Consider the following 57,671-nt stretch of genomic DNA (forward strand, 5'->3'; position numbering starts at 1 on the left):
GACGGGCGCTACGAGCGCGACGGCGCCGAGCACCAGTTGCCGCTTAACGAGGTCGAACGCGGCCACGCCCTGCACGGACTGGCGCACTGGGCCGACTGGACGATCGATCAGGCCCAGGCCGCACGGGCCTCGGCCTCGTTCGTGCTCGCGCCGAGCGACGGCTACCCGTGGCGGCTGGCGCTGTCGGTGGTCTACGAGCTGACCGACGACGGGCTCACCACGACCGTCACGGCCTGCAACGCCGGGACGGGCATCGCCCCCTACGGCACCGCTCCGCACCCGTACCTCGTCGCGGGCGAGGGCCGGGTCGACGACTGGACGTTCAGGCTGCCGGCCGCGCGCTACCTCGAGGTGACCGACGACCGGCTGGTGCCCGTGGGCACCCGGCCGGTCGGCGACCGCGACGGCTTCGACTTCCGTGAGGGGCACGCCATCGGCGACCTCTTCGTCGACCATGCCTTCACCGAGCTCGCGTTCGCCGAGGTCGACGGCGCCTTTGCCTCGCACGACCCCGATCAGGAGGCGCGGGTCACCGCCACGGTCACCGCGCGGGACGGGCACGGTGTCGCGATGTCCTGGGGTGTCGAGCTGCCCTGGGTGCAGGTGCACACCGCCGACCGCCCCGAGCCCCGGAACGACCGCATCGGCCTGGCCGTCGAGCCGATGACCTGCCCGCCCGACGCCTTCAACTCGGGCGACGACCTCGTGCTGCTCGAGCCCGGCGAGGCCCACACGGCCAGCTGGACAATCACCGCCTTCTAGTGCGGCGCGACACCCCCGCACCGGCGCGACACCCCACGATCCCGGGGTGTCGTGCTGGTTCAGGGGTGTCGCGCTGGCCGCCCTTACGCGGTGACGGATTCGGTCTGCCAGGTCATGGCCGAGACCGTGCCGGGCGAGCAGCGCTCGAGGGCGGCCTCGAGCGCCCGGCGGGTGCGGCGTGCGGCCAGCTCGTCCCGGACGACGACGTCGAACCGCAGCGTGTCGCTCAGCTCGGTGAGCAGCACGGTTCCGGCGTCGGCGAGCTGCACGAGGTACTGGCCCACCTCGACCCGCGCCGTCCGGTGCTCGGCCAGCAGGCGTCGCGACAACCAGAACAGGCCGGCGGCGTCGTACGCCGTGTGGACGGTCGCGGTCGCGGTGATCATGGCCACACTGTGTCGTGACGATCGTGCAGGCGTGTGAACGGTGTGTGGCGAACGTGTAAAACCTCTCGCGACACGCCAGGCGTGATCCGACTTGACAAGCACCTGCATCTCGTTCACTATTGCCCAGCACCACTCGATGTGAGCGCTCACATTCTCAAGTCAGCGCTCGCCCGTCCTCGGGACGCACCATCGCGCTCCACCCTGCGACACCCCCAGCCACACGTTTCCTGACGAAGAGGTCAACCGTGAACAGCTCCTCCCCCCGCCGCCCGGTCACTCGACCGGTCGTCCGCACGTCACCGGCCCCGCGCCTCCTCGCCGCCGCTCCGGCCTGACGTCCCCTCAGCCCCGACGGGCGGCCCTCGCGCACCCGTCGGCCCGGCGCGTCCCCGGCCACCCGAGCCGTCGAGTGCCAGCACCACCGAGATCCCTCCACAGCACCATCACCCGTCATCGACGACGCCGTCGAGATGACACCTGACACGAATGGAACAACCGTGAAGAAAAAGCTCCTCGTCGGCATCGTCGCCGTCGGCATGGCATTCTCCCTGGCCGCCTGCTCCGGCGGCGGCGGCGGACGCGGCGGTGACGCCGGCGGCAGCAGCAGCGGCGACAACGCCGGTGCGCTGGTCGGCGTCGCGATGCCCACCAAGGTGTCCGAGCGCTGGATCAAGGACGGCGACGCCGTCAAGAGCGCCCTGGAAGACAAGGGCTACAAGGTCGACCTCGAGTACGCCGACAACAAGATCCCCCAGCAGGTCCAGCAGATCAGCAACATGATCACCAAGGGCGCGAAGGTCCTCATCGTCGCCTCGATCGACGGTGGCTCGCTCAGCGACCAGCTCGACTCGGCCGCCAAGGCCGGCATCAAGGTCATCTCGTACGACCGTCTGCTGACGGGCAACGAGAACGTCGACTACTACGTCTCGTTCGACAACTACAAGGTCGGCGTCGACCAGGGCACCAGCCTGCTGACCGGTCTCGGCCTCGCCGACGCCGACGGCAAGAAGGTCGACGGCGCCTCGCCCAAGACCATCGAGGTCTTCGCCGGCAGCCCCGACGACAACAACGCCACCTTCTTCTTCAACGGCGCGATGGACACCCTCAAGCCCTACATCGAAGACGGCTCGCTGACGATCGGCTCCGGTCAGACCGAGTTCACGCAGGCCGCGACGCAGCAGTGGGACCCCGCCACCGCCAAGGCGCGCATGCAGAACCTGATCGCGTCGACCTACTCGAGCGGCACCAAGCTCGACGGCGTGCTCTCGCCCTACGACGGCATCTCGATCGGCATCATCTCGGCGCTCGAGGGCGCCGGCTACGCCAGTGACGCCCTGCCCGTCATCACCGGTCAGGACGCCGAGGCCGCCTCGGTCAAGTCGATCGTCGAGGGTCAGCAGTACTCGACCATCTACAAGGACACCCGTCAGCTCGCCGACCAGTCCGTGATCATGGCCGACGACCTCCTCACCGGCAAGACGCCCGAGACGAACGACGACAAGACGTACGACAACGGCGAGAAGGTCGTCCCGACCTTCCTCTTCCAGCCGACCATCGTCACCAAGGACAACTACAAAGAGGTCCTGATCGACAGCGGCTACTACACCGAGGCCGACCTCAAGTAGGTCCCTCCCCTGCGAGAACCGAGGAGGCGCCGGTCGCCGACCAGCGCCTCCTCGTTTCTCTGCTCCCCAGCGGCACCCACCCGACACACGGAAGAAGGAACACGTGGCGAACACGATCCTCGAGATGCGGGAGATCACCAAGACGTTCCCCGGCGTCAAGGCCCTGCAGGACGTCACGCTCGAGGTCGAGCGCGGCCAGGTCCACGCGATCTGCGGCGAGAACGGCGCCGGCAAGTCGACACTGATGAAGGTGCTCTCGGGCGTCTACCCGAGCGGCTCGTTCGACGGGCAGATCCTGCTCGACGGTCAGCCCGTCGACTTCAAGAACATCAACGACTCCGAGGCCGCCGGCGTCGTCATCATCCACCAAGAGCTCGCTCTCAGCCCCTTCCTGTCGATCGCCGAGAACATCTTCCTCGGCAACGAACAGTCCAAGGGCGGCTTCATCGACTGGAACAAGACCAACCTCGACGCCGCCGGCCTGCTGGCCCGCGTCGGCCTGCGCGACAACCCGATCACCAAGGTGGTCGACATCGGAGTCGGCAAGCAGCAGCTGGTCGAGATCGCGAAGGCGCTCTCGAAGCGCGTGAAGATCCTCATCCTCGACGAGCCGACCGCCGCCCTCAACGACGACGACTCGGCCCACCTGCTCGACCTGATCAAGAGCCTGCAGGGTCAGGGCATCACGTCGATCATCATCAGCCACAAGCTGAACGAGATCAAGGCGATCGCCGACAAGGTCACGATCATCCGTGACGGCAAGACGATCGAGACCCTCGACATGCATGCCGGCGAGGTGTCCGAGGACCGCATCATCAAGGGCATGGTCGGCCGCGACCTCGAGAGCCGGTACCCGGCCCACGAGTCCACGATCGGCGAGGAGTTGCTGCGCGTCGAGGACTGGACCGTCCACCACCCCCTGGACGCGACCCGCGAGATCATCCACCAGGCCAACCTCAGCGTGAAGGCCGGCGAGATCGTCGGTATCGCAGGCCTGATGGGCGCCGGTCGGACCGAACTCGCGATGAGCGTCTTCGGCAAGAGCTACGGCACCGGCATCTCGGGCACGGTCTACAAGCGCGGCGAGAAGGTCGACACCTCCACGGTCAGCAAGGCCATCGCCGCCGGCATCGCCTACGCCACCGAGGACCGCAAGAAGTACGGCCTCAACCTGATCGACGACATCACCCGCAACGTCTCGGGCTCGGCCCTCGGCAAGCTCGCGAACTGGGGCTTCGTCAACCAGTCCGAAGAGAGCACCGTCGCCGAACGGTTCCGCAAGAGCATGAACATCAAGGCGCCCACCGTGGCCGCCGTGACCGGAAAGCTCTCGGGCGGCAACCAGCAGAAGGTCGTGCTGTCGAAGTGGATGTACGCCGACCCCGACGTGCTCATCCTCGACGAGCCCACCCGCGGCATCGACGTCGGTGCCAAGTACGAGATCTACACGATCATCAACCAGCTCGCCGACGCGGGCAAGGGCGTCATCGTCATCTCGTCCGAGCTGCCCGAGCTGCTCGGCATCTGCGACCGCATCTACACCCTCTCGGAGGGGAGCGTCACGGCCGACGTGCCGATCGCCGAGGCGACCCCCGAATTCCTCCTGAAGTACATGACCCTCGAACGAGAGAGCCCCGTCAATGAGCGCGCCTAGCCCCACCCAGGCCACCGACCCGAAGCCCACGGGCGGGTCGCCCACCTCCCGTCAGCCGCAGTCCGGTTCGGGCGGCAACCCCATCACGGGTGCGGTCTCGTACCTCGGCGGGCAGTTGCGCCAGATCGGCCTGTTCATCGCGCTGATCGTGATCGTGCTGTTCTTCCAGATCACCACGAACGGCATCACGTTGGCGCCGATCAACGTGTCGAACCTGGTCGTCCAGAACAGCTACATCCTGATCCTCGCCATCGGCATGGTGATGGTCATCATCGCCGGCCACATCGACCTCTCGGTCGGGTCGATCGTCGCCTTCACCGGGGCGATGGCCGGCGTCATGATCACGCAGTGGGGCCTGCCCTGGCCGCTGGCCGTGGTGCTCTGCCTCGTGCTCGGCGCCCTGGTCGGAGCCTGGCAGGGCTTCTGGATCGCCTACTTCGGCATCCCGGCGTTCATCGTCACCCTGGCCGGCATGCTCGCCTTCCGTGGTGCCGCCCAGATCGCGCTGCAGAGCACGCAGATCTCGTCGTTCCCCCAGGGGTTCCGCAACATCGGCTCGGGCTTCCTGCCGGCGTTCGGCACGACCGGCTACGAGCCGCTCACGCTGATCCTCGGTGCCGTCGCCTCGATCGCCCTCATCGGCACCGGTCTGCGCGGACGCGCGACGCGTCGCAAGTACCAGCTCGAGGACGAGCCCTTCCTGTGGTTCGTGACGAAGCTCGTCTTCACCGTCGCACTCGTCATGTACGTCGGATTCCTGCTCGCGAGCTACTCGGGCACCCCGATCGTGCTGGTCATCCTCGCCGTGCTCGTCGTCGTCTACTCGACGGTGATGAAGAACTCGGTCTTCGGTCGCCACGTCTACGCGATCGGTGGCAACGTCCACGCCGCCGAGCTGTCGGGCGTCAAGACCAAGCGCGTCACGTTCCTGTTGTTCGTCAACATGGGCGTCATCGCGGCCCTGGCCGGCGTGGTCTTCACGAGCCAGCTGAACCTGGCCGCCTCCAGCGCCGGGACCGGCTTCGAGCTCGACGCCATCGCGGCCGTCTTCATCGGTGGCGCGGCCGTCACGGGTGGTATCGGCACGGTCACCGGCGCGATCATCGGTGGTCTGATCATCGGAATCCTGAACAACGGCCTGTCGATCCTCGGCGTCGGCACCGAGTACCAGTCCCTGATCAAGGGCCTCGTGCTGTTGGCCGCGGTCGCGTTCGACGTCTTCAACAAGCGTCGCGCCGCCTCGTCCGGCAAGTAGCGAGCCGCACCATACGGCGACGAGGCGCGGTTCCCGGTCACGGGAGCCGCGCCTCCTCGTCTCCCCGCCCCCGGCGGGCACCGACCAGACCGCAGGAGGCGCGGGCCGGCCGCGCAGGACACCGCCGTCCCGAAAACCGAACCGAACTAGGATCTCCTCGTGGCAACCCTCTTCGACGTCGCGGCCGCGGCCGGCGTCTCGCATCAGACCGTGTCACGAGTCGTCAACGGCGACCCCACCGTCCGTCCCGCCACCAAGGCCAAGGTCGACCTCGCCATCGACGAGCTCCACTACCGGCCGAGCCTCACCGCCCGGGCGCTGGCCAGTCGCAAGACGAAGTCGCTGGGCGTGATCAGCACAGGCTTCCCGTTCTACGGGCCGTCGAGCACCATGCACGGCTTCAACGGTGCCGCGCGACGTGCGGGCTACCAGGTGTCGATGGCCACGCTCGACGTGGACGACCGGCAGGGCATGCGGCAGGCGCTCGACTCCCTGGTCGGCCAGAACGTGGCGGCCATCGTGCTCATCGCCCCTGACGCCGAGGCCCTCGAGGTGCTGCGGCGCTCCGGGGTGTCGGTGCCGCTCGTCACCGCCGACAGCGAGGCCGAGGACGGGCACCACACCGTGTCGTTCGACCAGGCGGCCGGGGCCGAGGCCGCCGTCGAGCACCTGGTGTCCCTGGGTCACCACCGCATCGCGCACGTCGCCGGGCCGGACGGGTGGATGGACGGTCGCGATCGCGAACGGGGCTGGCGCGAGGCGTGCGAACGGCTCGGCGTCGACTCGACGGTGTTGCTGCGGGGCGACTGGACGCCGGGCTCCGGTCATCGGATCGGTCGTGAGCTCGTGGCCCGCGACGACGTGACGGCCGTGTTCTGCGGCAACGACCAGATGGCGCTCGGCGTCGTGCACGCGTACGTCGACGCGGGGTGCGTCGTGCCCCGCGACGTCAGCATCGTCGGCTTCGACGACATCCCCGAGGCCGAGCACTTCGTGCCGCCGTTGACGACCGTGCGGCAGGACTTCGAAGCACTGGGGCGGCGTCTCATGACCACCGTCGAGGCCGTGCTCGCGGGCGACGACGCGCCGGTCGCGGCGCTCGACCCCGAGCTCGTCGTCCGGCGCTCCACGGCGCGGCCCCCGCGCTGACCGGCCTCGATCCGGCCGTGCGAGATTGCACGGTCCTACTCGCTCATGTGAGAATGTGAGCGCTCACTTTCGCATCAGGACAAGGACGTTCCATGGCTGAGACCGCCATCCCCTCCGACTCGTCGCCCGCGGCCCCCGGCCCCGCCGACCCCTCGGCCGACACGTACGTCGTCGGCGTCGACTACGGCACGCTCAGCGGCCGGGCCGTCGTCGTCCGCGTGCGCGACGGTGCCGAACTGGCCAGCGCGACGTTCGAGTACCCGCACGCCGTCGTCGACCGCACGCTGCCCGGCACGGGTGAACGCCTGCCCGCCGACTGGGCGCTGCAGGTGCCGTCCGACTACGTCGACGTGCTGAAGAACGCGGTGCCCGAGGCCTTGCGGGCGTCGGGCGTCGAGGCGTCCGCCGTGATCGGCATCGGTACCGACTTCACGGCCTGCACCATGGTGCCCACCACCGCCGACGGCACCCCGCTGAACGAGCTCGACCGCTTCGCCGACCGCCCGCACGCGTTCGTCAAGCTCTGGCGCCACCACGCCGCGCAGGGCCAGGCCGACCGCATCAACGAGCTGGCCGCCGACCGCGGCGAGAGCTGGTTGCCGCGCTACGGCGGACTCATCTCGAGCGAGTGGGAGTTCGCCAAGGGCCTCCAGCTGCTCGAGGAGGACCCCGAGGTCTACGCCGCCACCGAGCACTGGGTCGAGGCCGCCGACTGGATCGTCTGGCAGCTCAGCGGTCGCTACGTGCGCAACGCCTGCACCGCCGGGTACAAGGGCATCTACCAGGACGGTCAGTACCCCAGCCGTGAGTTCCTCGCCGCGCTGAACCCCGACTTCGCCGACTTCGCCGAGACCAAGGTCGTCCACGAGATCGGTGCCCTGGGCGATGTCGCGGGCACGCTGACCGCCGAGGCCGCCGGCTGGACGGGCCTGCCCGAGGGCATCGCCGTGGCCGTCGGCAACGTCGACGCGCACGTGACGGCGCCGGCCGCCAAGGCCACGCAGCCCGGCCAGATGGTCGCCATCATGGGCACGAGCACCTGCCACGTCATGAACGCCTCCACGCTCGCCGAGGTGCCGGGCATGTGCGGCGTCGTCGACGGCGGCATCGTCGACGGGCTCTACGGCTACGAGGCCGGCCAGTCCGGCGTCGGCGACATCTTCGCCTGGTACGTGAAGAACCAGGTGCCGCAGTCCTCGGTCGACGCCGCCGCGGCGGCCGGCAAGAGCGTGCACCAGCACCTCACCGACCTCGCCTACGAGCAGCCCGTCGGGGCCCACGGCCTCGTGGCCCTCGACTGGCACAGCGGCAACCGCTCGGTGCTCGTCGACCACGAGCTGAGTGGCGTCATCGTCGGCCAGACGCTCAGCACCACGCCCGAAGAGGGCTACCGTGCCCTGCTCGAGGCCACGGCCTTCGGCACCCGTCGCATCGTGCAGGCCTTCGAAGAGTCCGGGGTGCCGGTCACCGAGTTCATCGCCGCCGGCGGTCTGCTCAAGAACGCGCACCTGATGCAGACCTACAGCGACGTGCTGCGCCTGCCGATCTCGACCATCACGAGCGAGCAGGGGCCGGCCCTCGGCTCGGCCATCCACGCCGCCGTCGCCGCGGGGGCCTACCCCGACATCCGGTCGGCGGCCGAGGCCATGGGCAGCGTCGAGCGGGCGACCTACGTGCCCGACGAGGCGAACGCCGACGCCTACGACGCCCTCTACGCCGAGTACCTCTTGTTGCACGACTGGTTCGGCCGTGGCGGTAACGACGTGATGCACCGCCTGCGCGCGATGCGTCGCGACGCGACCCGCGCCTCCTCGGGTTCCTCGGCGCCCGCCGAGAGCGCCCGCGGCACGGACGCCGTGGAGCAGGACGCCACCGCCTCCGCCGCGACCGACGCGCAGGTGACCGCATGACCGGCTGGATCGACCGCTCGACGCAGGCGGCCATCGACGCCACCCGAGAAGACGTCGCCACCCTGCACGCCGAGCTCGTCCGCTACGGGCTCGTCGTCTGGACGGGTGGCAACGTCTCGGGTCGTGTGCCCGGCACCGACCTCTTCGTCATCAAGCCGAGCGGCGTGCTCTACGACGACCTGACGGCCGAGAACCAGATCCTCTGCCGCCTCGACGGCACGGTGGTCGAGGGCACGCCGGGCAGCGACCGCAGCCCGTCGAGCGACACCGCGGCGCACGCCTACGTGTACCGCACCATGCCGCACGTCGGGGGAGTGGTGCACACCCACTCGACCTACGCGACGGCCTGGGCCGCCCGGGGCGAGGCCATCCCCTGCGTGATCACGGCGATGGCCGACGAGTTCGGCGGCGAGATCCCCGTCGGGCCGTTCGCCATCATCGGCGACGACTCGATCGGCCGCGGCATCGTCGCGACACTCACGGGTCACCGCAGCCGGGCCGTGCTGATGCAGAACCACGGCGTCTTCACCATCGGCAAGGACGCCCGCGACGCGGTCAAGGCCGCCGTCATGACCGAGGACGTCGCCCGGACCGTGCACGTCACGCGCCAGCTCGGCGAACCCATCCCCATCCCGGCAGAGAGCATCGACGCCCTCTTCGACCGGTACCAGAACGTCTACGGACAAGCACCCGCAGGAGAACTGAAGTGACGAACGACACCCTCGACCCGACCGCCTTCCTCGCCTCACGAGAGGTGTGGTTCCTCACCGGCAGCCAGGGCCTCTACGGCGAGGAGACGCTGAAGCAGGTCGCCGACCAGTCGCGTGCCATCGCCGACGAGCTGGCCGCGGCCTCTGACGTGCCCGTGCGTCTCGTCTGGAAGCCCGTGCTGACCGACGCCGACGCGATCCGCCGCACGATGCTCGAGGCCAACCTCGACGACTCGGTCATCGGCGTCACGGCCTGGATGCACACCTTCAGCCCGGCCAAGATGTGGATCGGTGGCCTCGACGCCCTTCGCAAGCCGCTGCTGCACCTGCACACACAGGCGAACGTGGCCCTGCCCTGGGCCGACATCGACTTCGACTTCATGAACCTCAACCAGGCCGCCCACGGCGACCGCGAGTTCGGCTACATGCAGACCCGCCTCGGCGTGCCGCGCAAGACGGTCGTCGGCCACGTCAGCGACCCGCGTGTGCAGCAGCAGGTGGGCACCTGGATGCGTGCCGCGGCGGGCGCCTCGGCGATGCGCTCGCTCAAGCTGGCGCGCTTCGGCGACAACATGCGCTTCGTCGGCGTGACCGAGGGCGACAAGACCGAGGCCGAACTGGCCTTCGGCGTGCAGGTCAACACCTGGGGCGTCAACGAGCTGGCCGAGGCGGTCGCTTCGGCGTCCGAGTCGGCGATCGACGAGCTCGTCGCCGTGTACGAGGCCGAGTACGACGTCGTACCCGCTCTGCGGGCGGGTGGCGAGCGTCACCAGTCGCTGCGCGACGGCGCCGCGATCGAGATCGGGCTGCGGTCGTTCCTCGAGGAGGGTGGCTTCAGCGCGTTCACGACGAACTTCGAGGACCTCGGCGCGCTGAAGCAGCTGCCCGGCCTCGCGGTGCAGCGGCTGATGGCCGAGGGCTACGGCTTCGGCGCCGAGGGCGACTGGAAGACCTCGGTGCTGGTGCGCGCGGCCAACGTGATGGGTGCCGGGCTGCCCGGTGGCGCCTCCTTGATGGAGGACTACACCTACCACCTCGTGCCCGGCGAGGAGAAGATCCTCGGTGCCCACATGCTCGAGGTCAGCCCGGCGCTGACGTCGGGACGCGCCTCGCTCGAGGTGCACGCGCTCGGCATCGGCGGCAAGGACGACCCGGTGCGACTGGTCTTCTCGGCCGACCCCGGCCCGGCCGTCGTCGTCGCCATGAGCGACGTGCGCGACCGGTTCCGCCTGACGGTCAACGTGGTCGACGTGGTCGACCCCGACGAAGACCTGCCGAACCTGCCCGTGGGGCGTGCGGTGTGGAAGCCCCGGCCGTCGTTCGCCGTGTCGGCCGAGGCCTGGCTGACCGCGGGCGCCGCGCACCACACCGTGATGTCGACCGCGGTCGGACTCGAGGCCTTCGAGGACCTCGCGCGCATCGTCGAGACCGAGCTGCTCGTGATCGACGAGGACACCCGCATCCGTGACTTCCGCCACGAGGTCGCCTGGAACGCCGCGTACCACCGCCTCGCCCGCGGCCTCTAGGCCTCGAGCGCCGCACGCGCGGCTCGCTCATCGAGTGGTCCCGGACCGTCCTCCGCCTCGGGGGACGGTCCGGGACCACTCGTCTGCGTCCCCGGGCATACGGCGACGCCCGTCGTTGTTCACCCCCGCATGAGCATTCCCCTCTCGATCCTCGACCTCGCCCCCGTCGCACCCGGACAGACCGTGCGCGAGAGCTTCGCGGCCTCCGTGGCCCTGGCACAGCAGGCCGAGGCGAGCGGGTACCGGCGGGTCTGGTACGCCGAGCACCACAACATGGCCTCCATCGCGTCGAGCGCGACGTCGGTGCTGATCGCCCACATCGCCAGCCAGACCTCGACCATCCGCCTCGGCTCGGGCGGGGTGATGCTGCCCAACCACTCACCGCTCGCCATCGCCGAGCAGTTCGGCACGCTCGAGACGCTGCACCCGGGCCGCATCGACCTCGGCCTCGGCCGCGCCCCGGGCAGCGACCAGGCCACGTTCCGCGCCATGCGCCGTGACCCGGCGTCGTCCGAGCGGTTCCCGCAGGACGTCGTCGAACTGCAGGCCTTCCTCGCGGGGGAGTCCCGTGTCGCCGGCGTCCAGGCCGTCCCCGGTGCCGGCACGAACGTGCCGCTGTACATCCTGGGGTCGTCGCTCTTCGGCGCGAAGCTAGCGGCCGCCCTCGGTCTGCCCTACGCCTTCGCCTCGCACTTCGCGCCCGGCGACCTGATCGACGCCGTGTCGGCCTACCGTCGCGAGTTCCAGCCCTCGGCCCAGCTCAGCGAGCCCTACGTGCTCGCCGCCGTCAACGCGATCGTCGCGGACGACGCCGACGACGCGGACACCCAGTTCGCCGCGGTCAAGCGTCAGCGCCTCATGATGCTGCTGCGCCAGAGCGGCCAGATCGACCCGACGCGCGAGTTCGGCGACGACGAGCTCGACCACCTGCTGCGCACGCCGGTCGGTCAGCACGTCCAGACCATGACGACCTACACCGCCGTCGGCACGCCCGGTGACGCCCGCGAGTACATGGAGCAGTTCGCCCGCACCGCTCAGGCCGACGAGCTCATGGTCGCGCACTCGGCCTCGTCGACGGAGGCGCGCCTCCGTTCCGTCGCGCTGCTCGCGGACGCGATGCAGCTGGCTCCCGCCGCCGCATAGCCCGCTGCGCCCCGCCTGCCGGACACCGCCGAGTGGACGAGACATCGAGAAATGCGACGGTGTCCTGTCCGCTCGGCGGTGTCTTCGTCAGAGCAGCCCGTGGCTACGGCGCGGTGAAGATGAAGACGAGCACGACGGCGACCGGCTGCAGGGCCGCGCCGCCGAGCAGCATCGCCCGGCGCAGCCACGGACGCGACGAGATGGCCGGCGACCCGAGCAGCGGGCTGAGCGGCATGAGCAGGCGGAACAGGCTCTGCTGCGGCAGGAACACCGCGACGAGGTAGGCGAAGAAGCCGGCGACGAACGCGACGACCTCGTGCCCGAGCCGGAGGGTCGACCGTCGGGTCATCCAGAACGTGAACGACGCGATGATGGCCAGCACGAGCACGATGCCACCGATGCCGAGCCAGCGTCCGGCCAGCAAGAACCACGGGGTCAGCGGCACGAAGACGGGACGGCCGACGTAGTCGACCCACCAGGCCATCTCGGTCTCGAGGTAGGCGTCCGACTGGCCGGTGACGACGTGGGCGACGACCGGCCAGGCCAGTCCGGCCGCGGCCATCGCGAGTCCCGCCACGACGATCGTGGTCAGCTCACGCCTCGGCAGCCGTCCGCCGACGACGAACTCGCGCAGCCCGGCCCGGGCCCGCCGGGCGGACGTGCGGGCGGCGAGGACCAGTGCCGGAGGCGCGGTGCCGATTCCGGTGATGCGTCGCGTCCCGTCGCCCTCGGTCGAGCGCGACCCCGCGACGGCCGACGCCGCGGCGGTCGGGCGTGCCTCGGGCCGCTCGCGCTCGGTGTGCCAGCGCACGATCAGGTGGATGCCGAGCGCCAACGCCAGGGCGAGCGCCCCGGGACGGACGAACGACGCGACGATGCCCGCCGCCGCCACGAGCGGGTAGTTGCGGCGCTGCATGGCGAGCAGGCCGCCGAACATCAGCAGCAGGAAGAGGCTCTCGGCGTAGCCGACCGACATGACGAAGGCCATCGGCCCGAAGCAGAACAGCAGCACCGCCCAGACGGCTCCGGTGTGGCCGACCTTCGTCACGAGCAGGCGGTAGAGGACGATCGCCGCGGCCGCACCGAACACGGTGGCGAGCAGGGGAGCGGCGACGGTGAAGTCCATGCCCGTCGCCACCATCACCAGGTGACAGAGATACGGGAAGACCGGCAGGAACGCCCACTCGTTCGGCAGCACCTCGCCGGTCGCGTCGGTCGGAAGGGTCGACGGGTAGCCGTGCAGTGCGATCGTGCGGTACCGGTCGGCGTCCCACGACGAGGTGAAGTCGAGGAAGCTGCGGTCGCTGCCGGGCGTGATGAAGGTCGCACCGGCCAGTTTGGCGATCTCGTACACGGCGAAGAGGACGCTGGTCGAGAACAGCCGGGACGCGAGGTAGACGACCAGCACACTGCGCCAGCTGCCCGACAACCGACCGGCGAGGTCGATCGAGAAAGCGGGTCGGCGCAGCCTCGTCGCCGACGGCGACGCGATCGTCTCGCGGCTCACCACCCCGCCCCGTGTCCGGTCATCTGGACGACGCTACCAAGAGTCGGCTGGGACGGGGCAAGATCGACCCGTGCCCCTTCCGTCCTTCGCCGCCCTCGGGATCGACGACGTGGCGGTCGCGGTCTACCGTCACGTCGTCGCCGGGGCCGGCGCCGAGGCCGGTGCCGAGGACGGGGGCCGGGCGGCGGCCGGGCCGACCGCGGCGGCCGTGGCCCGGGCCGTGCACCTCGACGAGGCGACGGCCCTGGCCGCCCTGGAGCGCCTCCGTTCGCTCGGTCTCGTCCAACGGACGGCGGGCGGCGAGGGCTACGGCGCCGTGGATCCTCGCGTGGCCGTCCCAGCGGTGGTGGCCGCGCGTGCCGACGAGCTCGTCGAGGTGCGGGCGGCCGTGCCCGAGCTGGGCGAGTTGTTCGACGAGGGGCGGCGCCCCCACGACGCCGATCAGCTGACCCGGGTCGTCGTCGGCCACGCGGCCGTGGGCGACTGGTACTCCCGGCTCGAGCATCGTGCGACCACCGACTTCGTGGCCTTCGACCGCCCGCCCTACGTGGTCGCGTCGAACGAGTCCACCCAGCGGGTCGCCCTCGGGCGCGGGGTGCGCTGGCGGGCCGTCTACACGGTCGCGAGCATCTCGGCCGACGGCAGCTGGCAGGGCGTGCACCGCCTCGGAGCCGACGGAGAGGAGGCTCGCATCACGCACGACCTGCCCGTCAAGTTGGCCGTAGCCGACCGCCGTGTCGCCCTCGTCTCGATCGGCCACGACCCCGAGCGGCCCGAGGCCCTCGTCACCGAGTCCGAACCGCTCGTCGCGGCGCTCTACGACCTCTTCGAGGCCCGGTGGCGCGGCGCCTCGCCCGTGCCCGGGACGCCCGGTGCAGGCCGCGCCGCGGTGGACTGGGCCTCGGTGGCCGCTCGGCTGGCGGCCGCGTCGCCGTCCGGCTCGGCACCGGTGCCCGGGGGCGCCGTGCCCTCCCGCGAGCAGGAGGCGCGACTCGCCACGCGCCCTCCCACCCCCGCCGAACGCGACCTGCTGGCCCTCGTGGCCGCCGGCGCGACCGACGACGTGATCGCGGGTCAACTCGGCATCTCGTCCCGCACCCTCCGGCGACGACTGCATGCGCTCTTCGACGAGCTCGGCGCGAGCAACCGCTTCCACGCCGGCGTCGAGGCCGCCCGTCGCGGCTGGGTCTGACTCGGTCGACGTCCAGGCGGCTCACGGCCCGCCCATCGAGTCACCGCGATAGCGTCCCCGACGTGACCCGCCCGCTCCGTCTCGAGTCGTCGTGCTGAGGCTCTCCCTGGTGTCCGCCGGCACCCTCGCCGCCGTGTACACGGTCGCCGGGGTGCTCGTGGTCCTGATGCTGCGTCGACCGCGTCGTGTTCGGACCTGGTGGCGCCGGGTCGTCGGGGCCGCCGCCCTGGGCGCCGGACTCGGCGCGCTCGTCACCTGGTGGCTCGGAGACGTCGAGGACGTGCTCGACGTCTCGCCCACCTGGGTCGACCGTCTCTGGGCCGGCGCTCTGCTCGTCGTCCTCGGTGCGGCCGTGGTCGCGCTGGTCCGCGGAGGCGCCCGACGACGCGTGCTCGCCACCTCGACCGTCGTCGTGATGGTTCTCGCCACGGGGCTCGCGATCGACCGCGACGGTGGGCTCTTCCCGACCGTGGGCTCGTTGATGGGCATCTCGGACGTCCCGGCGCTCGCCGTGCCGGCCGCAGAGACGGCCGCCGTCCGGGCCGGACGGACCGCGACCGCCGCCCTGCCCGACCTCGGTCGCACCTGGCGGGCGCCGGCCGCCCTGCCGTCGGCGGGGCGGCTCGGCAGCGTCGCCATCCCGGGCACGACATCAGGCTTCGACGCGCTGGTCTACCTGCCGCCCGCCGCCCTCGTGGCCGACCCGCCTCCCCTGCCCGTCGACATCGTCCTGTCGGGGCAGGGCCCCGGCGCGGCACCCGAGAACCTGGTCGACGCCGGGCGGATGGTCCAGACGCTCGACGCCCTCGCCCGGGCGCACCACGGCCTCGCCCCGGTCGTCGTCATGCCGGACCAGCTCGAGCGACCGACGAACAACCCGATGTGCGTCGACGGGCCGCTCGGCCACAGCGCGACCTACCTGACGGTCGACGTGCCGCGCTGGATCACGAGCCATCTCTCGGTGCAGGCCCCCGGCCGGGCGTGGGCGATCTCGGGCTTCTCGCAGGGTGGTACCTGCTCCCTGCAACTGGCGGCGGGCCGTCCCGAGCTCTTCTCCTCGTTCGTCGACGTCTCGGGGCAGGTCGGTCCCCGGCTCGACGGTGGGGCCCGGACGACCGTGGAGCACGGTTTCGGCGGCGACCGGGCGGCCTACGAGGCCGCCCAGCCGCTCGCCGTGCTGGCCGGTAAGGCGCCCTACGTCGGCAGTGCGGGTTTCTTCGCGGTCGGCGGGACGGATTCGCGTTACGGGCCCGTGATGCCGATCGTGTCGGCGGCCGCCCGCGCCGCAGGCATGGAGGTGACCCGCGAGGTCGTACCCGGCAGCGGCCATGACTGGTCGACGGCGTCCCGGGGGCTCGCGGCGGGGACCGACTGGCTCGCGGCGCGACTCGGGCTGACGGGGCCGTAGGGAGGCTTCGCGGGGGACCGTCCGCCGAAGGGGGGACGTCCTCGGTGCCCCACCCGCGCCTCCTCGTGTGAACTCTTTGGCCGATGCCGGTCACTGGCCGCTTTCGGCCATGACCCCCACTAGAGGGTCACTCGCATTCACAGGTAGTTCTTATGGATCGACCGCGGCCTGGGGCTGCGGCGCACCCCCCGACAGCACGCTCCGCACGGCGTGCATCGAAAGGCGATCCGTGATCACACCAACCGGCCGACGCAGGCCGACCGCCCCACCCCGCACCCGCCTCCGTGGCGGCTTCGCCACCCTGCTGGCCACCGGCGTCGTCGCCGCGGGCCTCGTCGTGGCACCGGCCACCGCCTCGTTCGCGGCGGACGGCCCGGCCGTCGTGGGTGACAGCCAGTTCGCTGACGGCAAGTACATCGTCACGCTGCGCGAGCCGGCGGCCGCGACCTACGAGGGCGGCCAGCCGGGCCTCGCCCGCACCGCCGTGCCCGAGGGCAGCGACCTGGACGCACGGAGCGCCCCCGTGCAGGACTACGCCGAGCACCTGCGGGGCGTGCAGCAGGACGTCGCCGCGGCGGCCGGCGCGACCGTCGAGGCGAGCTACGCCGTCACGACCAACGCCTTCGCGGCGGACCTCACGGCGGCCCAGGCCGCGAAGCTCGCGAGCGACCCCTCGGTCGCCGCCGTCTCGAAGAACGAGCTGCTCAAGCTGCAGGCGACGCCCTCGACGGAGTTCCTCGGCCTCGGCGACGCCGCCGGAAACGGCGGCGTCTGGGATGCCGTCGGTGGGCGTGAGAAAGCCGGCGACGGAGTCGTCGTCGGCATCATCGACTCGGGCATCGCCGCCGGCAACGCCTCGTTCGCCGGCGACCCGCTGGGGTCGGCGAGCGACAGCGAGCCGCACCTCGACGGCGACCGGACCGTCTTCGCCAAGGGCGACGGCGGCACCTTCACCGGCGTCTGCCAGACCGGCGTGCAGTTCGACGCGGGCGACTGCAACACCAAGCTGATCGGCGCACGCTACTTCGTCGACGGCTTCGGCGTCGGCAACATCGGCACCGAGGACCAGGGCGAGTACCTCTCGCCCCGTGACGGCAACGGACACGGCTCGCACACGGCGTCGACCGCGGCGGGCAACGCCGACGTCGAGGCCACCATCGGCGACCGCTCGTTCGGCACCGTCTCGGGCGTCGCCCCCGCCGCCAAGATCGCGGCCTACAAGGTCTGCTGGGACGGCCCCGACCGGGTGAGCACCGACGACGACGGGTGCGCCACGCTCGACCTGATCGCCGCCATCGAGGCCGCGGTCACCGACGGCGTCGACGTCATCAACTACTCCATCGGCGGGGGCGGGGCGACGAGCACCTTCTCGGCCACCGACCAGGCGTTCCTCGGCGCGGCCTCGGCCGGCGTCTTCGTGGCGGCCTCGGCCGGAAACGACGGCCCGACCGCGACGACCGCCGACAACGCGGCACCGTGGATCACCACGGTCGCGGCGTCGACCGTCCCCAGCTACAGCGCCACGGTGCAGACCGCCGACGGCACGAACTACCTCGGCGGCTCCATCACCGTGCCGACGGGCGAGGACGGCCTCTCGGGCGACTTCGTCTCGTCGACCGCGGTCGCGGCCGCCGGCGCCGACGCCACCGACGTGACGCTCTGCGCACCCGACACCCTCGACCCCGCCAAGGCCGCCGGCACGATCGTGCTCTGTGACCGCGGCGTCTACGACCGCACGGCCAAATCGGCCGAGGTCGAGCGTGCCGGCGGCATCGGCATGGTCCTCGTCAACCCGTCGAGCAGCTCGGTCGACCTCGACGAGCACGCCGTGCCCACCGTCCACCTGAACGCCGACGACTACGCCGCGATCCACGCGTACGCCGACACCGAGGGTGCGACCGTCACGTTGCTCGACGGCAACCCGGGTGCACTGCCCGAGCCCGCCACCCCCCAGATCGCGGGCTTCTCCTCGCGTGGCCCGGTGACGGCCGACGGCGGCAACCTGCTGAAGCCCGACATCTCGGCTCCCGGTGTGGCGATCCTCGCCGACGGAGCCAACGCGAAGGGCGAGCCCGGCACGTACGAGTTCCTCTCGGGCACGTCGATGTCGTCCCCGCACATCGCCGGCCTGGCCGCGCTCTACCTCTCGTCGAGCGTCCACCCGGACTGGACCCCCGACGAGGTCAAGTCGGCCATGATGACCACGGCCTACGACCTCGTCGGTGAGGACGGCGCTCCGAGCCAGGACGTCTTCGCCCAGGGCGCCGGCCACGTCGACCCGACCGCGTTCCTCGAACCCGGACTGCTCTACGAGAACGGCCCGGCCGACTGGCAGGCCTACGTCGACTCGATCGACACGGTCGAAGGGACCGACTCGTCGCTCAACCTGCCGTCGATCAGCGTCGGCTCGCTGGCCGGCACCGCCCAGGTCACCCGGACCGTCACCTCGACCGGGGCGGGCACCTACACGGTGGCTCCGATCGAGATGGCCGGCGTCACGGCGTCGGTCGAACCCTCGACGCTGACCTTCGGCGCCGCGGGGGAGGAACAGGACTACACGGTCACCTTCACCCGGACGACGGCCGCACTGGACCAGTTCGCCACCGGCTACCTCACCTGGACCGACGGGACCCACGACGTGCGCAGCCCGCTCGCCGTGCGGCCCGTACAGCTGCAGGCACCGGCCGAGGTGGCCGGTGAGGGCGCCACGGGCGAGGCGGCCTTCGACGTCACGGCCGGCGACGCTCTCGAGTTGCCGCTCGCCACCGAGGGCCTCGCCGCCGGACAGGTCACGACCGGTTCGGGCACGGCGGGCGCCGACGCCGCCGAGACACCGGTCACGATCGCCGAGGGCACCACCCACGCGCGCTTCGCCCTCGACAGTGCCGACGACACGGCCGACCTCGACCTGCTGCTCTACACGGCCGGGGCCGACGGCGCGCCGGACCAGCTCGCCGCCTCCTCGGCGACGGGTTCGGCGGACGAGCAGATCGACCTCGACGCCCCCGCTGCAGGTGAGTACGTGCTGCTGGTCGACTTCTACAGCGGTGCCGGGCAGCTCGACTACACGCTGACCTCGTACCTGCTCGACCCGGCGGCGGCCGTCGGCGGCCTCACGGTCGACCCGGCCACCCTCACGGCCGGACTGGGCGAGACCACGACCCTGACGGCGTCCTGGACCGGCCTGCCCTACGAGCAGACCTTCCTCGGTCGGGTCGTCTACGGCGACACCGGGCAGGTCACCTACCTGACGGTCGCCTCGGGTGCGGAGCCCGAGACGCCCACCCCCACCGAGCCGGACCCCGGTCCGGGACAGCCCGGCCACCCCGGCGGCTGGAACCTCGGCGGCATCCTGCAGTGGATCTGGAACGCCCTCGGCGACTTGTTCCACAGCTGGTTCCCCTGGCGCGGGTAGTGCGGGTAGCGCGGGGAGCGGGCACGGCCTGAGGGCCTGACCCACCTGGCGGCGGCCACCTTCCCCGGAAGGCGGCCGCCGCCTCCTGCCGTCCCGCCCGTCCCGTCGGCAACTCCGGGTCGCTGCTGCGGGGCGCGCGCGGTGGTGGGGTGGCGCGGTCCGTGACGGGGCAGGGGCCAGGAGTTGCCGTCGGGCCGGGTCGTCGCGTCGGCGCCGGTGTGCCCCGAAGCGGGTGGCCCGGGGGGACCGACGAGGTCGCCCGTTCCTCCTCCGGGTGATCTGTCCCCCGAATGGTGGACACTGTCAGGACCCCGGCCCTATTTTGGGTGTCACCCGAGACGTGACGATCCCCGTTCACCCGATCCCGGCGCCGTACCCGAATACGGCGCCGGGCGAGCAGGTCGAGGCGCGCGTCCGACCTACCCGAAAAAGGCACCACCATGCACTCGCACACCCTCGCGGGGTCTCCCCGTCGCGGGCGGAGGGCTCTGCGCCTGACCGCCGCGCTGCTCACCACTCTCGCGCTGGCCGGAACGGCCGTCCTGACGGGTGCCGCGGCCCCCGCCCGGGCCGCCGAGATCGACGGTGCCATCACGAACGTGACGGTCACCCCGACCACGCCGAAACAAGGCACCCAGCTCACCACGAGGATCGCGTGGCAGGTCCCGGACGAGACCACGGCCGGTGACACCTTCACGCTGTCCCTCAGCGAGCACCTGAAGAACCTGCCGACCGGCTTCGCACTGCGTGACCCCGCCACCGGCGCGGTCGTGGCCGACGCCACCGTCGTCGGGACCCGACCCTCCGTGGTCACGTTCACGATGACCGACTACGCCGAGGACCACCTCAACGTCAGCGGAGAGGCCTTCGTCACGTCGGACTTCGAAGGGAGCACCACGCCCTCCGGCGTCCCCACGCCCTTCACGTCGACCACGAACGACGGCCGCGAATTCACGACCGTGGTCACCCCGACCGGGGTGCCGCGTGGCCAGGACCAGCCCACCAAGTACGGCACCTACGCCGCCGCCGACCAGGGACGCGCCACGGCGGCTCGCTTCCTCACCTGGCACGTGCTCACCCCGCTGGGCGCGTTCGAGTCGGCCACGACCACGGACGCCGTCCCCGCCGGGCAGGCCTGGACCTACGACTGCGACACCCTGGTCTTCGACTCGATCCGTCTCAAGGCCGACGGCAGCTCCGCCGCACCGGTCGCCGTGAAGCCCACGTCGTTCACCTGCTCGCCCGCCGGCTTCACCGTGACCTGGGGCCCCCAGGTCGTCAACGTCCAAGATCGCGTCAGCATCGCCGTGAGCCTCCCGGCACCCACCGGGACCGCGACACCCGCGCAGACCTTCACCAACCTGGCGACCGTCTCGACCGTCGTCGGCGGCGTCGCCACGACCGGGTCGGTCAGCTCGTCCAAGACCCAGGCCTCCGCCGGCGGTGAGGGCCGCGGTGACGTTCCCGTCCCTGCCGTCACCATCACCAAGGGCGATGCCGCAGGCCACGCCGCCGACACCGCCGACACGGCCGTCGTCCTCGCGGACGGAACCGCCTCGCTGGCCTACCGCGTGACCAACACGGGTGCCGACCCGCTCGCCGACGTCACGGTCTCGGACGCGGTCCTCGCCAACGGCACGGTCACCGGGTTGAGCTGTGATTTCAGCACGCTGGGCGGACCCGCCACCGGTGTCAGCTGGGCCGGCCCCTTCGCGGTCGGAGCCTCGTTCGACTGCACCGCCGCTCTCACCGGCGTCGCGGCCGGTGACGCCGACCACCACGACGTCGGCACCGTGACGGCGCGCGGCATCGAGTCGGGTCAGGCCGTGACGGCCTCCGACGCCTGGTTCGCCCGCGTCGCTCCCGCAGCGGTCACGCCCGCGACACCGTCGTCCTCGCCGACGACTCCGGCCGCCGCCGTTCCCGCGGCGGGTCCCACGGCCCCGGCCGTGTCGACGCCCCGAGCCACCGCCGCCTCCACCGGTCTCGCCTTCACCGGAGCCGAGTTGGCCGGTCCGATGACGCTGGCCGCGCTGCTCACCCTGCTGGGTGCCGCGCTCGTCGTCGGCACCCGTCGCCGGGCGGCCCGCGCGGCCGTCACCGGTGGCGCCGACGCCACGCACCGCGGCGAGTAGCCGTTCGACACGGGGTGCCGGGTGCGGCGGACGTCCTGTCCGCCGCCCCGGCACCCCCCGTTCGTCCAACCTGCACATTCCTGAAACAGACGTGGACTAGGTTCGCTACTCGTGGAAGAACACAACGGACACACGATGCGCGTCGTCAGCTACAACCTGCGCGAGCACACGGCCAAGGGCGAGATCCGGGCGCTCGCCGAGGACAACGAAGCCGACGTGCTCTGCCTGCAAGAGGCCGACACGAAGGACATCCCCGACGAGTTCGGCGACTTCGCCCTCGCCGCCTCGACCCACAACAACCGTCTCGGGCTCGCGGCCTACTACCGCCGGTCACGATTCGAGCTGCTGGGCACCAACGTCTACGCGCTGAAGAAGTCCATGCACGACCGCGTGATGTCGCCGGCGCACGAGCGTCTGCTGGCCATGCACCTGGCCGACCGGCAGAGCGGACGCGACGTGCTGATCGGTTCGTTCCACGCCGCGCCCCTCACGGCCACGAACGGCCTGCGCAAGAAGCAGGTCGAGTCGGCCCATCGCCTGATGCGTGCACTGGCTCCGGGTGTGCCCATGTTGATGGTGGGCGACTTCAACTACCCGTGGTTCCACGGGGGGCTCCGTAAGCACATCGAACGAGACGGCTTCGTGCTCACCCGCAGCTCGACGCCGACCTACCTCGGCTACAAGTACGTCAAGGGCCACTTCGACTTCGCGACGAGCTACGACCTCAAGATCGAGGACGTCGTGACGCTCCCGGCCGGGGTCAGCGACCACCGGCCGATCCTGGTCCGCGCCCGGGGGCTCTGAGCCCGCGAGGCCCCGGAACGTGCCGGACGGGCCCGGTCACCGCTCGGTGGCCGGGCCCGTCGTCATGATGCCGGGAACCGCAGGAGGCGCGGTGCGGCCGACAGCCACACCGCGCCTCCTGGAGGTCGTCGCGCCTTCGGGCGCTCGTCGGGGTCAGGCGGCGAGGGCGAGCTCGCGCGTCTCGACCGACGAGGCCTGCACGATGGTGCGGCTGGGCTCGTGGCGCCAGCTGCGACCGGGGATGACCCAGCCGGCGGCACCGTCGACGACGACGGAGGCGCCGACGCGCACGGCAGCGGTGACGTCGTCGCGCCAGGCGCGGACGGCGAACTCGGTGCCGCGGTCGTCGACGACGACGAACTCGACGAGGCGGGCGGTGGTCAGGGTGGGCGCGGTCGTGACCGTGCCGGTGATGGTGATGATGTCGTTCATGATGCTCGATTTCGATGAGTGCTCTGTGCGGGGACAGAATTCGTGGGACGACCCGCCGGGTGGGCGGTCGTGGTCCGCCTGACGGCGGTGGTCGGGCCCGCGGTGACGGCGGCCGGAGAAGTAGGGCAACGACGATCGGTGGTCGTCGTGCGCATCCGGCGAGGTCGTCTTGCGTGGCTTTTCGGGCGGTGAACCGGTGTGGACTCGGTCGTCACCGCACGGGGACTCTGTGAGTAGAGAGGCCCAAGCGACTTATGACTGTAACACGCCCGGGGTACGCGCACCAGTGCTTTCTTGGAAGACGCGACGGGGTCGGGTGGTTGGCTCTACACATGACCACGATCCCCACCATCACCCTGAACAACGGAATCCAGATCCCCCAGCTCGGGTTCGGCGTCTACCAGGTCGACCCGGCCGAGACCAAGGACGCCACCCTGACGGCCTTCGAGGTCGGGTACCGCCACATCGACACCGCCGAGATGTACGGCAACGAGGCGGGCGTCGGCGAGGCGATCGCCGAGAGCGGCATCGACCGCAGCGACATCTTCGTCACCTCGAAGCTCAACAACGGCTTCCACAAGCGTGACGACGCGCTGAAGGCCTTCGACGGCACGCTCGACGCCCTCAAGCAGGACTACGTCGACCTCTTCCTCATCCACTGGCCGCTGCCCGGTATCGACGTCGACTACGTCGAGACCTGGAAGGCCCTGGAAGAGATCTACGCCAGCGGTCGTGCGAAGTCGATCGGCGTCTCGAACTTCCAGCAGCCGCACCTCGAGCGCATCCTCGACGAGGGCTCGGTCGTGCCGGTCGTCAACCAGATCGAGGTGCACCCGTACCTGACGCAGGACGCACTGCGCGAGTTCGGCGTCTCGAAGGGCATCCACACCGAGGCCTGGTCGCCCATCGCCCAGGGCGGCGTGCTGAAGGACGAGACCATCACCGAGATCGCCGAGCGCGTCGGCAAGTCGACCGCCCAGGTGACGCTGCGCTGGCACATCCAGCGCGGTGACATCGTCTTCCCGAAGTCGGTCACCCGCTCGCGCGTCGAAGAGAACTTCGACCTGTTCGACTTCGAGCTGACCGAGGCCGACGTGGCCGCGATCACCGCCCTGAACAAGGACGAGCGCACCGGCCCGAACCCCGACGAGTTCAACTACATCCCCAGCTGATCTCCTGATCGGCAGGGTGTCGCGCCGCGGTGCGACATCGAGGCGCCGAGGCCGGGCCCGCACGTCGCCACGACGCGCGGGCCCGGCCTCGGCACGTCGGGGCCACCGACGAGCGCCTAGTACGATCGACGTCTCCCCAGACCACAGCCGACCAGACCCGGAGGGCGTGACACGGTGCGACGGTTCGTCGGCGTCCTACGCCTGCTCGCGGCCGCCGTCGGCGTCGTCGCGCTGGTCGCCGACTTCGTGTACGTGCTCGGGTTCAGCACCTTCAGCTCGATCAACTACTTCAGCTACTTCACGCAGCAGAGCAACATGGCCAACGTCGTGGTGCTCGCGGTGGCGGGGGTGCTGGTACTGCGTGGTCGGGCGGAACCCGGGTGGTTCGCGGGGGTCCACGCCCTGGTCAGCACGTACGTCATCGTGTCGGGCATCGTGTTCGGCATCATCGTCGCCGAGTCGGCCGGCCACAACTACCGCATCGAGGTGCCCTGGTCGAGCCAGCTGCTGCACTTCGTGATCCCGACCTTCGTGCTCGTCGACTGGGTGTTCGGGCCCGATCGACCCCGGGTGCGCTGGCGCGTGGTGTCGATCGTGCTGGTCTTCCCGCTCGTCTGGGGCGTGTTCACGATCGTCCGCGGTGCCGACGTCGGCTGGTACCCGTACTTCTTCCTCGACCCGGCGCAGGTGACCTGGCCGGGCGAGTTCCTGCTGTACAACGGCATCGCGCTCGGCACGATCGTCGGCGTGCTCGTCGCACTCGTCGCGCTCAGCCACGTGCGGCCGCACGCGCGGGCCCGGCCGGGTGGGGGGCCGGCGTCACCGACGCGTGCCGCGCCTCCTTCGGTCGGAGGACCAGGAGGCGCGGGTCACGACGTCGGGTCGGGCGTCGGCCCGTCGGTGGGCGCGGGGGACCCTGCGGCCACGAGGTCGAGGTAGGGCGCCAGGCTGCGCATCGCCGCCGCCACCGCCGCGTCGTCGTCGAGGGCGCCGACCTCGGTCGCCGCGTCGCCACCGGTCAGGGCGACCAGCACGGGGGCTCCGGTGGCCGGCATCAGGTTCACGAAGAGTCGGTAGGGCGCGTCCTCGTCGAGCACGGCCCAGACCGTGGCCTGGGTGGACCAGAAGGCTTCGTCGAAGCGCAGCCAGAGCACCTCGCGGTCGCCGACGCCGAGCGCCTCGATGGCGTCGGCATGGGTGGACGGCAGCTCGGGCGAGAACTCGGGGACCCCGGTCTTCAGCACCCCGAGGGGGATCGTCGACACGGCACGGTCGACCGAGAGCGACTCGCCCGTGGCGAGCCGGAGCCCGACACCCCGGTCGCCGTACTGCACGCGGACGACGTTGCTGTCGCGCAGGACGTCGAGGCCGTCGAGCAGGCCCGAGACGAAGCCCGACAGACCACCGGTCACCAGGGTGGCACCGGTCGGCAGCAGGTCGAGCGCCGGATCGTCGCCGAGCGTCGCGACGGCCAGGTCGTCGGCCCCCGCTCCCCAGCGGGCCGGCAGCAGGTCGTCGAGCACGAGGGCGAGACGGTCGGCGTCCGAGACTCCGTCGGAGCCGGGCAGGGTCGAGACCTGGTCGGCCCCGGACCCGGCGAGGGCGTCGGCGACGCTCGTGCCGGTGTCTGCGTCACTCGTCGTGGCCCGAGCCGCAGCCCAGGAGGCGGCCTGGTCGAGACGGCCGGCGGCGTCGCCGAGCGAGTCGACCGTCCCGTCGGACGTCCGGACCTCGACGGTGTCGTCGAGCGGTCGCGTGCGGACCCGGGCGAGGGCGAGGGCAGCCTCGAGGGCCACCGCGTCGGGCCCGCCGAGCAGACCCACGCCGAGCTCGACCGGGTAGGGCCAGTCGTCGTCGTGCACGCTGTGCACCCGGCCGCCGACCCGGCCACGGGCCTCGACGACGACGACGTCGTAGCCACGGTCGGCCAAGGAGCGCGCCGCGGTGGCGCCCGCGATGCCCGCGCCGATCACGGCGATGCGTTCGTCCGCCCCGGCGACCTCGGCGACCTGCGCCGCGACGTCGAAGCCCGATTGGCGGGCTCCGTAGACGGTGCCGCCCAAAGCCCCGGCGACGGCCTCGCCGGCGAAGAAAAGGCGGTCGTCAAGGGGGGTGCCGAGCAGTCTGCGGTCGGCGTCGGACGTGCCGGGCGTGAGGTGGCTCGTCGCCCCGAGCGCGTAGGGGTCGTCGGTCCACGAGCTACGGCGGAAGGCCGCCGGGACGACGGTGGCCCCAGGGGTCGGAGTCGGAGTCGGAGACGGCGTGCCGGTGGCCGCCGGGGTCGGGCTGCCGGTGGGCGCGGGCGCCCCCGTCGTGCACGCGGACAGCACGAGGATCGCGGCCCCCGAGACCGAACCCGTCAAGAACGCTCGCCGACTCATGCCCATGGTCCGCCCATTGTCGCAGCCGCCGCGCGCGACCGCGCGCCGGACCGGTCCCCGTGGCCGCCGTCTCGAGGGGGAGGCGGTCCCGGGGGCTGCGCCGCGCCTCCCGGGGTGTCCGGGTTGCCGGTGCCGCGCCTCCGGATGGCGGCCTCAGATCTCGGGGGCCCCGAGTGTCGACGGCTCAGGCGTCGACGGTCTCGAGGAAGGTGCGGAGCAGGTCGCTGACCTGGTCGACAGGCAGCAGTGACGAGGCGTGGTCCTGGCCGACGAGCGAGTAGAAGACGGCGGCGGGCATGCGCCGGGCGGCCTCCTGCGACTCACGGTGACGGTCGACGTCACGCGTTCCGGCGAGCAGCAGCGTGGGGACCTCGACCGAGTCGAGCTGCGGGATCGTGAGACCACCCCCGGTCTCGGCCGCGGTGAAGAAGGCGGCCAGTGCCGCCGGATCGTCCTGCATGAAGGCCAGGCGGGTCTCGGGGTCGATCGGACGGCCGATGGTCTCGCCCCACCGGTCCACGAAGCGCGCCATGCCTCCCGTCGTCAGGGCGTCGTGCCAGTCGGGCGTGAAGGTGGCACCGATGTTGCCGTTCATCGGGGCCCAGCTGCCACCGATCGTGGTCAGCGTGCGGAGCCGGTCGGGCTCGTGCGCCGCGATCGACAATCCGATGCGGGCCCCGAACGAGTAACCGACGTAGTGCGCCGGTTCGAGCCCCGTCGCGTCGAGCACGGCCGCGACGTCACCGCGGTGCAGACGCATGTCGTAGGACGTGGACTCGTGGGGCTTCCCGCTCTTGCCGTGGCCGCGCATGTCGAGGGCCACCACCGTGAAGTCACGCTGCAGGTCGCGGAGGTACCCGAGGCCCCTCCAGGTGCCCCGCGACAGGCCCGAGCCGTGCACGAGCAGCAGGGGCGGACCGTCACCGTCGACCTCGTAGGCGATCTCGGTGCCGTCGACGGGGTTCGGGATGGTCGCACGCATCCGCCCAGTCTGGCAGCGCCGTGCAGCCGCGCGCGGGTTGTGGTCGTAGTGCTCGCCGATCCCGTGCCGCCGCGCCGCGCGCCCCGCCCGCACCGCGCCCCGCCCGCGCCGCGCGCCCCGCCCCGCGCCCCGCCCCGCACCGCGCCGCGCCGCGCCCCGCCCCGCCCCGCACCGCGACGGTCCAGGGGCTTCACGACCGACGTCGGCAACTCCTGCGTCGTGCCGCCGGCACCGCCTCCGAGCGGTGCCACGGGAGCGGGCCGCCCCCGTCCTCAGGAGTTGCCGTCGGGGGTGACGCCACGTCGGCACGTCCTCCTGCCGTCGACGGCCGCCCGCAGGGCCGGGGTCCGGTTCGCCCCAGGTGGGTCGTGGCGGGTCAGGCCCGGTCGACCGACCGACGATCGGAGCAAGCTGGGGGCATGGTCGAGGCATGGACGGCGGCGCAGATCCGCGAGGCGGAACGTCCACACCTCGAGGCCGGCGAAGCCCTGATGCAGCGTGCCGCCGACGGGCTCGCCGATGTCGTCCGCGACCTGCTCCGCGCCTCCTTCGGGTCACGGCAGGGCCGTGCGGCCCGGGTGCTGCTGCTGGCGGGCAGCGGCAACAACGGGGCAGACGCGCTCTACGCGGGCGAGTCGCTGGCGTGCGACCTCCTACCCCGTGGAGGCGCGGTGACCGTGGTGCCCGTGGGGAACCGCGTACACGGGGCGGCGCTCGCTGCGGCGCTGGCCGCCGGGGCCACTCTCGACGACACGGGGCTGTGGTGCGATCCCGGGACGGTGGCCGAGAGGATGCCTGGATACGACGTCGTCCTCGACGGACTGGTGGGAACGGGGTCGAGCGGCGTCGGGCTCCGCGGCGACGCACGCCGTGTGGTGCGGGCCGTGCTGCCGGCGGTCACGGGTCCGGCTGCGGCGTCGGCGGCGCGCCCGGGAGCATCGACGCCGATCGTGGTCGCCGTCGACGTTCCCAGCGGCATCGGAGTCGACGACGGGACCCTCCCCGATCCGCCGTCGGTGCTGCCGGCGGATGTGACGGTCACGTTCGGTGGGCACAAGGTCGGGCTGCTCACGGGACCGAGTTCGGGGCTGGCCGGACGCGTCGTGCTCGTCGACATCGGCCTCGGCCCCGAACTCGAGGGCATGACCCCCGCATTCTCCGGCCCCTGATCGCGTCACCGCCGGCCGCGCCGAACCTGGGCACGCCGGCGGTCGCCTGGCCGTCGTGCTTCCCGCGCCACCGTCTTGCGCCCGCATCGAGCCGTGCGGCGACGGCGGCAACTCCTGGCCGCTGCTGTCGACGGAACGGCCCTGACGAGGTCTGGCCTCGTCGTGTGCACCTGAAGCAGGAGTTCTCGACGGGCACTCTCGTCGGCGGTCAGGCACGCGACACCGGTTCGACGTCGTCTCGTCCCCAAGCCCCTCGTCCGCCGCCCCGTCCCCCGAGACGAGTGCCGAGCGCGGGGCGGTCACCGGGACTCGGACACGCTCGATGGCATGACCACCATCGCCGAACTCGTCACGTCCGCCGGAGGGTTGCTCCACAAACGCGACCTGGTCTCGCAGGGAGCCACCGACCGTCACCTCACCGTCGCGGTCCGGTCGCGGAGCGTCAGCAGGCCCCGCCGGGGGTGGTACTCGACGTGGCCGTCCCTTGACCCCCGCCATGTCGCGGTGGCCGTCGGCGGGCGGCTCACGGGCGCCTCCGCCTTGCACCTGCTCGGAGCATGGTCGTGGCGCCGCGCACCCGTCACGGTGTCGGTTCCCGTCACGGCGTCGCGCCTCCGGAGGCGACGACACGTCCGAGTCGTGTGGGACCCCGTCGAGCTGAGCAGCCGGGGTTCGACGTGGGCCGTCGACCCTCGAGATGCTCTGGCCCGTGCGGTCGTCGAGACGCACTCGCTCGAAGACGCGGTCATCCTCGTCGACTGGGCCAGAGACGCGGGCATCGTGCTGGACGACGAGGACGCGACCGAGGTCTTGTCCCGCAGGAGCGCCGACGCCGCCGGTCTCGTGGCCTGGAGCGACGGAGGCGCGGAGAGCATCCTCGAGAGCAGCGCCGGTACGAGACTTCGCCGCGCCGGGCACCACGTGGTTCGTCAGGTTCCCATCGCAGGGACCCTCAAGATCATCGACATGGTGGTCGACGGGGTCGTCGGCTTCGAGACCGACGGCCGAGCGCATCACGACAGGCGGTTCGACGAGGACCGGCTCAAGGACGCGGACATCGCCCGTGAGGGCCGTATCCCGTTTCGGGCGAGCTCGCTGATGGTGCGAGACAGGTGGACGTCGACGGCTGCGGCGATCGACGTCCTGATCCGAATCGCGGGCGGCCCGCGTCCGGTCGGCGGCGTCGCTCGTGCCTCCCTCCCGCGGCTGCTCGGGCCGCGAGGTCGCAGGAGGTGGCGGCTCGCGGTTCCTCGACGGCGCGCCGGTCACGCGATGTCGTCCGGGGTCACGTGAGGTGCCGACCCACGACGGAGAGTGGAGTCGTGATGGTCTCGAGCGACTTGCGAGCCGCGTCCACACCGAAGATCAGGGCGATGACACCGCCGACCAGCATGACGCCCGCGCCGAGGAAGTACCCGCCGGTCAAGGGGCCGCGGTCGCTGCCGTCGCCGATCAGGGCTCCGTAGAGACTGGGCGCGACGGCGCCGACGATCTGACCCAGGGCGAAGAAGTAGCCGATCACCTGGCTTCGTAGCTCGAGCGGGAAGATCTCGCTCACCGTCAGATAGGCCGACGACGCCCCGGCCGAGGCGAAGAAGAACGAGACGCTCCAGAACGCGGTCTGCGTCGCGGCGTTCAAGACATGCGCCTGGAAGAGGATCGCCGACACGGCCAGGACGGCAGCCGAGACGGCGTAGGTCAAGAAGATCATCTGCCGTCGACCCCAGCTGTCGAAAAGCGGGCCCAGCACGAGCGGCCCGAGCAGGTTGCCCACGGCGAAGATCAGGAAGAAGTACTGCGTGCTGCTGGGGCTCGTGCCGTAGAAGTTCTGCAGGACGAGCGCGTAGGTGAAGAAGATCGCGTTGTAGAGGAACGACTGCGTGATCATCATCGCGGCACCGACGAAGGTGCGCTTGGGGTAATCGCGCACCAGGGTGCGGATGATGGTCCCGAAGGCGATCCGACCCGCGGCGACGACCTCGATGGCCTGGTCGTCGGACACGGAGCTGAGGTGATCGGTGCCCTTGTCACGTTCGACTCGAGCTTCGATGTCGTCGACCGTGGCCTCGGCCTCCTGCTCGCGGCCGTGCGTCATGAGCCATCGTGGGCTCTCGGGGATGTGCCGTCGCAGGTAGATGATCGCGAGTCCGAGCACCGGGCCGATGAAGAACCCGATGCGCCAGCCGACGTTTTCGGCGAACAGGTCGGGGTTCAACAGGAAGATGTTGGCGGTCGCCCCCAGGGCCGCGCCGCCCCAGTACGTGCCGTTGATCGCGATGTCCACGCGACCGCGGTATCTGGACGGGATGAGCTCGTCGATCGCCGAGTTGATGGCGGCGTACTCGCCGCCGATCCCGGCCCCGGCGAAGAACCGGAACACGGCCAGGAACACGAAGTTCGGTGACAACCCGGCGATGGCGCTCGCCACGAGGTAGATCGCCAGGGTCAGGATGAACAGCTTCTTCCGGCCGAGGCTGTCGGCCATGCGTCCGAAGATCAAGGCACCGAAGACTTGGCCGACCAGGTAGATCGTCCCCAGCAGGCCGACCTCGGCCGCGGTCAGCCCGAGGTCCGCCTGGAACCCGGCCGACGCGACGATCTGGATCTCGAGCCCGTCGAGCACCCAGGAGAACCCGAGGCCCACGACGATCGACCAGTGGAACCTCGTCCACGGCAGGCGGTCCATCCGGGCCGGGACGAGACTGCGCGTCCCCCCGCCCGAGGCACCGTTGGGCGAGGTGGTGGGTGAACTGCTCATGGGTCGACCTCCCAGTGGTGCGCGACGAGGAATGCACAGACTGCAACTCTGCAGAATGTGCACGTGCACGGACGCTACTCGCGCCCGGCTGCCCTGTCCGCGTCGCACCCGACGTCGAGAAGGAGAGAGAACCGAGGGGGGCGCTCGTCGAGAACTCAGGAGATTCGAGGAGTAGCGGGCGGAGGAGACTCGAGTCCGGACGAGGCGCGCCGCCGGGGATCAGGAGTTGCCGCGTCTGCCGGTCTGCCCCGGGACCGCGGGCTCGGGGAGTCGCGGGATCGCTGAGACGGGAGGGTCAGGAGGCGCGGGTGCAGAGGACGCCGGCGTCACCACTCGAGGGGGGGGCGAAGGTCGACGGGGCGGCGACGGTCGGCGTCGTCAGGGTCTGCGGCTCCACCCTCCCGCCGGCCCTGCCGGCCCTGCCGGCCTGCCGCCCTCAGGGCCCGCCGGCCCGGGCGGCTTGCCCGCCGGACGACGATGGTCGCCGCCTCCTGAGGAGGCGGCGACCATCGGTGACTCGACCGTCACGGGCCGAGCTGCGATCGACTAGTGCGCGACGACCGGCTCGGCTCCCTCGACGACCGGCGGGCGTCGGACGAAGAACGACCCCACGACGGCGAAGACCGAGATGATCGCACCGACGAGGAACGCGGCGCGAACGCCTGCTCCGGTCGCGGCGACGCCGGCACCGGACTGGCTGGCGGCTGCGGTCGCGGCCAAGGTCATGACCGTGACGAACACGGCGGTGCCGGCGGCTCCGGCCAGCTGCTGGACCGTGCCGACGATGGCGCTGCCGTGCGAGTACAGGTTCGACGGCAGCGAACCCAGGCCCGAGGTGAACAGCGGGGTGAACATGAAGGCCAGCCCGATGCTGAGGGCGACGTGTGCACCGAGCACCATCGGGATCGGTGTGGACTCGGACACCGTCGACATGAACCAGAGCACGGCGCTCACGAGCGTGGTGCCGGGCACGAGCAGCACGGTCGGGCCGTACCTGTCGAACAGGCGGCCGACGACGGGCGACAACAGCCCCTGGACGAGACCGCCGGGCAGCAGCAGCAGCCCGGTGGCGAGCGGGTCGAGGCCGTGGACGTTCTGCAGGTAGATCGGCAGCACGATCAGGGTGCCGAAGAGGGCGATCATGCCGACGCCGAGCACCGAGGCCGAGATCGTGAAGGTGCGCGACGAGAACGTCCGGAGGTCGAGCAGGGCCCGGTCGCGGCGCTGCAAGGAGCGCTGACGCAGGACGAACGCGACGAGCGCGACGACACCGACGGCGAGCGGCACCCAGGCGGGCACGGCGGCCTCGGCCCCCTCGCCGATCGAGCTGAGGCCGAAGACGATCCCACCGAAGGCGAAAGCCGAGAGGATGACCGAGGTGACGTCGAGCGGAACCTTCTTCGGGGTGGTGACGTTCTTGACGCGGGCGGCACCGAGGGCGAGCGCGGCGAGGGCGATCGGCAGCACGAGGATGAACATGAAGCGCCACTCGAGCACGCTCAGGATGACGCCCGAGATGGTCGGTCCGATGGCCGGGGCGACCGAGATGACGATGGAGATGTTGCCCATGGTGCGGCCGCGCGTGGCCGGCGGCACGAGGGTGAGCACGGTGGTCATCAGCAGCGGCATCATGATGGCCGTGCCCGAGGCCTGCACGACCCGGCCGAGCAGCAGCACGCCGAAGCCGGGCGCGATCGCCGAGATGGCCGTGCCCAGGCTGAACAGACTCATCGCGGTGATGAACACGGGGCGGGTGTTGAACCGCTGCAGCAGGAAGCCCGTGATCGGGATGACCACGGCCATGGTGAGCATGAAGCCCGTGGTCAACCACTGACCGGCCGTGACCGTGATGTCGAGGTCACGCGTGAGGCTGGGCAGGGCGACGCCCATGATCGTCTCGTTGAGGATCACCACGAAGGCCGAGACGAGCAGCAGCCCGATGACGAGTTTGTTGCGGGCCTCGGTGCCGGTCTGGTCGCTGTCGACTCCGGCTGCCGGGGTGGTGCCGTCTCCGCTGTCGCGGGCTCGGCTGTCGCCGACGGTCGTCGGGGGAGAGGGATCGATGCTCAAATGGGGCTCCTCGGAGGTGACGGCGGGTGTGCCTGTGCGGCTGAACGTACGAGACGGTCCGGTTCTTCCCGATCCGTCACGAACGCGTCGCCGTCACCCCGAGGAGGCGCGGTGCGGGTCGGTCAGACGTCGCGTCGCTTGACGAGCGCGAGCGCCAGTCCGAAGAGCACCACGACCCACCCGATGAGCACCAACAGGGCACTCCACGGTTCGAGGACGAGCGCGCCGTCGGGACTCGGCAGCGCCATGGCCGACTGGCCGGAGACGACGTAGTCGTACAGCCGGGCGGCGGCGTTCGGCGGGATGATCTCGGCCAGCGTGTAGACCCAGGCGGCGTCGACGAACGCCGTGAAGATCTGCACGATGATCGGCAGCACGAAGACCAGGCCGACCGCGGCCGCGATGGCCCCGGCGCCGTTGCGGATGATGGCACCGAGCGAGAAGGCGATCATGCCGGTGAAGGCGATCGACGCGGCGGCGCCGATCACGCTGCGCCAGAGGGCACCGTCGCCGAAGTCGACCGTGATGTCGTTCGACGGGAGGATCGCGCTGTTGATCAGCAGGGTCAGGACGAGCGCGACCAGCGACACCACGAAGAGGGTCACCGCGATGACCACGAGCTTGGCGATCACCGCGGGCAGGCGCTTGGGCACCGTCGAGAAGGTCGATCGGATCATGCCGGTGCCGAACTCGCCGGTGATCACCAGGACGCCGAGGATCGACGCCACGAGCTGGCCGAAGACCACGCCGACCGAGACGGACTGCGCGACGATCTGCTGCTGTTGTTCGCTGCTGGCCTGACCGGCCTCGAACAGGCCCGCGCTGAACGCGAACAGCGCGCCGAAGCCGACGATGATGACGACCATGATCGACAGGCACCACCAGGTCGAACGCAGGGTCCGCAGCTTGATGACCTCGCTGCGCAGGACGCCTCCGAAGGTGAGCTTCGAGGTCGGACGCGCAGGGCGGTCGCCGTGACGGGTGGGGGTCGTGGCGGTCATCGGATCGCTCCCTGGGGGGTCTGCGCCTCGCCGGCGACGTGGCTGCCTCGCGCCGCGCCTCCTGCGTGGTATTCGACGGAGTCTTGCGTGAGGGTCATGTAGGCGTCCTCGAGGGAGCGGACGAGCGGGGTGAGTTCGTGCAGCACGACGCCGGACGAGGCGGCGAGATCGCCGACGCGCTCGGCGCTGATGCCCCGCAGCTCGACCACGCCGGGTTCGACGGCCGTGACGGCGACGTCGGGCCCCTGCAGCAGCGAGACGAGGTGGTCGGCGTGCGGGCTGCGGACGCGGACCGCGTCGCCAGAGGCCTGCGAGATGACGTCCGAGATGGGGGAGTCGGCGAGCACCTTGCCCCGACCGAGCACGATGAGGTGGTCGGCGGTCTGTGCCATCTCGCTCATCAGGTGCGACGAGAGGAACACGGTGCGGCCCTCGCCTGCGAGGAAACGGGCCAGGGTGCGCACCCAGACGACGCCCTCGGGGTCGAGGCCGTTGACCGGCTCGTCGAGGATGACGGTGGCGGGGTCGCCGAGCAGCGCGGCGGCGATGCCGAGACGCTGGCCCATGCCGAGCGAGAAACCGCCCACGCGTTTCTTCGCGACCGACTCGAGTCCGGTCAGCGCGATCACCTCGTCGACGCGCTTCTTGCCGATGCCGTGGGTGGCGCCCATGGCGAGCAGGTGGTCGTGGGCGCTGCGCCCGGTGTGCACGGCCTTGGCGTCCAGCAGGACACCGACCTCGTGCAGGGGCGCCGCGTGGTCGGCGAAACGTTTGCCGTTGACCGTGACGCTGCCGCTGGTGGGACGGTCGAGGCCCACGATCATGCGCATGGTGGTCGACTTGCCGGCGCCGTTCGGGCCGAGGAACCCGGTGACGAGACCGGGTCGGACCGTGAACGTCGCGTCGTCGAGCGCGCGCTTGTCTCCGTAGATCTTCGTGAGGTTCCGGGCTTCGATCATCGCGTGCGTCCTGTCGTCGGCATGCTGAGGGGTGTCCGCATCGATCCAGGCTAGGGGTGGGGGCTGTCGAGGGCATCCCCCGCTCGAACGAGACCGGCGGACGGCGGCGTGGTCCCCTCGACGGACACCCGAGGGCGGGGTCGACCGGTTAGGGTCGTCCCTCGTGATCGCCGACGCCTTGCTCGCCGCCCTGCCCGCCTCGACCGGCGGGGGGTTCGTCCTGTTCAACCCGGACGAGCTGCTGCCAGCCCTCGGTCCCTGGGCCCTCGCGGGCATCTCGCTGATGGTGTTCATCGAGTCGGGTGTGCTGTTCCCCTTCTTGCCCGGTGACTCGCTGCTCTTCACGGCCGGCGTGCTGCACGAGGCCCTCGGCCTGCAGGTCTGGGTGATCGCGCTCTGCGCCTTCGTCGCTGCGGTGCTCGGCGACCAGGTGGGCTACTTCCTGGGCAACCGCTTCGGCCGCCGCCTGTTCTCGGACGACGCGCGCATCCTCAAGACGGCCTACCTCGAGCGTGCCGAGGCGTTCTTCGCGAAGTACGGCGGCACGAGCCTGATCCTCGGTCGGTTCGTCCCGATCGTCCGCACCTACGTCCCGCTCGCCGCCGGGACCGCGGGCTACCGGTACCGCAAGTTCGTGCTCTTCAACGTGACGGGTGCCTTCCTCTGGGCCGTGGGCATGACCGTGCTCGGTTCGCTTCTCGGCGGCATCCCGTTCATCCGAGACCACATCGACGTGCTCGCGGTCGTGCTCGTTGTGCTGTCGGTCGTCCCGATCGCCCTGCACGCCCTGCTCGCCTGGCGCCGGTCGCGCCGCGAGGCCGCCCTCACCGAGCTCCGGACCGCCGACCTCGGCGACGACGCGGGCACCGGGCCCGACGCGGCCGGCCGCCCCGAGTGACCGGCACGCCGCTCGGCTCGGTCGACGACTGCGTCGCCCGAGCCCTCGCGGTCCACGCCCGGACGCAGGAGGCGCGACTCGGCTCCTCGCCGGGCGTCGCGACGGCCGCCGGCTCGGCCTCGGTTCCCGTCCGCACCCTGATCGGCGTCGCCGGCGAGCCCGGTGGCGGCAAGAGCACGGCCGCTGCAGCGCTCGTCGAGGGACTCGTCCGGGTCGGGGTGCGTGCCGTGGTCGTGCCGATGAACGGCTTCCACCTCGCCGGATCGTCCCTGGGACGACTCGGTCGCCTCGACCGGAAGGGAGCGATCGACACGTTCGACGCCGGCGGCTACCTGAGCCTGCTCCGGCGGTTGCGGTCGCGCTCGACGACGGTGTGGGCACCCGAGTACGTCCGCGGCGTCGAGGAGTCGATCGGCGGCGCGATCGAGGTCGACCCCTCGGTCGAGGTCGTGGTCAGCGAGGGGAACTACCTGCTGGCCGAGCTCGCACCGTGGCCCGACGTGCGCTCGGCGTTCGACGAGGTGTGGTTCGTCGACACCCCGGCCGGGCTGCGCCGTCGGTGGCTCGTCGCCCGGCACGTCCGGTTCGGCATGACTCCCGAGGCCGCTGCGGCCTGGGCCGCCGGCCCGGACGAGGCGAACGCCCGGCTCGTCCGGACCACCCGTGCCCGGGCCGACGTGGTCGTGGACGCCGGCCGCCTCTGGCCCGACGCCTGACCGCCCGCCCGCCCGCACCGAGCCTCCTCGACTCCCGCCTCCTCGACTCCCGCCTCCCCGCCTCCCGCCCGATCGCTGTGCAATTCGCGACAAAGACGCCGCGACGCGCCCGTGCCGCGCGGAAGCGATCGGCGTGTCCCGGCGGAGCTGTCGGGTTCGGCACGTCGACGGCGCCGGCAGTGGTCGGGAATTGCACGGGGTGAGCGGGGGCGCAGGGGCGGGAGGTGCGCGAGGCGCGGCTCGAGACCTGCCAACCGAGCCCAGGAGGCGCGGGTCGAGACCAGCGGACGCAGTCCGGGAGGCGCGGGTCGCGTTCACCGGCCGATCGACCGACCGACCGGCCCGCCGGCCGTGTCGGGGGTCCGCCGTAGGGTGGACGATCATGCGCCTGTTGTTGATCCGTCACGGTCAGACCCCCGACAACGTCGAGGGCAAGCTCGGCACCGTCGCCCCCGGCGTCGGGCTCACCGACCTCGGTCGACGGCAGGCCGAGGCCCTGCCTGCGGCGCTCGCCGACGAGACGATCGGTGCACTCGCGGTCAGCACGCTCGTGCGCACCCAGCTCACGGCGGCACCCCTGGCGACGGCCCGGGCGCTCACGCCGACGGTGCTCGACGGGCTGCGCGAGGTGAAGGCCGGCGACCTCGAAGACCGGAGCGACACCGAGGCGGTCGCGGCCTACGTCGGTCGTATCTTCGCCTGGGCCTCGGGCGACCTCGACGCCCGGGTGCCCGGCTCCGAGGACGGTCACGAGTTCTTCGCTCGATACGACGCCGCGTTGGCCGAACTCATCGCGGGGGGTGAGCGCGACGGCCATCGGACGGTCGCGGCCGTCAGCCACGGTGCGGCCATCCGCGCCTGGGTCGGATCCCGAGCGGTGAACGCCGACGACGCCTTCATCCGTCATCACCTGCTCGAGAACACGGGCGTGGTCACCCTCGAGGGCACCCTCGACCGCGGCTGGCGACTGGAGACCTGGCAGGGTCTGCCCGTCGGCGGTGCCGAGCTGCTCGACCTCGAGGCGCCCGACCCCACCGGTGAGTCCTACTGAGCCCCGACCCGGTGCCGCAGCCCGACCCGGCGCCGCAGCGCGACCCGGCGCCGCAGCGCGACGCGGCTAGGCGAGCAGGCGCTCCAGGGCCGGTCCGCTGAACTTGCCGTCGGGGTCGACCTCGTGCACGAGGGTCGCGAAGTCGGCCAGTCGCGGATACGCCGCCACGACCGCCGTGTGCGGCAGGGCGGACAGCTTGCCCCAGTGCGGGCGTGGGGTGAACGGGGCCAGGGCCTCCTCGACGCGGGGGATCAGGGCGGCCACCTCGGCCGGGTGCTTCTTCCAGGTGAAGGCGATGCCCAGGCTGTCCTGCGGCGTCGGGCTCAACCAGAGGGGGTCGCCGGCGACGGTGCGGGTCTCGCAGGTGTGCAGGTGGGGGCGCAGGTCGTCGCCGAGGCGTTGCACGGCCCGGAGGGCGGCGGGGCCGTCGTCGAGGGCCACGAAGTGCTCGCTCTGCAGCTCCGAGCCGACCGAGGGGGTGGCGTCGATGCGGAAGTGCGGCAGGCGGTCCGCCCATGACCCGACGCTGCCGTCCATCGGCGTCGACTTCGTCCCGGTGACCTCGGCGTGCTCGTCGACGGGAGCGGGGCGCGCACCCCAGAGGTCCCGGGGCATCGACACGTCGGCGAGACCGTCGGGCACGCGCGACTTGACGAGCACCTCGCGGATGCGATGGTCGAACTCGTGGAAGAAGCTCACGCTGTAGCCGGCGCCGAAGACGTCGAGCAGGTGGTCGTCGACGCTCGACCAGGGCAGGTCGACGTAGGTGTCCTGCCGCATGCGGAACCCGGGCTGCACGTCGAGGGTGACCCGGACGACGACGCCCAGGGCGCCCAGGGCGACGACGCTGCCGTCGAACCCCGGCTGTCCGCGACGCACGGTTCGCAGAGACCCGTCCGCGCCGACGATCTCGAGGGCCGAGACCGCACTCGACAGGCTGCCGAGGCCGAGGCCCGAGCCGTGGGTGCCCGTGGCGACGGCGCCGCCCACCGAGATGTGCGGCAGTGAGCCCATGTTGAGCAGGGCGAGCCCGTGTCGATCGAGGTGCTGCGCGACGAAGGCGTAGTTCGTGCCGGCGCCCACGGTGACGCTGAGGCCGTCCTCGGCGATGACCGGATCGGCGGGCAAGGCCGTGGTCGACACCAGCAGGCCACGGCCGTCGGCCACGTCGCTGAACGAATGTCGCGTGCCCAGTGCCCGGATGCGCGGAGCCCCCGCCACGAGCTCGCTCAGCTCGTCGACGGTGCTCGGTCGCACGACCCGCGTCGCTCCGTAGCTGAAGCTGTCCGCCCAGTTGCGCTCGTCGCGTCGGGGTGGCCGGAGGGTCTCGTGCGTCGTCGTCACCGGTCGAGTCTCGCACGGGCCCGCGACGCCCGCCTGCTCAGGCGACGATGCCTTCCTCGTCCTCGCGGACGGCGACCCGCTCGTTCGCGAGACGGGTGTTCCGGATGCTCCAGAGGTGCGTCAGGCCTGCGAGGGCGAGCCCGGCGGCGAGCCAGAGCGAGAGCGTCAGAGCGGCCCGACCCCAGCCCTGGCCGGGGAAGTAGACGATCGACTGGGTCGCGTGCAGCCAGGCCGAACCGTTCCAGAAGGCACCGATCGCCGCGAAGAACGGCGGCACGAGCTGCGACGAGAAGACACCGCCCGAGCTGGTGAAGTTCAGCATGACGAAGAGCATGGTCAGGGCGGGCGTCGTCCAGTGCCGCAGCAGGGGGTGCAGGCCGATGCCGATCACGACGACGGCGGTCACGTACAACCAGCTGACGAGGGCCACGCCCCACAGGCCGGTCGTGACGATGCCGTAGACGGGGCCGACGACGACGGTGCCGATCGCCGCGATCACTGCTGCCGTGGCGACACCGGCGAGGAGGCGCGAGCCGAGACCCAGCCGAGCGCTCGCCGCCGAGATGGCCGCGGCGCTCGCGTACGCGCCGACGCTGAGGGCGACGAGCAGGAAGAACAGCCCCTGACCGGTCGGGTCGCCCGGGCCGCTCGGGACCACGTCGTCGACCTTCAGGGGCAGGCCGAGTCGGTAGGCGACGGGCCCGAAGACCTTCTGCAGCACGCTCGCGGTCGTGTCCGACGCGGCGGACGAGACGTAGAGGGTCGCGTCGGCCGTGCCCACCTCGAACGCACCCGCGATCTCGCGGTCGGTGACGAGAGCCCGAGCCGCGTCGGCGTCGGCCACGGTCCGGACGTCGAGGGCGTCGGGATCGGCGTCGTTGAGCTGCTGGGCGAAGACCTCGCTCTGGGCGGAACCGCCCACCACCGCGACCGGCACGTGGTGCGGGGTCGGGTGGCCGAAGGCGCCGAGGTAGGCGAGGGCCATGCCGGTGGCGAGGAAGAGCGGGATGAGCACGTGCAGTGCGAGGGAGCGCCAGGCCGCGGCGTCGGGGCGTGGGCGCCGCGCGGCCACCGGCCGGGCGTGCTGGTGGCCGCGGTGGAGGCGCGGGTCGGGCCGGTCGTCGCCGCCAGGGAGTGCGTCGTCCCGGAACGGGTGCTGATCGGGATGCGCGCCGTCGTCGGGGCGGTGCAGGGTCAGGTCGGTGGTCGTCACGGGGCTCCTCGTGGTCGGGGGCGCCGTTGCCCATCAGGTCATACAGTTGCATTATGCAACACAAACCACGTCCTCGGTGTTCCCGCCTGCCCGCCGTTAGGCTGGCCCCGTGACGGACCAGCGGGGGCAGCGAGGCATCGACACGGTCTACTCGGAACTCGAGACCGTGTCGCGGCGGGCCGTGGCCCGTGCCCGGCACAAGAGCGCTCCGTTGTCGTTCGTCGAGCACTCCCTCGTCACCTTCATCGCCTCGAACCCCGGTTGCCGCGCCACCGACATCGCGGCGGACTTCGGCCTCAACCGCTCGACCGTCTCGCGCCAGCTCGGCGGGCTCGTCGAGCTGGGCCTGGTCGAGTCCGGCGAGGGGGTCATGGCCGACGGGCGACGGGGCCAGGCCCTCACGCTGACCGCCCGTGGCCACGACCTGCTCGCCCGCTCGGTCGACGCCAACCGATCCGCTCTGGCCGATCGGCTCGAGGGGTGGACGGCGGGCGAGGTCGACGCCCTCGCCGCGGCGTTGCACCGCCTGAACTCGGCTTTCGTCGACTGACCTTCGAGGCGGTCCCGGGGGTGCCCCTCGTCGGCGGCCCGCGGCCCGGCCCGAGGTGATCAGGCGACACCCGTCGTCGTGGGCGACGCAGGCGGCCAGCCGTGCCTCCTCGCCATTCGGGGTACAGATCCTGTGACGGATGTGACTGAAGTCACGTCGTGCATCCTGGTGTGAACCCCTGACTGGGGACAAGCCGATCACGAGAAACCTTGAGGTGCGGGTTTACCCTTCCCGGTTCCGCCCGTAGGCTGATCGGGTCCCCCACCCCCGACGACCGTCGATCCGACGCGTCCTGAGGGCTCGGGACCGACCACAGATAGGTGCTCCTCCGTGACTTCGCCCGTGACCCCGCCCCGCCGTCAGGGCGTCGCCGCCGCCGTCTCGACGGTGCTGCTCACCCTCACGCTGGTCGTGTCGGGCACGATGCTGGGCGCCGCACCCGCGCAGGCCGCCTCGTACCCGTCGTGGGACGACGTCCAGGCCGCCCGGTCGAGCGAGTCGGCCAAGGCCGCCGAGGTCGGCCGCATCCAGGGGTTGCTCGACCAGCTCGCGAGCGACGCGTCCTCCGCCCAGGCCGAGGCCGAGCGTCTCGGTGCCGAGTTCGAGAAGGCCCAGGCCGACGCCGACGCCGGCGCCGCCAAGCTCGCCGAACTGCAGTCGCAGGCCGACGAGAAGGCCGCGGTGGCCGACGCGAGCGAGCAGCGCGCCGGTCAGGTCTCGGCCCAACTCGCCCGCACGGGTGGTGGCAACGTCTCGTCGCAGCTCGTGGGCGACACCGAGCAGGCCGACGACCTGTTGTACCGGCTGGGTGCGATGAGCAAGCTCACCGAACAGACCGACGGCATCCGTCAGCAGGCCGTGAACGACCGCAACGTCGCGCAGTCGCTGTCCGACCAGGCCAAGGTCGCCTCGGACGCTCTCGTCACGTTGCAGGGGGCCGCCCAGGTCTCGATGGACGAGGCGCAGGCCGCCTCCGACGCCGCCGCGGCTGCCGTCACCGCCCAGCAAGAGAACGAGTCGCGCCTCCAGGGCCAGCTCGCCGTGCTGCAAGATCAGAGCCTCCAGACCGAGGCCGACTACGCCACCGGCGTCGAGGTCGCACGTCAGGCCGAAGAGGCCCGCAAGGCCGCGGCGGCCGCCGAGGCCGCCCGTCAGGCCGAGGCCCTGCGTCAGCAGCGTGCGGCTGCGGCCGCGGCTGCCGCCGCTCGACCCGCGACGCCCGCCGCACCCGCGCCGGCCCCTGCGACCGGTGGCGGTTCGTCCGGCGGCGGCGGTGGCGGCTCGACCGGCTCGGGCTGGGTGCGTCCCAGCGCCGGCTACATGTCGAGCGGCTACGGCATGCGCGTCAACCCGGTGACCGGTGTCTACCGCATGCACGACGGCATCGACCTGGCCCCCGGCTGCAACAGCCCCATCTACGCCGCGACCTCGGGCACCGTGACCTTCGCGGGTCAGGCGAGCGGTTACGGCAACTACGTCCAGGTGAGCCACGGCGGTGGCGTCTCGACCGCGTACGGCCACATCGTCAACGGTGGCATCAAGGTGTCGCGGGGGCAGAGCGTCGTGGCGGGCCAGTTGATCGCGCTCGTCGGGTCGACCGGCAACTCGACCGGCTGCCACCTGCACTTCGAGACCCGCGTGGGTGGCGCCTCGACCAACCCCGTGCCGTTCATGGCCGCGCGAGGCGTGCGACTCTAGGCACCCGGCGAGGGGGCAGAATCGTCTGGTGACGAACACCGCTCCCTCCACCCTGCCCCCGCTGCACCTCGAACGCGTCGCCTTCGACGATCCTCGTGCCGTCGCCCTCCGTGACGCCATGGACGCCGAGATGACCGTCCGCTACCACCGTGACGTGGTCGAGCCCGTCGCCGTCGTCGAGGCGCGGAACGCCGCGCTCACCGTGCACCCGTCGAACGTGCTGGCCACCGTCCTGGTGGTCGCCGACGACGGTGTCGACGGTGGGACGGCCGTGGGCCATGCCCTCGTCCAGAGCCGCGACGGCGAATGGGAGGTCAAGCGTGTGATCGTCGCGGACGGTCAGCGTGGTCGAGGCATCGGCCGTCTGTTGATGGCCGAACTCGAGACGATCGCCCGCGAGGGTGGTGCACGTCGGCTCATCCTGCAGACGGGCGACCGCCAGCCCGACGCCGTCGCGCTCTACGAGAAGATCGGGTTCACGCGCATCCCGACCTACGAGCCCTACGTCACGACCATCCCGCAGTCCATCTGCTTCGAGAAGCCGGTCGTCTGACGGCCGCAGGCCGACGCCCGTCGAGGAGGCGCGGGTCGCCACGACGACGGAGGCGCGCCCCGGTCACGTGACCGGGGCGCGCCTCCTGCGCTCTCGGGGCGGGCGTGTCCGTGCGAGCCGGGCGTCCGCGGTCGCCCCTCGTCGACGGACCCGCCCGCCCACGGATCAGAGGCCGGCCGTCGAGCGGATCCAGCTCGCGCTCTGCGAGAGCACGGCGTAGTTCGAGCCGGCCCGGGTGTTTGCGCCGGGGTCGGCCTCGTCACCGGTCGAGCAGACGGCCACGATCTGGCCGGCCACGATCAGGGGGCCACCTGAGTCACCGTGGTTCGCCGCGCCGGTGGTGCCGTTCAGGTGCTGGGCGACCCCGCCGTAGGCGTCGGTGCTGCGGCCGGTGAGGCCGACCGTCGCCTGGTAGAGGCCGTCGGACTGCACCGAGTTCGCGCGCAGGCCGTAGCCCATGATCGTGCCGCTGCCCGACGAGGTCGCCTGGAACCCGAGGTTTAGCGACGGGTAGCTGCCGAGCGCTTTCGACTGGCCGAGATGCACGAGCGCGATGTCTCCCGACGGGGCCGCGGCGACGCGGTCGACCGCGATCGCGGTGCCCGGGTTCGTCGTGCTGTTCGAGTGGTAGACCTGCATCGAGGTGACGCCGTCGATGCAGTGGCGGGCCGTCAACACCCAGCTGGCGTTGATCTGCTCACCGGTGCAGGCGTAGCTCGCGGTGCCCCCGGTCTGGAAGACCAGCTGCACGGCCCAGGGCGTCGTGGGTGCCTTCTGGCCGCCGACGATGTCCGTGGACCGGATGGTGTCGTCGGGGCCGGCGGCGATGGCCGAGGTCGAGACCCCGAGCGATCCGACGGCGAGGGCCGCGGCGGTCAGGGCTGCGGCGACGAACTTCTTCATGTGGTTCCCCTTGGTTCGTGTGGTGCGTGTCGGGTGGTGCTGGCCGGGCGGTCCGGTGATCGCCCGACCCGGGGGCCGGGCACGTGCCGCCCGGGTCGAGCCTCCGCCTGGCCCTCGTTCGGGGGCAAGTCGGCACTGTGGCCGACTTGACGCCGAACGTTGCACGTGACGACCGAGGCGCCGCTCGCCGCGCGTGCGGGCGGGCAGGTAGCGTGTGCGGGTGATCACGCGACGAGACGCCGCCCTGCGGCTGGACATCCCGCTCGAGATGGCGAAGCGCCACGGCCTCCCGCCGAAGATGACGGTCGACGAGCTGGTCGCGATCGAACGGACGCCGCCGGCCTGGCTCGTGCAGTCCCGCGCCAACCGAACCGGCAAGCCGGTCTGGGTCGAACTCGAATGCGTCGTCTGCGGGTACCACGAGGCGGCCCGCCCCAAGAAGTGGTGGCCCGAGTACACCTACCTCAGCTGCGACGACCACGGTGCGGACGAGCTGCCCGAGCCCGAGCCGGGCGTGGTCCGGGCCGAGGTCGACGGCGTCGGCACCCGGTTCGTCGCCATCGTCGACGTCGCCCCCTGACTCTCGGCACGGGCCCCGGTCGCGACGTGGGCGGCTCCGCGTCGGCAGGTCCGGTGACCGATCAGGAGGCGCGGCGCCGGTCGGTCAGACCGTGTACTGCACCGAGACGGGCGGCTCGAGCCCGGCGAGCAGGTGCACGTACGCCTGTCGGGCGTCCTCGACGAGCAATTGACGTTGGATGTGCTGGTCGTGCCAGTCGACGAGGTCCTCGGGCGTGACGTCGTCGACGTCGTCGGCCACGAGGTAGCTGAACGCGTAGGCGCTCCCGCCCTCGTCGAGGGTGCGACGGTAGCCGAGGGTCTGGTGGCTCGTGGCGTCGACGAAGACCTCCCAGCCGGGGTCGCTCGGGTCCGGCAGGGTGACGTCGACCACGGGGTGAGCGGCCCCGACGGCGGGGGAGGCCAGCCTCGTCCCGAGGGTGGCCGAGCTCGTGGTGGTGGCCGCCGGGCCGGCCGTCGCGAGACCCGCGGCAAGGGTGTCTCCCGTCCCGGGCGAGTTCGGATCGGCAGCGGGTGTCGGCGGATGCGAGGCCCGGGCCACCGACGCCGCGTCGGCCAGAGACGACTCGGGTGAACTCGTGTCGATGCCCCGCACGACGTCGTGGTCGACCCGGGTGACGGCTCGTCCGATGGCGCCCTCGAAGAGCTGCAATCGTCGGGCCGTCGCGCGCAACCAGCTCTCGAGGGCGTCGCGTTCGGCGGCGGTGAAGGGCTCGGGGTCGAAGGAGTGCACGGCGAAGGAGGCCGCCTCGACCGACCATTCCCAGTCGAGCACGATGCGGAGCAGAGCCGACCGGCGTGGCATCAGCGCGAGCGTCCCGCGCCGCAGACCGGGTGTGAAGTGCAACTCGGGCTCGTCGAGGAGGTGCCGCACCCGGGCGGCCGCCCCGGTCGAGGTGGTCGGCACGAGGAAGGCCACCCGGACCTCGCGCCAGGGTGCTGCCCGGACCGGAGGGGCGTCCTCGTCGCGGAGGATCGTCAGGCTGCGCGGCATCTCGGGAGGCAGGGATGCGGGGGCGTCTGCGGGGTCGACGGGGTCTGGGTCGTTCGAAGCCATGGCCCGAGCATGGTGGCACGACTCGATGCGAGCGGGCTGGACGGGGCATCGCCCCGGGCCGGCGGGTTCGTCCCGCCGGTCACGGGCCTGACCGGATCGCTCGGCGGGCCCGACCGGTCGTCAGAACGACAGCTGGTCGACGGACGTGAGCGGAACCCAGCCCTCGCGGATGCCGTCCGGCGGTTCGATCGTGGGCACCGGTCGCAGGGTGTCGGCCTCGGCGAGTTGGGCGAGGTCGAAGCCGGTCAGCGTCGCGATGTCGCGGACGGGCACCTGGTAGGTGCGGTACGGGCCGAGGGGCGGCGGATCGCCCTGCTCGTGCGCCCGGGCGAACGCCGCCTCGAGGTCGACGCCGTCGAGCTCGGGGGACTGGTCGAGCAGATACGCCGCCGTGCGCAGCGAGCCGCCGTCGGACGTCGTCCACGCGACGATCTTGAAGAACCGCCGCGGAAGACGGATTCCGCGGTAGGGCGCGTCGTCGTCGAGCAGCACGGGGGCCGTGAAGACCGTCAGCCTCTGCCGATGCGTGGAGGCGTAGCGCAGCACCTGGTCTTCGAGACCCAGCCAGAGCTCTTTCGACTGGTTGAACTCGGCCGCCTGCGGGGCGGCGTTGGTGAAGCAGAACGTGTCGACGTTCGCCGCCGCGGCCACCGCCCGGTCGCCCCAGACCGGGTCGCGACGACGCACGAGGTGCCCTCGGTCGAGGTCGTTCGACGCGTAGACCTCGGGCCCGGTCTGCTCGTCCTCTGGCACGCGATCGTCGAGATGCCAGTCGTCACCTCGGCCCAGGTCGAGAAGCGACGAGCCGTCGACGTTGACCGCCGTCAGGGCGGCCAACCGCCGGGCGGGGTCGAGCAGCACGGTGAAATGGACGTAGGGCAACTCGCGCACGGTGGTGTGAACCGCCGGCAGGGGCAGGTCGACCGTGAGGAACGTCGGATCGTACCCCGCCCGGTCGAGGTCGGCGGCGGTCGCGGTGGTGGGGTCGTCTGCGGTGCTCATGGGCGCCTCCGGCGGGTCGTCGTGCTCGTGGGCCCATCATGCCCACGACGCCCGACATCGGGTCCGGACGGCGCCCCCGCCCCACCCGAGGAGTCAGTCCGCCAGGATCGCGTAGAGCGCTCGCCGGGTCTCGTCGAGCTTGGCGGTGGCGGCGGCCCGCTGGGCCTCGCTGCCGTCGTGGTGGAACTGCTTGACGACGCCCATCAGCTTCATCAGGCTGGTCTGGAACTCGCGGTCGGTGTCGCTCGCGTCGTCGGCCGTGGCGGCCCAGGCCTTCTCGATCTCGTCGGCCTGCTCGGCGACGTAGGCACGGCCCGCCTCGGTCAGCGTGAAGACGCTCGTGGTGGCGGATTCGTCGGACGAGATCAGCTCTTCGTCGACGAGCTGCTGCAGCGTCGGGTAGACCGAGCCGGGGCTGGGCTTCCAGGCACCGTCGGTCCGCTCGGCGATCGCCTTGATCAGGCCGTAGCCGTTCGACGGGGCGTCGGACAGCAGCGAGAGGATGGCGAGCCGCACGTCACCGCGTCGGGCTCGGCCGCGTCCACCGCGGCCCGGACCGAAGCCGCCGGGGCCGAAACCCGGGCCGCCGGGGCCGAAACCGGGGCCGAAGCCACCGAAGCCGGGGCCAGGGCGGAAGCCTCGGCCGAACGGGCGGCCGAAGCGACCGTGACCCTCGCCACGGCCGAAGAGGTCGCGTCGGGAGTCGGTGGAGTCGTGGTGCTGGCGACGGGGGTCGCCGTGGTTCTCGGGGGTGAAGTCGGTACCCATGGGGTACTCCTTTCGGGTCAGGAAGATACAGGATCGAGACGTTCTGTCGCGATGCGTCAAAGATATGTCGCTGACTATCTTCTGTCAACGCTGCAAAAAGAATCGGGCAAAAAAAAGGAGGCGCATCCCGGCTGGGATGCGCCTCCTTCGGTCTGCCGGTCAGCTCGCGGGCTGCACGCCGAACGCCGACGCGAGCTTCTCGATCTTCTGGGCCCTGCCCAGGCGGGGCAGGTCGCTGCCGTCGCGGATGACGCGGCCACGACTCTCGAAGTCGGCGAGGAAGTCCTGGGCCCAGGCGACGTCCGACGGCGTGGGGCTGATGACCTCGTTGATGACGGGCAGCTGCTCGACGTCGAGGCAGAGCTTGCCGGTCAGGCCGAGGGCGACGGCGACGCCCGACTGCTCGCGCAGGACGGGGTGACTGCTGCCCACCGTCGGACCGTCGATCGGGCCGGGCAGCCCGCCGATGCGGCTGGCCACGACGAGCCGCGAGCGGGGGTAGGCCATGGCCAGGTCGTCGGCGCTCGTGCCGGTGTCGCGGCGATAGTCGCCGCTGCCGAACGCCAGACGGAAGGCCCCTCGGGCCTTGGCGATGGCCGGGCTCTCTTCGATGCCGAGGGCCGACTCGACGAGCGCGAGCACCGGCACCGCGCCTCCCAGTCGGTCGAAGGTCTCGGTGACGTGCTCGGGCGCCTCGGTCTTGGCGAGCATGACGCCGTGCAGTCCGGGCAGGCCCATCAGGGCGTCGACGTCGTCGGACCAGAAGTCGGTCGAGCGGTCGTTGATGCGCACCCAGGCTTCTCCGCCGCCCGTGAGCCAGGCGACGACGTCGTCGCGCGCGGCGGGCTTCCGGGCCGGGTCGACCGCGTCCTCGATGTCGAGGACGATCTGGTCGGCACGCGACGCCTGCGCGGAGTCGAAGCGATCGGGCGCGGTGCCCGGGACGAGCAGCCACGACCGGGCGATGTCGGGTTTCGGGCGCGTCCGGCCTGCCGTCGAGGCCCGGCGGGTCGTCGCCGTGGGGTCGGCCGCGGCGGCGTCGGGCGCGGTCGGGTCGGAGGGGGTCTGGCTGGTGTCGGTCATGACGTCGTCGTCCTTCGTCGCTCGGCGGTCCCGTCCACGCTACCGGCTCGCCCGGGCCCACGAGTCCCTCGGATGAGGGCGGGGGCTCCCGGCCTGCGGTGCCGTTCGGGCGTAACGTTCAGGAGGATCACAGATCCAGGGACCGACCCCACCGACAGGAGTGAGCCATGACCGACGCGAACGATCCGCGGCGCGACCGCCCCGACCACGAGGGACGCGATCCCCAGCACGGCGACGACACGAACGACGCCCCGCGGTCCGACGAGACCGGTGAGACCGGCGAGCGGACCGAGGTGCCCTACGGCTCCGAGGTGCCGACCCAGCAGCCCCCCGCCGTCGACTTCGGCGGCGACGCCCCGACGCAGCAGCAGCCCGCCGTCGACTTCGGTTCGGACGCCCCGACGCACCAGGGCCCGATCGCCGACGCTGAGGACCGCCCGGTCGTGGCCGAGACCCACGTGACGTCCGCCCCGTCCGACGAGGAGGCGCTGCCCGAGTCCGTGCCCGCCGAGTACGTCCCCGGCGACACGGCATCCGAACGAGCCGCCGATGCCGATGCGTCGACCGACGCCGACCGTCGCGACACCGAGGTCCTCTCCGAGTCCGACCGCGACGCGGCCTCGGCCGGCCGTCCCACCGAGGCCGTCCCCATGGTCGCGCCGACCGAGCCCGCCCAGCGGGCCTGGTCCGCCTCGACCGACGGCACCCGACGTCCCCTGCACGACGACGAGGCCCTGCGCGCGGCCGAGGCCGCTCGCGCCGGCGACCCCGCCACCGGTGACCGGGGTGACGACACGGCCACCGCGGCGTCCGCGACCGCGGCGACCGGCGCCTCCTCGTCCTCGCACGACGGGTGGGTCGACGACCGCTCGGACGCCGAACGCGACGCCGCCGACCGTGCGGCGGCCGACCGTCAGCCGTCCTTCGGCCGGGACACCCCCACCGCCGTCGCCCCCACCGCGGCAGCAGCAGCAGGAGGCGCGGCTGCGGGGTCCGCCGCCGGTCGCGACACCGGCTCCCACGCCTACCCCCTGATCAAGGACTCGGGCATCGACCACGTGTCGGTGCGCCGCGAGCTGCTGGCCCAGCAGAAAGAGGAGTTCGGGGGCATCCGTTTCGGTGCCGGCCTGCTCGGCTGGTTCGCCGCGACGGGGTTCGGTCTCGTCATGATCACGATCTTCGGCGGCGTCCTCGCGGCCTGGGGCGGGGTCGCATCGGGTTCCACGGCCATGGACGACCTGCGCGGCTTCACGACCGACAACGCCGACGTCCTCGCGCTGACCTCGGGCATCGTGGTGCTCGCGATCATCTTCTTCGGGTACCTCATCGGCGGCTACACGGCGTCGCGCATCGCCCGCTTCAGCGGCTTCAAGCAGGGGCTCGCGACCTGGCTCTGGGGTCTCGTCATCACCATCGTCCTGGCGATCGTCGTGGGCGTCGTCGGCACGCAGACGGGTGACTCGTCGTCACCGAATCCGTTCGTGCCCTCGATGGGCGACCTGCAGTCGTCGTCCGTGGCCGGGCTGATCGGCCTCGGGCTCGTGGTCGTGTTGAGCTTCGGCGGGGCCGTCCTCGGCGGCCTGTTGGGCCAGCGCTACCACCGCAAGGTCGACCGCTTCTTCTCCGAAGAGGAATGACCGCCGAGAGGGGGCGTCCCGGCCCGGACGCCCCCTCTCGTCCTCGTCCCATCCGACGCCGCCCGGGCGTCGAACACCGATCAACCCCACCGGGCAGCACAGACAAGGACCACTCATGCGCACACCCCTCCGTTCTCCGCTCGGCCGAGGCGTCCTCGGCGCCGTCGCGACCGGAGCCCTCGTGTTCTCGCTCGCGGCCTGCGCCTCGACCTCGGACTCCGAGAGCAACAACACGGCTCCCACCCACCCCGTGAACCAGACCCGCGAACCGGGCCCGGGCGAGAGCCTCCTGCCCGAGGCGACGATCCCGGACCTGTCGAACGGTGTCGACACCCAGGTCGCCGTCGACGCCTCCTTCGTCGACGCCCTCACCAGCCTCGGCCTGACCCCGGGTGTGGTCGGCACCGCGACCTTCACCGACGGCACGTTCTCGTTCCCGATCACCGGCGGCAACGTCGACTACTTCGGTCCCGACAGCGAGATCCGTCCCTACGTGCAGGGAGAGATCGACCACGAGGGTTCCGGCCTGTCGCTGACCGCGGGTGACACCGTCGTCGAGCTGAGCGACTTCCGCATCGACCCGGGTGAGTCGAAGCTCTACGGCACCGTGACGGCGAACGGCCAGGTCGTGGCCGAGGACGCGTACCTGTTCACCCTTTGGGGCGGCACCCTCAAGCCCCTCGAGATCGTCGACGGCAACGCCGTGCTCGAGGGCACCACGGTGCACGTCAGCCCCGACGCGGCCGAGCTGCTGAACGAGACGTTCGGGACGGACGCCGTCCAGGACGAGATGCTCGTCGGCGTCGCGAAGATCACCGCCGCCACGGAGTAGTACCCGCCCACCCGGCCATCGCCGGGCTGACACCGTCTGCGCGACCTGATCCGGTACCTACCGGATCACGCCCGAACCCCGTTTCGAGTCATGCGCCCACTTTCTTGCGGGTTCATGGTTCGAGACGGGGTTCTTCGTGCGACGACGGGTTTCATAACGCCGACACCTTGATTTCGGGTTGCCGAAACATTGCTAGGGTCGAGGCATGAGCTCGACCGACAGCCGCCGCGCCGACGCCTCGCGTCCCCGCGACGGCAGCCCTCCGCCGCTCACGCATGTCCGCCCCCGGGGCACCTTGCTCGGCCCGGCGTTCGTCGCCGCGATCGCGTACGTCGACCCGGGCAACGTCGCCGCGAACCTCACCGCGGGCGCCTCGTACCAGTACACGCTGCTCTGGGTGCTCGTGCTGGCCAACGCCATCGCCGTGCTGGTGCAGTACCTGTCGGCGAAGCTCGGCATCGTCACGGGGCGGTCGCTGCCCGAGGTCATGGGCACGCGCCTCCGTCGTCGGCCCGTCCGGCTGGCGTACTGGGGGCAGGCCGAGCTGGTGGCCGCGGCGACCGACGTCGCCGAGATCATCGGCGGTGCCCTCGCCCTGCAGTTGCTGTTCGGCGTACCGCTCGTCCTGGGTGGGCTGATCACCGGGCTCGTCTCGCTCGGGCTGCTGATGCTGACCCGGTACCGCGGCGGTCGGGTCTTCCAGACCGTGGTGATCGCCCTGCTCGCCGTCCTCACCCTCGGCTTCTGCGCGGGCCTGCTCTTCGCACCGCCCTCGGCCGGCGGCATGCTCGCCGGTCTCGTGCCCCGCTTCGAGGACAGCACGGCCGTACTGCTCGCCGCCTCGATGCTCGGTGCGACGGTCATGCCGCACGCGGTCTATCTGCACTCCGCGCTCACCCGCGACCACCACGGCGCCGTCGCCGAGGGGGCGGACCGAGCGCGCGTGCTCACGGCGACCAGATGGGACGTCGTCCTGGCGTTGCTCGTCGCCGGCGGCGTGAACATCGCCATGCTGGTGCTCGCGGCCTCGACCCTCACCGGCCAGGACGGCACCGACACGATCCCCGGGGCCCAGCAGGCCATCGCCGCGGCGCTCGGGCCGGTGATCGGCGTTCTGTTCGCCGTCGGCCTGCTCGCGTCGGGACTCGCGTCGACGTCGATCGGGGCGATGGCGGGGGCCGAGATCATGAAGGGACTGCTCCACGTGCAGGTGCCGCTCATGGTGCGGCGGGTGGTGACGCTGATCCCGGCCCTCGTGTTGCTCGCGACGGGCATCAGCCCGACCTGGTTGCTCGTCCTCAGCCAGGTGGTCCTGAGCTTCGGGATCGCCTTCGCCCTCGTCCCGCTCGTCGTCGCGACGAGTGACCGGGCGCTGATGGGCACGGGCGTCAACGCGGTCGCGACGCGAGTCGCCGGCTGGGCGGCCGTGGTGGTCGTCGTCGCACTCAACCTCGTGTTGATCGGGTTGACCGTCTCCGGGCTCTGAGGGCGCGTGGTCGGCCCGACCCGCGTCTGCTGATCGATCAGCGGGGCGTGACGTCCGTGGTGGGTTCGATGTGCGGGCCGTCATCGGGGTCCTCGCCGGCTGCGGCCTTCTCGGCCTGACGGCGGTCGAACGCCGCCTGCATCGACTCGGCGTGATCGGTCTTGGCCCTCGCGAGGGCCTCGTCGTCACCGCGCATGGCCGCCACGGTCGACCGAAGGCGGGCTCCGACGGCCTCGGCGACGTTCGCCGGGCTGGGGCTGAAGTCGTCGCTCTCGTCGCCGTCGCCCGCGTCGACGTAGTGGTGCAGCTCGTCGCCCTCGTCGTGGCGGATCGGCTGCTGGGCGTGCTCGACGCAGAGCTTGGCGACCTCTTCGGCGTGGGCGTGCATGACCGAGTGGGCGGCGCCGGGCATCTCCCACAGGCGGGACGAGGGCAGCAGCTCGCCGACGCGGCGCACCCACTCCCGCGGGGCGACGGCGTCGTGCTCGCCGCGGATGACCAGGGTGTCGGCGGTGATGTGCGGCAGGTGCTGCTCGATCGGGTACGTCATCATCTTGGGAAGGATGCGCGAGAACCAGCGCACGCCGCAGAGGACATAGGCGCTCAGGGCCAAGAACTTGACGCGACCGGGCTCGTGCCATGCCGCGCGGGCGAATCGCACGGCCTGCGCCACCACGTGGCGGTGGGCCGGGTCGATCACGGGCCCGATGAGCACGACCGTCGACAGGTCGGGCCGTCGCGCGGCGAGGTCCACGACGATCTGCGTGCCCATCGAGTGCCCGACGACGACGGGGTCGACGAGCGCGAGCTCGGCGATCGCCGCACCGACCAGGTCGGCGTACTCGCGGATGGTGAGAGCGTGCCCCGGGTGCGGCACTCCGGCGAAACCCGGCAGGTCGAGGGCGTGGACCGGACCGAACTCGTTGAGGTTCGGCGCGAGCCGCTCGAAGTAGTCGGACGAGACGCCGATGCCCGGCACGAGCACGAACGGCCGCTCGCCGGTGTCGCCGATCGTGTTGATCCGGACGGAGAGATCGCCCCGCTCGACGCGGCGGACGGTCACGTTCGTGTCGACGCCGCCCGACCGGGAGGAGTCGCGTGCGGCCGCGCGGCGGGCGGAACCGCCATGGCGACGTCGAGGGGTCATCGGATCAGTGTGCCACGGTGGACTCGGGGCCAGCGCGGTGGCGTCACGCCCACGACGGGCCCCGGCGGGCCGGCGGATCGGCGGCCGGACGGGCCTGGTCCGTGCCTCGCGATCAGACGGAGGCCACGACGCCGTCGAGCGCGCGCAGGTTGCGCCGCAGGATCAGTGACAGGGCGAGCCCCGAGGCCGGGCCGGCGGCCCGCATCCACCAGGCCGCAGGGCGCCAGACGACGTGGATGTCGAGCGTGACGCGATCGTCGTCGTGACGGTGCACCCGGTAGCTCTCCCACCCGCGCTGGGGGTGGCCGACCAGGGCGGCGTGGCCGAAGCCGATCTCGGTGTCGGTGCGGACGACGGTGAACACCCGGCACGCGACGGCCGGGTGCAGGGGGCCGAGGGTGACGCCCCAGACGCTCGTCGCGCCGACGGTCACCCGCTCGGGCACGTCGAGCGGCACGAAGCCCGAGCCGTGATGAACGTGCCAGCGCAGCACAGCGTCACCCGCGGCGTCGAAGGCGTCCCGGCCGTGGCCGATCACCCGGCTGCGGGCCGTGACGTGGAACCCGGAGGGTGGTGGGCCGTCGAGGGTCGGCTCACCGTCGAAGCCGTACCCGTCGCCGAAGCGGGCGCGGGGCGGATGTGACGTCATGGGTCGACCCTGTCACGTCGTGGCACCCCGGCAGAGCATGATCGGACGGTGACCGACCCGACGGCCTCGAAGCCGACTCCTCTCCCGACCCCGCCCACGGCGTACCTGATCCTGCACGGGTGGCAGAACCACCGTCCCGAGGGCCACTGGCAGCGCTGGCTCACGGACGAGCTCGGGGCCCGCGGGCACGTGGTGCACTACCCGCAGCTGCCCGAGGCCGACGAGCCCACCCCCGCCGCCTGGGAGGCCGCGGTGCGACACGAGCTCGACGCCCTCCCCGGGGACCTGCCGCTGACGGTCCTGTGCCACAGCCTCGCGTGCGTGCTCTGGCTGAGGTTGCAAGCCGGCGACGCGCCTCCGCGGGCCGACCGGGTCGCGCTCGTCGCGCCTCCGTCGCCCGAGCTGCTCGCCGGGCAGCCGATCCACGCGTTCGTGGCCGGCGACCTGTTCGACGGGCGTCGGCTGTCGCCCGGCGGGTCCGCCGAGGCGGTCGTCGTCGCCGGGGACGACGACGAGTGGCTGCCGCTCGGCCCGGTCGACACCTGGGAGGCGCGGGTCGACGCCCCGGTCGTCGTCCTGCCCCGAGGCGGTCACCTCACCCCCGACTCGGGCTACGGCGAGTGGCCGGCCGTGCTGGCCTGGGCGCTCGGGGTGCCCGCGGCGGAGGCGTTCGGCTGATCCCGGCCCCCGGCCCCCGGCCCCCGGTCCACCGGCCCGGGGGCGAGCCGGCGCGTGGCGCCTACGCGTCCGGTGCGAGGAAGGCGGCGGCGGCGCGAGACAGGAACGCCGGGTCGTCGGCGCCGCAGAGTTCGCGAGCCGAGTGCATGCCGAGCAGCGGGATGCCGACGTCGATCGTGCGGATGCCCAGGCGCGTCGCCGTGATCGGCCCGATGGTCGAGCCGCAGGGCACCGAGTTGTTCGAGACGAACTCCTGGAACGGCACGCCGGCCTGCTCGCAGGCCCGCGACCACTCGGCCGCTCCGAGCCCGTCGGTGGCGTAGCGCTGGTTGGCGTTGATCTTGAGCAGCGGCCCGCGGTTCACGACCGGCTGGTTGACCGGGTCGTGCCGCTCGGGGTAGTTCGGGTGCACGGCGTGTCCGGCGTCCGCGCTGAGGCACCACGAACCGGCCAGGGCCCGGCGGTGCTCGGTGCTCGTGGCGCCGAGACCGGCCGAGACCCGCGCGAGCACGTCCTCGAGCAGCGGACCCGCGGCACCCGACGGCGTGGCCGAGCCGACCTCTTCGTGGTCGAACGCCGCGAACACGGCGACGTGGTCGAGCTCGACGCCCGAGGTCGCGGTCTCGATCAGCGCGACGAGACCCGCGTGGGTCGACGAGAGGTTGTCCATGCGTCCGGCGGCGAAGAGTTCGCCGCGCAGTCCGAGGACCGCAGGAGGCGCGGTGTCGGCCACCATCACGTCGTAACCGGTCACGTCGGCTCCGGTCAGCCCCGCCAACCCGGCGAGGTGGCCGAGGACGTCGGCCTCGTCGAGCGGCCCCGCCCCGATCACGGGGTTCAGGTGGCGCTGGGGGTCGAGCTTGAGGCCGTCGGCGTTCACGCCACGGTCGAGGTGGACGGCGAGCTGCGGGAAGCGCAGCAGCGGCCCGGTGCGCACGAGGTGCGTCTCGCCGCTGCGGGTGACCAGTCGACCGGCGAACTCGAGGTCGCGGTCGAGCCACGAGTTGAACAACGGGCCGCCGTAGACCTCGACGCCGGCCTGCAGCCAGCCGCGGGTGCCGGTCGTCGGCTTGGGCTTCAGCTTGAAGCCGGGGGAGTCGGTGTGCGCTCCGACGACCCGGAACGGCGTCGTGGCCGTCGCCGTGGCCGGTTCGATCCACGCGATGACCGCCCCGTCGCGCACGACGTAGCGGCGGCCCGGGCCCGCGGGCCACTCGGCGGTCTCGTCGAGGGCCGTGAACCCGGCGTCGTCGAGCCGACGGGCGGCCTCGGCCGCGGCGTGGAAGGACGAGGGCGAGGCCTCGATGAAGCGGGCGAAGTCGTCGAGGTGGGGGCGCGTGTCAGTCATCCCCACCAGCATGCACCACCCGAGGGCGGGCCCGACTTCCGCCGAGATGTCACGACGTGCCGCTCAGCTTCGAACGTGAGCGGCACGTCGTGACATCTCGACGCGCACAGCAGCTCAGCGGCCGCCGCTGCCGCCCCGGTTCGCGCCGATGTCGCCACGGTGGGCGTTCGCCTCGGGGTCGGCCGAGTGCCTGTCTTCGTCGTCGAGGGTCAGGGCGGCGTCCTGCTCGCCCGAGACGCCCCCGGGGCTCACGGCGACGTACCCGTCCTCGCCCGAGTGGCTGCCGCCGAGCGGTTGCGTGACGTCGCCGTCGGGCGTCGCCTCGCCCGACCCCGCGGGCTCGCCCTGCGTGTCGGTCGGGCCCGACCCGTGGGTCGCCCGGTGCGTCTCGATCGCGGCGGCCTCGACGGCCGCCTGGTCGAGCGCGTCGCCGTGCCCGAGCTCGTCCTCGGGGTCGTGCGCGTCGGGGTTCGTGCGGGCGTCGCTCATCGGGGGTCCTCTCGTGGTGGACCTCCGACGCTAGGCGCACCGCGCCTCCTCGTCCGGTCGGCGTCGGCGGGACGCCCCGGGCGCGTCAGGGCGCCGTCGGCAGCACCGCGGCCCAGAGGTGGAACAGGGCGTAGGCGCGCCAGGGCGACCACGCCGCTCCGGCGGCCGCGGCCTGCTTCGTCGTCAGGCCGCCCAGCACGCGCCGCAGCACGAGGTCGCCCGCGGGCCAGGCGTCGCGGTCGCCGAGGGCACGCACCGCGAGGTACTCGACCGTCCACGGGCCGATGCCGGGCACGGCGAGCAGGCGTCGACGCGCGTCGGCGTGGTCGACCTCGGGCGCGATCACGAGCCCGTCGGCGACGACCTCGGCCAGGGCGTGGATCGTCCGCGCCCGACTGTTCGTCACCCCCACCGCGGCCCGCAGCTCGTCGACGTCGGCGGCCGCCAGGCGCTCGGCACGGGGGAACCGCGTGAGGCCCGTCCCC

At 71.8% G+C, this 57,671-nt stretch carries 50 protein-coding genes (2 of these 50 cut by a window edge); 29 read left to right on the forward strand and 21 right to left on the reverse strand.

Features of this window, described 5'->3' with window-relative positions; translation table 11 throughout:
• Positions 1-762: the 3' portion of an aldose 1-epimerase family protein gene (locus HRF36_RS00820; protein ID WP_173204839.1), read on the forward strand. Its footprint begins 294 nt before the window's first position; 762 of the gene's 1,056 nt are visible here — the last part of the coding sequence; the start codon falls outside the window, past its left edge; it ends in the stop codon at positions 760-762.
• An 83-nt stretch (positions 763-845) separates the two neighbouring features.
• Here the strand turns inward: HRF36_RS00820 and HRF36_RS00825 are convergent, their stop codons facing one another.
• A complete protein-coding gene (locus HRF36_RS00825; protein WP_173204842.1) occupies positions 846-1,148 on the reverse strand; it encodes a hypothetical protein in 303 nt (100 codons plus the stop codon).
• A 470-nt stretch (positions 1,149-1,618) separates the two neighbouring features.
• On the opposite strand from HRF36_RS00825, the gene chvE reads away from it, so the two are divergent.
• The 8 genes from chvE (at position 1,619) to HRF36_RS00865 (ending at position 12,120) form a co-directional block, all read left to right on the forward strand.
• The gene (gene chvE, locus HRF36_RS00830; protein WP_173204845.1) at positions 1,619-2,773 is read left to right on the forward strand and encodes a multiple monosaccharide ABC transporter substrate-binding protein; all 1,155 of its coding nucleotides are present in this window, start codon (positions 1,619-1,621) and stop codon (positions 2,771-2,773) included.
• 103 nt (positions 2,774-2,876) lie between these two features.
• Entirely contained in the window at positions 2,877-4,427 is a 1,551-nt protein-coding gene (gene mmsA / locus HRF36_RS00835; protein ID WP_173204848.1) for a multiple monosaccharide ABC transporter ATP-binding protein, read from the forward strand.
• Positions 4,414-5,682, forward strand: a complete 1,269-nt coding sequence (mmsB, locus tag HRF36_RS00840) for a multiple monosaccharide ABC transporter permease (protein WP_173204851.1) — start codon at positions 4,414-4,416, stop codon at positions 5,680-5,682. Before mmsA ends, mmsB begins: the two co-directional genes overlap by 14 nt.
• Before the next feature lie 159 nt (positions 5,683-5,841).
• Positions 5,842-6,831 carry a LacI family DNA-binding transcriptional regulator gene (locus tag HRF36_RS00845; RefSeq protein ID WP_173204854.1) on the forward strand — a complete coding sequence of 330 codons (990 nt, stop codon included), beginning with the start codon at positions 5,842-5,844 and terminating at the stop codon, positions 6,829-6,831.
• Positions 6,832-6,923: 92 nt separating this feature from the next.
• Positions 6,924-8,741: a ribulokinase gene (gene araB, locus HRF36_RS00850; protein WP_173204857.1), complete on the forward strand. Its 1,818-nt coding sequence runs from the start codon at positions 6,924-6,926 to the stop codon at positions 8,739-8,741.
• On the forward strand, positions 8,738-9,451 hold the full coding sequence (locus tag HRF36_RS00855; RefSeq protein ID WP_123518631.1) for an L-ribulose-5-phosphate 4-epimerase: 714 nt from the start codon (positions 8,738-8,740) through the stop codon (positions 9,449-9,451). Before araB ends, HRF36_RS00855 begins: the two co-directional genes overlap by 4 nt.
• Positions 9,448-10,977, forward strand: coding sequence for an L-arabinose isomerase (gene araA, locus HRF36_RS00860; RefSeq protein ID WP_173204860.1), 1,530 nt, complete (start codon positions 9,448-9,450; stop codon positions 10,975-10,977). The genes HRF36_RS00855 and araA overlap by 4 nt, the downstream gene beginning before the upstream one ends.
• A gap of 129 nt (positions 10,978-11,106) precedes the next feature.
• Positions 11,107-12,120 carry an LLM class flavin-dependent oxidoreductase gene (locus HRF36_RS00865; protein WP_173204863.1) on the forward strand — a complete coding sequence of 338 codons (1,014 nt, stop codon included), beginning with the start codon at positions 11,107-11,109 and terminating at the stop codon, positions 12,118-12,120.
• Positions 12,121-12,223: 103 nt separating this feature from the next.
• Here the strand turns inward: HRF36_RS00865 and HRF36_RS00870 are convergent, their stop codons facing one another.
• Positions 12,224-13,627, reverse strand: a complete 1,404-nt coding sequence (locus HRF36_RS00870) for a mannosyltransferase family protein (protein WP_173204866.1) — start codon at positions 13,625-13,627, stop codon at positions 12,224-12,226.
• A 70-nt stretch (positions 13,628-13,697) separates the two neighbouring features.
• Between HRF36_RS00870 and HRF36_RS16170 the strand changes: the two genes are divergently transcribed.
• From HRF36_RS16170 to HRF36_RS00895, 5 genes are all read left to right on the forward strand, one after another.
• Positions 13,698-14,819, forward strand: a complete 1,122-nt coding sequence (locus HRF36_RS16170; protein WP_173204868.1) for a helix-turn-helix transcriptional regulator — start codon at positions 13,698-13,700, stop codon at positions 14,817-14,819.
• 109 nt (positions 14,820-14,928) lie between these two features.
• Positions 14,929-16,227, forward strand: a complete 1,299-nt coding sequence (locus tag HRF36_RS00880) for an alpha/beta hydrolase-fold protein (protein WP_173204871.1) — start codon at positions 14,929-14,931, stop codon at positions 16,225-16,227.
• Between the two features lie 229 nt (positions 16,228-16,456).
• A complete protein-coding gene (locus tag HRF36_RS00885) occupies positions 16,457-19,642 on the forward strand; it encodes a S8 family serine peptidase (protein ID WP_173204874.1) in 3,186 nt (1,061 codons plus the stop codon).
• Between the two features lie 440 nt (positions 19,643-20,082).
• Positions 20,083-21,777: an Ig-like domain-containing protein gene (locus HRF36_RS00890; protein ID WP_173204877.1), complete on the forward strand. Its 1,695-nt coding sequence runs from the start codon at positions 20,083-20,085 to the stop codon at positions 21,775-21,777.
• Positions 21,778-21,888: 111 nt separating this feature from the next.
• Positions 21,889-22,581 (forward strand): endonuclease/exonuclease/phosphatase family protein, encoded by a 693-nt coding sequence (locus tag HRF36_RS00895; protein ID WP_371739945.1) that lies wholly within the window; start codon positions 21,889-21,891, stop codon positions 22,579-22,581.
• Positions 22,582-22,734: 153 nt separating this feature from the next.
• Here HRF36_RS00895 and HRF36_RS00900 read toward each other — a convergent pair whose 3' ends face one another.
• On the reverse strand, positions 22,735-23,013 hold the full coding sequence (locus HRF36_RS00900; protein ID WP_173204883.1) for a hypothetical protein: 279 nt from the start codon (positions 23,011-23,013) through the stop codon (positions 22,735-22,737).
• 332 nt (positions 23,014-23,345) lie between these two features.
• Here HRF36_RS00900 and HRF36_RS00905 point away from each other — a divergent pair, with 332 nt between their 5' ends.
• Positions 23,346-24,185, forward strand: coding sequence for an aldo/keto reductase (locus HRF36_RS00905; protein ID WP_173204885.1), 840 nt, complete (start codon positions 23,346-23,348; stop codon positions 24,183-24,185).
• A gap of 174 nt (positions 24,186-24,359) precedes the next feature.
• A complete protein-coding gene (locus HRF36_RS00910) occupies positions 24,360-25,124 on the forward strand; it encodes a Pr6Pr family membrane protein (protein WP_173204888.1) in 765 nt (254 codons plus the stop codon).
• Here HRF36_RS00910 and HRF36_RS00915 read toward each other — a convergent pair.
• Positions 25,055-26,566 carry an FAD-dependent oxidoreductase gene (locus HRF36_RS00915; RefSeq protein ID WP_173204891.1) on the reverse strand — a complete coding sequence of 504 codons (1,512 nt, stop codon included), beginning with the start codon at positions 26,564-26,566 and terminating at the stop codon, positions 25,055-25,057. The two genes, HRF36_RS00910 and HRF36_RS00915, sit on opposite strands and share 70 nt — an antisense overlap.
• A 184-nt stretch (positions 26,567-26,750) precedes the next feature.
• Positions 26,751-27,548, reverse strand: coding sequence for an alpha/beta fold hydrolase (locus tag HRF36_RS00920; protein ID WP_173204894.1), 798 nt, complete (start codon positions 27,546-27,548; stop codon positions 26,751-26,753).
• A gap of 419 nt (positions 27,549-27,967) precedes the next feature.
• On the opposite strand from HRF36_RS00920, the gene HRF36_RS00925 reads away from it, so the two are divergent.
• Entirely contained in the window at positions 27,968-28,717 is a 750-nt protein-coding gene (locus HRF36_RS00925; protein WP_173204897.1) for an NAD(P)H-hydrate epimerase, read from the forward strand.
• A 327-nt stretch (positions 28,718-29,044) separates the two neighbouring features.
• Positions 29,045-30,010: a glycyl-tRNA synthetase gene (locus HRF36_RS00930; protein WP_173204900.1), complete on the forward strand. Its 966-nt coding sequence runs from the start codon at positions 29,045-29,047 to the stop codon at positions 30,008-30,010.
• Here the strand turns inward: HRF36_RS00930 and HRF36_RS00935 are convergent.
• The 4 genes from HRF36_RS00935 to HRF36_RS00950 form a co-directional block, all read right to left on the reverse strand.
• Positions 30,003-31,403 (reverse strand): MFS transporter, encoded by a 1,401-nt coding sequence (locus HRF36_RS00935; RefSeq protein WP_217270901.1) that lies wholly within the window; start codon positions 31,401-31,403, stop codon positions 30,003-30,005. The genes HRF36_RS00930 and HRF36_RS00935 overlap by 8 nt on opposite strands.
• Positions 31,404-32,021: 618 nt before the next feature.
• Positions 32,022-33,539 (reverse strand): DHA2 family efflux MFS transporter permease subunit, encoded by a 1,518-nt coding sequence (locus HRF36_RS00940; protein WP_173207744.1) that lies wholly within the window; start codon positions 33,537-33,539, stop codon positions 32,022-32,024.
• Positions 33,540-33,667: 128 nt separating this feature from the next.
• Positions 33,668-34,546, reverse strand: coding sequence for an ABC transporter permease subunit (locus HRF36_RS00945; RefSeq protein WP_173204904.1), 879 nt, complete (start codon positions 34,544-34,546; stop codon positions 33,668-33,670).
• Positions 34,543-35,505, reverse strand: coding sequence for an ABC transporter ATP-binding protein (locus HRF36_RS00950; RefSeq protein ID WP_173204917.1), 963 nt, complete (start codon positions 35,503-35,505; stop codon positions 34,543-34,545). The genes HRF36_RS00945 and HRF36_RS00950 overlap by 4 nt, the downstream gene beginning before the upstream one ends.
• A 166-nt stretch (positions 35,506-35,671) precedes the next feature.
• On the opposite strand from HRF36_RS00950, the gene HRF36_RS00955 reads away from it, so the two are divergent.
• The 3 genes from HRF36_RS00955 (at position 35,672) to HRF36_RS00965 (ending at position 38,170) form a co-directional block, all read left to right on the forward strand.
• Entirely contained in the window at positions 35,672-36,403 is a 732-nt protein-coding gene (locus tag HRF36_RS00955) for a DedA family protein (RefSeq protein WP_371740040.1), read from the forward strand.
• A complete protein-coding gene (locus tag HRF36_RS00960) occupies positions 36,400-37,119 on the forward strand; it encodes a nucleoside/nucleotide kinase family protein (RefSeq protein ID WP_173204920.1) in 720 nt (239 codons plus the stop codon). The genes HRF36_RS00955 and HRF36_RS00960 overlap by 4 nt, the downstream gene beginning before the upstream one ends.
• 382 nt (positions 37,120-37,501) lie before the next feature.
• Positions 37,502-38,170, forward strand: coding sequence for a histidine phosphatase family protein (locus HRF36_RS00965; RefSeq protein ID WP_173204923.1), 669 nt, complete (start codon positions 37,502-37,504; stop codon positions 38,168-38,170).
• Positions 38,171-38,236: 66 nt separating this feature from the next.
• On the opposite strand, the gene HRF36_RS16175 is transcribed toward HRF36_RS00965, so the two are convergent.
• Both HRF36_RS16175 and HRF36_RS00975 read right to left on the reverse strand, forming a co-directional pair.
• The gene (locus tag HRF36_RS16175; RefSeq protein WP_173204926.1) at positions 38,237-39,514 is read right to left on the reverse strand and encodes an FAD-binding protein; all 1,278 of its coding nucleotides are present in this window, start codon (positions 39,512-39,514) and stop codon (positions 38,237-38,239) included.
• A gap of 37 nt (positions 39,515-39,551) precedes the next feature.
• Entirely contained in the window at positions 39,552-40,727 is a 1,176-nt protein-coding gene (locus tag HRF36_RS00975; protein ID WP_173204929.1) for a hypothetical protein, read from the reverse strand.
• Positions 40,728-40,836: 109 nt separating this feature from the next.
• Between HRF36_RS00975 and HRF36_RS00980 the strand changes: the two genes are divergently transcribed.
• The 3 genes from HRF36_RS00980 to HRF36_RS00990 all read left to right on the forward strand — a co-directional run bounded on the left by HRF36_RS00980 (position 40,837) and on the right by HRF36_RS00990 (position 43,528).
• Entirely contained in the window at positions 40,837-41,277 is a 441-nt protein-coding gene (locus HRF36_RS00980; protein ID WP_173204932.1) for a MarR family winged helix-turn-helix transcriptional regulator, read from the forward strand.
• Positions 41,278-41,607: 330 nt separating this feature from the next.
• Positions 41,608-42,975 carry a peptidoglycan DD-metalloendopeptidase family protein gene (locus tag HRF36_RS16180; protein WP_173204935.1) on the forward strand — a complete coding sequence of 456 codons (1,368 nt, stop codon included), beginning with the start codon at positions 41,608-41,610 and terminating at the stop codon, positions 42,973-42,975.
• Between the two features lie 28 nt (positions 42,976-43,003).
• On the forward strand, positions 43,004-43,528 hold the full coding sequence (locus tag HRF36_RS00990; protein WP_371739946.1) for a GNAT family N-acetyltransferase: 525 nt from the start codon (positions 43,004-43,006) through the stop codon (positions 43,526-43,528).
• A gap of 165 nt (positions 43,529-43,693) precedes the next feature.
• Here HRF36_RS00990 and HRF36_RS00995 read toward each other — a convergent pair whose 3' ends face one another.
• On the reverse strand, positions 43,694-44,431 hold the full coding sequence (locus tag HRF36_RS00995) for a trypsin-like serine protease (RefSeq protein ID WP_173204938.1): 738 nt from the start codon (positions 44,429-44,431) through the stop codon (positions 43,694-43,696).
• A gap of 220 nt (positions 44,432-44,651) precedes the next feature.
• Here HRF36_RS00995 and HRF36_RS01000 point away from each other — a divergent pair, with 220 nt between their 5' ends.
• Complete coding sequence (locus tag HRF36_RS01000) at positions 44,652-45,011, forward strand: hypothetical protein (protein WP_056046678.1); 360 nt, start codon at positions 44,652-44,654, stop codon at positions 45,009-45,011.
• Between the two features lie 84 nt (positions 45,012-45,095).
• Here HRF36_RS01000 and HRF36_RS01005 read toward each other — a convergent pair whose 3' ends face one another.
• From HRF36_RS01005 to HRF36_RS01020, 4 genes are all read right to left on the reverse strand, one after another.
• Entirely contained in the window at positions 45,096-46,067 is a 972-nt protein-coding gene (locus HRF36_RS01005; protein ID WP_173204941.1) for a hypothetical protein, read from the reverse strand.
• A 120-nt stretch (positions 46,068-46,187) separates the two neighbouring features.
• Complete coding sequence (locus HRF36_RS01010) at positions 46,188-47,069, reverse strand: DNA/RNA non-specific endonuclease (RefSeq protein WP_173204944.1); 882 nt, start codon at positions 47,067-47,069, stop codon at positions 46,188-46,190.
• A gap of 93 nt (positions 47,070-47,162) precedes the next feature.
• A complete protein-coding gene (locus HRF36_RS01015; protein ID WP_173204947.1) occupies positions 47,163-47,837 on the reverse strand; it encodes a PadR family transcriptional regulator in 675 nt (224 codons plus the stop codon).
• Between the two features lie 159 nt (positions 47,838-47,996).
• Positions 47,997-48,920 carry a CoA ester lyase gene (locus tag HRF36_RS01020; protein WP_173204950.1) on the reverse strand — a complete coding sequence of 308 codons (924 nt, stop codon included), beginning with the start codon at positions 48,918-48,920 and terminating at the stop codon, positions 47,997-47,999.
• A 167-nt stretch (positions 48,921-49,087) separates the two neighbouring features.
• On the opposite strand from HRF36_RS01020, the gene HRF36_RS01025 reads away from it, so the two are divergent.
• The 3 genes from HRF36_RS01025 to HRF36_RS01035 all read left to right on the forward strand — a co-directional run bounded on the left by HRF36_RS01025 (position 49,088) and on the right by HRF36_RS01035 (position 52,875).
• Positions 49,088-50,557: a CvpA family protein gene (locus HRF36_RS01025; RefSeq protein WP_173204953.1), complete on the forward strand. Its 1,470-nt coding sequence runs from the start codon at positions 49,088-49,090 to the stop codon at positions 50,555-50,557.
• A 115-nt stretch (positions 50,558-50,672) separates the two neighbouring features.
• Positions 50,673-51,389, forward strand: a complete 717-nt coding sequence (locus HRF36_RS01030; protein ID WP_173204956.1) for a hypothetical protein — start codon at positions 50,673-50,675, stop codon at positions 51,387-51,389.
• A 205-nt stretch (positions 51,390-51,594) separates the two neighbouring features.
• Positions 51,595-52,875, forward strand: coding sequence for an Nramp family divalent metal transporter (locus HRF36_RS01035; protein ID WP_173204958.1), 1,281 nt, complete (start codon positions 51,595-51,597; stop codon positions 52,873-52,875).
• Positions 52,876-52,912: 37 nt separating this feature from the next.
• Here HRF36_RS01035 and HRF36_RS01040 read toward each other — a convergent pair whose 3' ends face one another.
• Positions 52,913-54,022: an alpha/beta fold hydrolase gene (locus HRF36_RS01040; RefSeq protein ID WP_173204961.1), complete on the reverse strand. Its 1,110-nt coding sequence runs from the start codon at positions 54,020-54,022 to the stop codon at positions 52,913-52,915.
• 112 nt (positions 54,023-54,134) lie between these two features.
• Positions 54,135-54,671 (reverse strand): DUF1990 family protein, encoded by a 537-nt coding sequence (locus HRF36_RS01045; protein ID WP_173204965.1) that lies wholly within the window; start codon positions 54,669-54,671, stop codon positions 54,135-54,137.
• A gap of 48 nt (positions 54,672-54,719) precedes the next feature.
• Here HRF36_RS01045 and HRF36_RS01050 point away from each other — a divergent pair, with 48 nt between their 5' ends.
• Positions 54,720-55,349: an alpha/beta hydrolase gene (locus HRF36_RS01050; RefSeq protein ID WP_173204982.1), complete on the forward strand. Its 630-nt coding sequence runs from the start codon at positions 54,720-54,722 to the stop codon at positions 55,347-55,349.
• Positions 55,350-55,410: 61 nt separating this feature from the next.
• Here the strand turns inward: HRF36_RS01050 and HRF36_RS01055 are convergent, their stop codons facing one another.
• The 3 genes from HRF36_RS01055 to HRF36_RS16185 all read right to left on the reverse strand — a co-directional run.
• Entirely contained in the window at positions 55,411-56,697 is a 1,287-nt protein-coding gene (locus HRF36_RS01055) for a M18 family aminopeptidase (protein ID WP_173204985.1), read from the reverse strand.
• 114 nt (positions 56,698-56,811) lie between these two features.
• A complete protein-coding gene (locus HRF36_RS01060) occupies positions 56,812-57,186 on the reverse strand; it encodes a hypothetical protein (RefSeq protein WP_173204987.1) in 375 nt (124 codons plus the stop codon).
• An 85-nt stretch (positions 57,187-57,271) separates the two neighbouring features.
• Positions 57,272-57,671, reverse strand: partial view of a DNA-3-methyladenine glycosylase 2 family protein gene (locus HRF36_RS16185; protein ID WP_173204990.1) — the final stretch only. It continues 548 nt past the right edge of the window; 400 of the gene's 948 nt are visible here — the last part of the coding sequence; its start codon lies off the right edge, out of view; the stop codon is at positions 57,272-57,274.

Origin of the sequence: Frigoribacterium sp. VKM Ac-2836, from assembly GCF_013248995.1 — a bacterium.
Lineage (GTDB): Bacteria > Actinomycetota > Actinomycetes > Actinomycetales > Microbacteriaceae > Frigoribacterium.

Bases quoted from the DNA above. Each gene is read 5' to 3' on its own strand.
- HRF36_RS00825 (WP_173204842.1), bottom strand. From the start codon at position 1,148: ATGATCACCGCGACCGCGACCGTCCACACGGCGTACGACGCCGCCGGC.
- chvE (WP_173204845.1), top strand. From the start codon at position 1,619: ATGACACCTGACACGAATGGAACAACCGTGAAGAAAAAGCTCCTCGTC.
- mmsB (WP_173204851.1), top strand. From the start codon at position 4,414: ATGAGCGCGCCTAGCCCCACCCAGGCCACCGACCCGAAGCCCACGGGC.
- araB (WP_173204857.1), top strand. From the start codon at position 6,924: ATGGCTGAGACCGCCATCCCCTCCGACTCGTCGCCCGCGGCCCCCGGC.
- HRF36_RS00855 (WP_123518631.1), top strand. From the start codon at position 8,738: ATGACCGGCTGGATCGACCGCTCGACGCAGGCGGCCATCGACGCCACC.
- HRF36_RS00865 (WP_173204863.1), top strand. From the start codon at position 11,107: ATGAGCATTCCCCTCTCGATCCTCGACCTCGCCCCCGTCGCACCCGGA.
- HRF36_RS00890 (WP_173204877.1), top strand. From the start codon at position 20,083: ATGCACTCGCACACCCTCGCGGGGTCTCCCCGTCGCGGGCGGAGGGCT.
- HRF36_RS00900 (WP_173204883.1), bottom strand. From the start codon at position 23,013: ATGAACGACATCATCACCATCACCGGCACGGTCACGACCGCGCCCACC.
- HRF36_RS00905 (WP_173204885.1), top strand. From the start codon at position 23,346: ATGACCACGATCCCCACCATCACCCTGAACAACGGAATCCAGATCCCC.
- HRF36_RS00915 (WP_173204891.1), bottom strand. From the start codon at position 26,566: ATGAGTCGGCGAGCGTTCTTGACGGGTTCGGTCTCGGGGGCCGCGATC.
- HRF36_RS00920 (WP_173204894.1), bottom strand. From the start codon at position 27,548: ATGCGTGCGACCATCCCGAACCCCGTCGACGGCACCGAGATCGCCTAC.
- HRF36_RS00925 (WP_173204897.1), top strand. From the start codon at position 27,968: ATGGTCGAGGCATGGACGGCGGCGCAGATCCGCGAGGCGGAACGTCCA.
- HRF36_RS00930 (WP_173204900.1), top strand. From the start codon at position 29,045: ATGACCACCATCGCCGAACTCGTCACGTCCGCCGGAGGGTTGCTCCAC.
- HRF36_RS00935 (WP_217270901.1), bottom strand. From the start codon at position 31,403: ATGGACCGCCTGCCGTGGACGAGGTTCCACTGGTCGATCGTCGTGGGC.
- HRF36_RS00945 (WP_173204904.1), bottom strand. From the start codon at position 34,546: ATGACCGCCACGACCCCCACCCGTCACGGCGACCGCCCTGCGCGTCCG.
- HRF36_RS00950 (WP_173204917.1), bottom strand. From the start codon at position 35,505: ATGATCGAAGCCCGGAACCTCACGAAGATCTACGGAGACAAGCGCGCG.
- HRF36_RS00965 (WP_173204923.1), top strand. From the start codon at position 37,502: ATGCGCCTGTTGTTGATCCGTCACGGTCAGACCCCCGACAACGTCGAG.
- HRF36_RS00995 (WP_173204938.1), bottom strand. From the start codon at position 44,431: ATGAAGAAGTTCGTCGCCGCAGCCCTGACCGCCGCGGCCCTCGCCGTC.
- HRF36_RS01005 (WP_173204941.1), bottom strand. From the start codon at position 46,067: ATGGCTTCGAACGACCCAGACCCCGTCGACCCCGCAGACGCCCCCGCA.
- HRF36_RS01010 (WP_173204944.1), bottom strand. From the start codon at position 47,069: ATGAGCACCGCAGACGACCCCACCACCGCGACCGCCGCCGACCTCGAC.
- HRF36_RS01015 (WP_173204947.1), bottom strand. From the start codon at position 47,837: ATGGGTACCGACTTCACCCCCGAGAACCACGGCGACCCCCGTCGCCAG.
- HRF36_RS01020 (WP_173204950.1), bottom strand. From the start codon at position 48,920: ATGACCGACACCAGCCAGACCCCCTCCGACCCGACCGCGCCCGACGCC.
- HRF36_RS01025 (WP_173204953.1), top strand. From the start codon at position 49,088: ATGACCGACGCGAACGATCCGCGGCGCGACCGCCCCGACCACGAGGGA.
- HRF36_RS01030 (WP_173204956.1), top strand. From the start codon at position 50,673: ATGCGCACACCCCTCCGTTCTCCGCTCGGCCGAGGCGTCCTCGGCGCC.
- HRF36_RS01035 (WP_173204958.1), top strand. From the start codon at position 51,595: ATGAGCTCGACCGACAGCCGCCGCGCCGACGCCTCGCGTCCCCGCGAC.
- HRF36_RS01040 (WP_173204961.1), bottom strand. From the start codon at position 54,022: ATGACCCCTCGACGTCGCCATGGCGGTTCCGCCCGCCGCGCGGCCGCA.
- HRF36_RS01045 (WP_173204965.1), bottom strand. From the start codon at position 54,671: ATGACGTCACATCCGCCCCGCGCCCGCTTCGGCGACGGGTACGGCTTC.
- HRF36_RS01055 (WP_173204985.1), bottom strand. From the start codon at position 56,697: ATGACTGACACGCGCCCCCACCTCGACGACTTCGCCCGCTTCATCGAG.
- HRF36_RS01060 (WP_173204987.1), bottom strand. From the start codon at position 57,186: ATGAGCGACGCCCGCACGAACCCCGACGCGCACGACCCCGAGGACGAG.